Raw genomic sequence first — 54,794 nt, forward strand, 5'->3', positions numbered from 1 at the left:
AGCGTCAAAGATTAGGTAAGGTAACGAAGTACTTGCCGAACCGCGCCGACGGAGGAACGATCCGCCCCGGCGCTTGGAGGAAAGGGCCGCCCGCTGACTGTCCACACGCTCAATGAGCTCATGCTGGTCTGCTCGCTCGTGCTGCTCGTCGCGGTAGCGGCGGTACGCGTCTCCTCGCGCAGCGGTCTTCCCAGCCTGCTCATCTACCTCGGCATAGGCATCGCGATAGGCCAGGACGGCATCGGCAACGTCGTGTTCGACAACGCCGAGCTGACCCAGGTGATCGGCTATGCCGCACTCGTCGTGATCCTCGCCGAGGGTGGTCTGGGCACCAAGTGGAAAGAGATCAGACCCGCACTGCCGGCCGCGGTCATGCTGTCGCTGGTGGGCGTCGCGATCAGCGTGGGCGTGACGGCGGCGGGCGCGCACTACCTGGTCGGCCTCGAATGGCGCCAGGCCCTGCTGATCGGCGCGGTCGTCTCCTCGACCGACGCGGCGGCCGTCTTCTCCGTCCTGCGCAAGGTGCCGCTGCCCTCCCGGATCACCGGCGTGCTGGAGGCCGAGTCCGGCTTCAACGACGCCCCCGTCGTGATCCTCGTCGTGGCCTTCGCCACCGTCGGCCCGGTGGACGACTGGTACGTCCTGCTCGGCAAGATCGCGCTGGAGCTGGCGATCGGCGCCGCCATCGGCCTGACCGTGGGCTTCCTGGGTGCGTACGGTCTGCGGCACGTGGCCCTGCCCGCGTCGGGCCTCTATCCCATCGCCGTGATGGCGATCGCGATCACGGCGTACGCGGCCGGCGCCATGGCGCACGGCTCCGGCTTCCTCGCGGTGTACCTGGCGGCCATGGTGCTCGGGAACGCGAAGCTCCCGCACTGGCCGGCCACCCGCGGTTTCGCGGACGGGCTCGGCTGGATCGCCCAGATCGGCATGTTCGTCCTGCTCGGCCTGCTGGTCACCCCGCACGAGCTGGTCCACGACTTCTGGCCCGCGGTGGTCATCGGGCTGGTGCTCACGATGGTGGCGCGGCCGCTGGAGGTCTTCGTCAGCCTGCTGCCCTTCCGGGTCCCCTGGCGGGAGCAGGCCCTGATGTCATGGGCCGGCCTGCGCGGCGCGGTGCCCATCATCCTGGCGACCATCCCGATGGTGTCCGGGATCGAGGGCAGCGACCGCGTCTTCAACATCGTCTTCGTGCTGGTCGTCGTCTACACCCTGGTGCAGGGGCCGACCCTGCCCTGGCTGGCGCGCAAGCTGCAGCTCGGGGACTCCCAGGAGGGCGCCTCCGACCTCGGCATCGAGTCGGCTCCGCTGGAGAAGCTCCGCGGCCACCTGCTGTCCTTCGCCATCCCGCCGGCCTCGCGGATGCACGGCGTCGAGGTCAGCGAGCTGCGGCTGCCGTCCGGGGCCTCGGTCACGCTGGTCGTCCGGGACGGGAAGAGCTTCGTACCCCTGCCCTCGACCGTACTGCGGCGCGGCGACGAGCTGCTGGTGGTGGCCACGGACCCGGTACGGGACGCTGCGGAGGCGCGGCTGCGGGCGGTGGCCCGGGGCGGCAAGCTGGCGGGCTGGCTCGGCACGGGGAACGGCTCCGCACGGTAGGCGCGGGCGGGTTCCGAGGGGCGCACCCGCATTAGAGCGGCGTTCTAATTCGGCCATTTTCGGTGGATTTTGACCCGATATAGCCCGATTTTGCAGGCCCTGTCAGGCGAAGCTCCCGTTAATCGCAGGTGCAGACATGACTTGTCGGCGCAATCACAGGGCGTGCTAGCGGCTTCCCCTGTATGATTAAGGCACAAACAGATCGAACCAACTCTGCCTGACGCAGAGCTGGCGCGACCGCAAAGCGGCCGTGGCACCACCCCGCAGTGGGCGCCCAGGTATCACTCGGTTCTGCGCAAGAGGACAGCTCTCGGGGCTCCCATGTACGGGTGCGGCCGCTCACAAGGCGGCGCACCGCCCGCAGACGGGGAAGCTCTACCAGGCAGCGGAAAGGCCAGGCCGTGACATCCGCGGTCACGACCGACAACTCCGCCCGCCCCGGCTACGGCCAGCTCCTGCGCACGCCCGGTGCCCTCGGCTTCGTACTCCCCGGCTTCGCCGCCCGGCTCCCCTTCGGCATGCTGACCATCAGCATCCTGCTCCTGGTCCAGCACACCACCGGCTCCTACGGCAGCGCCGGCATCGTCGCCGCCGTCACCGGCATCTCCATGGCGCTGTCCGCGCCCCTGATGGGCATCTTCACCGACCGGCTCGGCCAGAGCGCCGTCCTGCTGCCCGTCGTCCTCACGCACGCCGCCGCCGTCAGCGGCCTGGCCGCGCTCGCCCTGCTGGGCGCGCCGGTCTGGGCGCTGGCACTGGCCGCCGTACCCGCCGGCGCCTCGGTGCCGCAGGTCGGACCGATGGTCCGGGCGCGCTGGGCCGCCAAGCTGGAGGGCTCGCCGCTGCTGTCCACCGCCGCGGCCTTCGAGTCCGTCACCGACGAGTTCACCTTCGTCGTCGGCCCCGTCCTGGCGACCGCCCTGTGCACCGGCGTCCACCCGGCGGCCGGCCTGGTCACCGAGGCCACGCTGACGCTGCTCGGCGGACTGCTCTTCGCGGCCCGGCGGGCCACCCAGCCCAAGACGCACGCCCCGTCGGCCACCGGTGAGAAGCGCGCGTTCGCGCTGTCCTTCCCGGGCCTGCGCGTCCTGGTCTTCGCCTTCCTCGGGATCGGCGCCGTCTTCGGCGGCATGCAGGTCTCGCTCGCCGCCTTCTCCGACGAGATCGGCAACCCCGGGGCCAACGGCCTGCTCTACGGCGTCTTCGCCGCGGGCAACATGATCGCCGGCATCGCCATGGGCGCCGTCGCCTGGAAGATCGGCCCGCGCCGCCGGCTGATCCTGGGCTACATCGGCCTCACCGCCGCCGCGTCCGTCCTGTGGGCCGCCCACTCGGTGATCCTGCTGGGCGCCGTCGGCCTGGTCGTCGGCCTGTGCATCGCCCCGGCGCTGATCACCGGCTACACGATGGTCGAGCAGCTGGTGCCCGCCGCCGCCCGGACCGAGGCCTTCACCTGGCTGACCGGTTCGATCGCCTTCGGGCAGGCCGTCGCCGTCATCCTGGCCGGCCGCCTGACGGACGCGCACGGGTCCTCGTACGGCTTCCTGGTGCCCATGGCGGCCACCGCGCTCGCGCTGGCCACCCTGCTGGCGCTGCGGTCGAAGCTGGCACCGAGGAGCCCGAGCCGGATCGTCGGTGCGTCGGGACAGGACCGTACGGACACCTCGCAGACCGCCCCGGGGAACGCTCCTCGGACCGCCCCGCAGACGTCCCCGAACCGGGTGAACGAGCGTGGTCTGGGTCACCGCGTGCCGGTGACGGTGGACTGATCGGCCGGAATACGTCACCATGGAACGTCGTTAGCACTCATTGAGTCAGAGTGCCAGGAGGAAATTCGTGCCGACCTACCAGTACCAGTGCACCGAGTGCGGTGAGGGCCTTGAGGCCGTGCAGAAGTTCACCGATGACGCACTGACCGTGTGTCCGAACTGCGAAGGACGCCTGAAGAAGGTGTTCTCCGCCGTGGGCATCGTCTTCAAGGGTTCCGGTTTCTACCGGAACGACAGCCGCGGTGCTTCGTCGAGCAGCGCGCCTGCCTCGAAGCCGTCGTCCTCGACGACCTCGACCGCTGCCGCCGCGCCCGCCGCGTCGTCCTCGGCGTCCTCGTCCTCCTCCACCGCGTCGAGCACGAGCAGCAGCTCCACCTCGGCGGCCTGACCGCTCCACCGGCTTCACGTTCCACGGTTCTTCCGCGCGGCCCCGCCCGCCCCTCCCGGGCAGCGGGGCCTTCCGCATGCCCGGTTAGGGTGGCGGAATGGCGAACGCAGAGATCGGTGTCATCGGCGGCTCGGGCTTCTACTCCTTCCTGGAGGACGTCTCCGAGATCCGGGTCGAGACGCCGTACGGACCCCCGAGCGACTCCCTGTACCTGGGCGAGCTGGCCGGCCGCCAGGTGGCCTTCCTGCCCCGGCACGGGCGCGGCCACACCGTCCCGCCGCACAAGATCAATTACCGGGCCAACCTGTGGGCCCTGCGCTCGGTCGGCGTCCGCCAGGTGCTCGGCCCCTGCGCGGTCGGCGGCCTGCGGGCCGAGTACGGCCCGGGCACGCTCCTCGTCCCCGACCAGCTGGTCGACCGTACGAAGACCCGGGCGCAGACCTATTTCGACGGGGAGCCGCTGCCCGACGGGAGCGTCCCGAACGTCGTGCACACCACCTTCGCCGACCCGTACTGCCCGGTGGGGCGCTCGGTCGCCCTGGCGGCGGCCCGGGGGCGGCAGTGGGAGCCGGTCGACGGCGGGACCATGGTCGTCGTCGAGGGGCCGCGCTTCTCGACGCGCGCCGAGTCGCGGTGGCATGCCGCAGCGGGGTGGTCGGTGGTCGGCATGACGGGCCACCCGGAGGCGGCCCTCGCCCGTGAGCTGGGGCTCTGCTACACCTCGATGGCGCTGGTGACGGACCTGGACGCCGGGGCGGAGACCGGCGAGGGCGTGTCCCACACGGAGGTCCTGAAGGTGTTCGGCGAGAACGTCGGCCGCCTGCGCGAGGTGCTCTTCGACGCCGTGGCGGCGCTGCCGCCGACGGAGTCCCGCGCCTGCCTGTGCACCCATGCGCACGACGGGTGGGACCTGGGGATCGAGCTGCCGTAGCGGCTCTCCCCCACCCCGTGCGGGTGACGGGGTTTTCCCCAGGCGGGGAACCGTCCACAGGCTCGGGCGGGGGCGGGCGGGAGGGCGGATCGTGAGGGGTGTCCGGGCGCTGGGTCCGGGCACGGCACTCATCCGGTTCGGCGGTGTTCCTCATGTCCCGTACCCCTGCCCCCTGTTCCGCGTCCCCGGCCCCTGGCCGGGCTTCCTCCCCGGCTTCCTTCCCGGCTCCGGGCCGGGCTTCCTCCTGGGCTCCTTCCCAGGCTGTTCCCGGGGTTGCCTCCCGGGCCCCTGCCCCCGGCCGTCCCGTGACGCCGGCGGATCCGGCGGGCCGGCCCGCGTTCCCCGCGGCCCCGGCCTGTTCCCCGTGCGCGCCCGCCCGGCCCGTCCCGCCGTTCCCGCCGCTGCGCGTGGGGCGGGGCGCGGGGCGGCTGCGCCGGGCCGTGCGGCGCCGCCGGCGGGCGGTCTCGGCCGGGCTGGCCGTCGCGGCGGCGGCGCTCGCGGTGGGCGGGACGCAGGCGCAGGCCTCGCGGGGCGCCGCGCCGCCCGCGGTGGCCCCGCCCCCCGCGGCGGTCCGGACGGTGTCCGCGCCGGTGCGCATCGCGGACGCGGGGACGGTGCGGCTGCTGCGGCCCGGTGACCGGGTGGACGTGGTCGCGGCGGAGCGCGCCGGGCCGCCCCGGCTGGTCGCCTCGCGGGCCGAGGTCACCTCGATCCCCGCGGCGGAGCAGGGGGTCGGGGACGGCGGGGCGCTGGTGGTGCTGTCCGTGGACCGGGACACCGCCCGGGATCTCGTCGGGGCGGGCGCCGTGACGCGGCTGGCGGTGACGTTGTGCTGATTCGTACGGACGACCGGTCACGTCGCCTTCGGGTGGGCTCCGATTGGACACGCCGCGCCCGGACTGCCGTAACTTTCGGAACCGTTGGCTCCGTGTTCGGCACATACGAAGAAAGGCTCAGTGGTGAGCGAGAAGAAGAAGGAGAGCGTCCTGGCGGGCTTCAAGGCCTTCCTGATGCGCGGCAACGTGGTCGACCTTGCGGTCGCCGTCGTCATCGGCGCGGCGTTCACGAACATCGTGAACTCCATCGTCAAGGGGATCATCGGACCGCTGGTGGGCGCCATCGGGACGAAGAACCTCGACGTCTACAAGTCGTGCATCAAGAACCCGTGCGGCATCGACGCGACCGGGCAGCCGACGGGTGTGGAGATCCTCTGGGGCTCGGTGCTGAACGCGGCCCTCACCTTCGTGATCACCGCGGCGGTCGTGTACTTCCTGATGGTGCTGCCGATGGCGAAGTACCTCGCCAAGGTGGAGGCCCGCCGCAAGGCCAGGGAAGGCGTCCAGGAGACCATGGAGATCACCGAGCTGGAGGTCCTCAAGGAGATCCGGGACACCCTGGTGGCCCAGCGGGGCGCCCAGGGCGTCGGCGCCGGTCCGGCGGGGCCCCGCGACGGGTTCTAGGGGCGGTCCGGGCCGTGCCGGGCGTCGCCCCGGACGGTCAGATGTGGTGCGGAGGCTTCTCGTCGAGGAAGCGGGCCAGGTCGGCCGCGCTACCGCCGGCGGGCGGCCGCTCGCCCCAGCCCCGGTCGGTGTCGTCCGAGGACTGCTGGTCCAGCGGGTCGTCGAAGACCAGCCGGGGCCTGGGCCGGGACTGCCCGGTCCCGTGCGCGGGGCGGTCGCCGCTCGGCGCGGGCTGCGGGTCGGAGGCGGGGGCGGTGCTCATGCCTCCAGGGTACGGCCGCCCCCGCCCGGGGCCCGGCTCAGCTGGGGGCTTCGGCGCCCTTGCGGGCGTAGAACCACCAGCACACCACCAGGCAGGTGGCGTAGAAGCCGATGAACATCCACAGGGCATGGGTGACCGCGATGGCGGCGAACATCGCCGGGATGAAGAAGAAGCCGTAGGCGGCGATGGCCGAGGAGAAGCCGGTGACGGCGCCCGCCTCCATCTCCGACTGCTTCAGGGCCGCGGTCTGTGCCTCGGGGCCCTGCCCCTCGGCGGCCCGCATGTGCTGGTCGCGGAAGATCACCGGGATCTGCCGGAAGGTCGAGCCGTTGCCGAGGCCGGAGAAGGCGAAGGCCACCAGGAAACCGAGGAAGAAGGCCCAGAAGTTGCCCTGGTCGCCGGAGTGCGGCAGCGCGAAGATCACCACCACCAGGGAGGCCGCCATGCCGACGAAGGACAGCATGGTGACCCTGGCTCCGCCCATCTTGTCCGAGAGCCAGCCGCCGGCCCAGCGCATGAGCGCACCGACGAACGGCCCGAGCCAGGCATAGGTGGTGGCCTGGTAGCCCTGCACCTCGAAGTTGTTCTTGATCAGCAGGGGCAGGCCCGCGGCGAAGCCGATGAAGGAGCCGAAGGTGCCGACGTAGAGCCAGGTCATCAGCCAGTTGTGCTTGCGCTTGAAGGTGATCTTCTGCTGGCTGAAGGGGGCCGCGGCCACCTTCAGGTCGTTCATCAGGAACCAGGCCAGCAGCGCCATGACGGCCAGCAGGGGCACCCACAGGAAGGCGCCGTTCTGCAGCCAGATGTCGGTGTTCTCCTTGGCGTCGTGCTGCGGACCGCCCGCCGGGGCTCCCAGCACGGCGGCGGTGACCACCAGCGGGGCGACCAGCTGGACCACGCTCACACCGAGGTTGCCGAGGCCGCCGTTGAGCCCGTTGGCACTGCCCTTCTCCCGTTTGGGGAAGAAGCCGATGTTGGCCATCGAGGAGGCGAAGTTGGCGCCGCCGATGCCGCAGACGGCCGCGATCAGAACCAGCTCCCAGTACGGGGAGCCCGTGTCCTGGAGCGCGAAGCCGAGCCACAGCATGGGCACGATCAGGATGAGCGTGCTGAAGGCGGTGAACTTCCGCTCGCCGAAGATGGGTCCGATGAAGGTGTAGAGGATCCGGAAGGTGCCGCCGGTGATACCGGGGATGGCCGTCAGCCAGAACAGCTGCGACTTGGAGAAGGCGAAACCGACGTCGTTCAGCTTCACCACGGTGACCGACCAGACCTGCCAGACCACGAAGCCGAGCATCAGCGCGGGGATCGAGACCCAGAGGTTGCGCTGGGCGACCCGGCGGCCCGTGGACTGCCAGAAGTCGTCGTCCTCTGGCCGCCATTCGCCGATGGTGGTGCCCGGCTTGTACGTCTCGGCTCGGTGCGAGGGCACCCTGCGCGTGGGTATCGACATGGTCACCGGTCCTTGGGGTCGAGCAGCCATAGCGCGATCACGACGAGGAAGGACAGGATCAGGAATCCCGCCCCCCACCAGGCCGTGCCGGTGTTGCCCTTCATCCACTCGTTGACGGTGACTGTCAGCGCCCAGAGCTGTCCGACGACGACCGTGAGGGCAAGGGCCAGACGTGCGTTGAGTTTCGAGGCCCGCTCCGGTTCCTGCTCGGTGCCGGCGCCCGGGCCGGGGCCCGTGTGCCGGATCCGCGGGTCCCCGTAGCCGCTGGTGGAGCGGATCTGCGGATAGCGCTCCCGCACCGGCCTGTTCAGCCGGGGGTCGGCGCTGCCGGGGCGGTAGTCGGGGCGAGGAGGCAGCTGCGCGTCGCTCATGTCCGCCTGCTCTCGTCGGCGCGGTCCGCTCCCGGGCAGCCGAGCTGCTGCGCCATCTCGGGCCGGGAGTCGAGGAACTGCCGGCACAGGGCCTCCCCGGCCGGTTCTCCCGACCGGGCGGTGGCGACGGCCCAGACACTGCCGTCGGGCTGTTCCGTCAGGAAGATCCTGGGCAGCGGCCGTGGCGGCGGGCCCGCGGTCACCTCGCCGGTGCGGGCGTCGAAGACACCCTCGTGGCAGGGGCAGTACAGCTCCCCGTCGTTGCCCCGGTCCTCGCGCCACAGCACCGCGCAGGCGAGGTGGGTGCAGACGGCGGAGTAGCCCACGAGGGTGCCGTCGGCCAGCCGTACCGCGAGGGCGCGGTCCTCGTCACCGGGGAAGCGGAAGGCCACGGACCGGCCCGGGGGCAGGACGTCGGCGACCTTCTTGGTCTCGGGGAGCTTCTCGCTGTCGCCGTGCCGGTGCAGGATGCCGGCGGCCACGCCGACCCCGCCGGCGGCCAGGCCGCCGGAGACGGTGGCGACGATCCGCAGGTAGTCGCGGCGGGTGGTGAGGGAGTCGGCGCTGATCCGGTCGCGGAGCCGGGCCGCGGCGGCGTCTTCGCCGGCGGGATCCGGCCCGGAGGCGGGAGCGGGCTGTTCGGTGACGCTCATCGCACATCCACTCCGTTGATCTCGACGACCGGGAGGCCGCCCGGGACGGGCCACTGGACCTTGTCGGCGGGGACGACAGGGAGGCACCGCGGTCGCGGGCGCCCCACAGGTACTGGGTCATGACCGGGAAGCACTCCCCCACGTTCGACCCGGCGATGAGCAGGCAGTCGGTGAGGAGGATGTCGGAGAAGGGGTTGGCGGCCCGGTCGATGCCGAAGGCCAGTTTGTTGGCGCCGGCGGCGCTGACCATGCAGAGCCGGCCGTTGTAGTCCACGTGCCGGGTCTTCAGCGCGACCCGGCCGAACTTGCCGACCAGGTAGGTCTTCTCGGAGTACAGGCTGGCGCCGCCGAGCAGTCCGAAGGCGTCGTTGCCGTGGGCGCCCTGGATGCGGCGGATCTCGGCGACGGTGAAGTCGAGGGCCTCGTCCCAGGAGGTCTCGCGGAACTCCTCGTCCCGGGAGCGGCGCATCAGCGGGGCCGTCAGCCGGTCGGGGTGGTTGACCTGCTGGTAGGCGTTGATGCCCTTGGGGCATAGCCGCATCCGGTTGATCTCGTGGTTGCGGGGCTCGACGCCGAAGACCTTGCCGGCCCTGTCCACGCGCAGGTACATCCCGCACTGCACCCCGCAGAAGCAGCAGTGGGTGGGCACAAGGCAGGACCAGGTCCACGTCGCGCAGCAGGGCGTCGGTGGCCCGTACGCCGAGGAAGCCGGAGGTGTCCAGCGCCGTGTGCAGGCCCAGCTCGTGCTTCATCCGGTGCAGCAGCTCACCCGCGAAGACGGCCTGGAGCAGCGGCTCGCCGCCGGAGACGGTGGCGCCGCCACCGGAGGCGGAGATGAACGTGCGGTACTTGGCGGCTTCGGTGATCACGTCGTCGGCCGAGGTCCGCTTGCCGTTGCGCATCTTCCAGGTGTCGGGATTGTGGCAGTAGAGACAGGTCAGCGGGCAGCCGGAGAGGAAGGTGACGAACCGGGTCCCCAATTCACAAGAATCCGGGCCCCGTGGCCGCCCGATCGCGCACCCCGGCCGCCCCTCCCTTACGGGTCCGCTTCGGTGTCAGTCCAGGGTGAGGGGCGTCGCGGCGGCGACGTGGGCGAGCTTGTCGGGGTTGCGGACGAAGTAGATGCCGGTGACGAGGCCGCCGTCGAGCCGGATCGCCATGACGCTGTCGATCTCGCCGTCGACCCGCAGGAGGAGCGCCGGATCGCCGTTGACGGTGGTGGGCTCGCCGGTGAGCGCGCCTTCCTTGTCGCCGAGGCCGGCGAGGAGGAGGCGGACCACCTTCGGGAGGCCCTCGACGGGCCGCAGCGCCGCGCTCCGGACGCCGCCGCCGTCGCTGATCAGGACGACCTCGGGGGCGAGCACGTCGAGCACGCCCTGCAGGTCGCCGGTCTCCACGGCGTGCTGGAACGACGCGAGGGCGGCGCGGGCCTGGCCCGGGGAGACCACCTCGCGAGGGCGTCGGGCGTCGACGTGCTTGCGGGAGCGGTGGGCGATCTGGCGGACCGCGGCGGGGGTCTTGCCGACCGCCTCCGCGATCTCCTCGTAGCCGACGTCGAAGACCTCGCGCAGGACGAACACCGCCCGCTCGGTGGGCGAGAGGGTCTCCAGGACGAGCATCACGGCCATGGACAGGCTCTCGGCGAGCTCGACGTCCTCGGCGACGTCCGGCGAGGTGAGCAGCGGCTCGGGCAGCCAGGGGCCGACGTAGGTCTCCTTGCGGCGCTGCAGGACCCGCAGCCGGTCGAGCGCCCGCCGGGTCGTGACCCGGACGAGGTACGCACGCCGGTCGCGGACCTGTGCCAGATCGACCTCGGCCCAGCGCAGCCAGGTCTCCTGCACGACGTCCTCGGCGTCGGCCACCGAGCCGAGGATCTCGTAGGCCACGGTGAAGAGCAGCTTGCGGTGGGCCACGAAGGCGTCGGTCGCCGGGTCCACGGTGCGGTCTCGCATCCTCGAATCCTTCCATTCCCTGCATGGCGGCCCCCCCCCTCGGGGGCTACGGGGGCGGGCGGCGCCCGGGCCGCCCGCGCCCGGCGCTACGACACCCGCGCGGGCGTGGCCCGGACGCGCTGCTCCCGGGCGTCGTCCCTGGCCTTCAGGACGCGTGCGCCGGGCTTGCGCGCCTCGCCGGAAAGGCTCTTGACGGTGTGGGAGACGACGAGTTCCTTCAGGCGCGTGCCCGGACGGCCGCCGATGTGGAACCGGACGGCGGTGTCGTCCTTGCGTGCGAACTGGAAGATGCCGGCGCCGCGGCCGAGGCTGATGCACAGCCCGGCGAAGGCGATGCTGACGGCTTCGGGCCGCCCGCCCCCGATCCGGCGGAGTACGGCGTCGGCGGCGTGCAGCCCCAGCTGGACGGCGGACTGGCATCCCATCCGGTAGGCGAGGCCCGAGGGCGCGGCCGCGTCCCCGGCCGCGACGATGCGGTCGTCGTCGATGCTGGTCAGGGTCTCGTCGGTGAGGAGGCGGCCCGCCCCGTCGGTGCTGAGGCCGCTGCGGACGGCCAGGTCGGGGACGCCGAACCCGGCGGCCCAGACGGTCAGCCCGCCGCGCACCTCGCGGCCGTCGGCGAGGCGCACGGCGCCCGCCGTCACGGACACCGCCCTGCTGCCGGGGCCTTCGAGGACGGTCACGCCGAGGGCCGCGAGCCGCCTGGCCACGGAGCGCCGGCCGTTCGGGTGGAGGTAGGGGACGAGCGGGCCTCCGCAGACGAGGGTGACCGTACGGCCCGCCTCGGCGAGCTCGGCCGCGGTCTCGACGCCGGTGGCACCGCCGCCGACGACCGTCAGCGCCGCGGTGGCGGGCGCGGCGGCCAGGGCCTCGCGCAGCCGCTCCGCCTCCTCCAGGGTCGCGATCGGGTAGGCGAACCTGTCCGCACCGGGTACCTGCGGCGCGCCGCTGCGGCTGCCCACCGCGTAGATCAGGTGGTCGTACCCGAGGGTGCCGCCGTCGGCCAGCGAGACGGTGCGCGCCTGCCGGTCGATCCCGGTCGCGGTGCCGACCACCAGCTCGACCCGTTCGCTCAGGACGTCCCCGTAGGCGACGACCGCGTCGTCGGACCCCGCCACCAGCTGGTGCAGGCGCAGGCGCTCGACGAAGGTCGAGCGCGGGTTGACGAGGGTCACCGCCACGTCGTCGCGGCTGGTGAGGCGGTTGGCCGCGAGGACTCCGGCGTACCCGCCGCCGATCACGATGACTTCGGTCCGGCTGCCGTTGTGCTGCGTCATGGTCGTTGTTCCGTTCGCTCGGGGATTCGCCCACAAGGCGTCGGCCGGAACCCGTTTGTGACACCACGTGACTCAGATCACACCCGACGGTAAGTCAGGATGCCCCCTCGGGCGGAGGCGGCCGGGAACGACGGAGCCCCGGCGCCCGCCGGAACGGCCTCGCCGGGGCGTGGCCGCGGCCCGCCGTCACCGAGGCGCCCGCCCCGCTCCCGGACCGGCCGGTGCCGGACCCGCACGAGTCCGCCCGGGGCACGCGGGCGGCGCGGGCCGCGCGTCTGGCCTGCTGAAGGGCGCCCCTCTGGTCTGCTGGCCGTTATGGCCTACACCCCCATGACCGCGCGCAGCCCCGACGAGGGCCACCGCGCGGCCACTCCGCTGGAGCTGTTCTTCGACCTCTGCTTCGTCGTCGCGATCGCCCAGGCCGGTGCCCGGCTGGTGCACGCGCTGGCGGAGGGGCATCCCGGTACCGGGGTGATCGGGTACTTCTTCGTCTTCTTCGGCGTGTGGTGGGCGTGGATGAACTTCACGTGGTTCGCCTCCGCCTACGACTGCGACGACGTGCCGTACCGGATCGCGACGCTCGTGCAGATCGCCGGCGTGCTCGTCTACGCCGCCGGTGTGAGCCGGGCCTTCGACGACAACGACTGGGCGGTGGCCGTCATCGGCTACCTCATCATGCGCGTGGCGCTCACCGCCCAGTGGCTGCGCGCCGCGGCGGGTGAGAGCGGCCCGGCCCGGAAGGCCGCCTTCACCTATGCGGTCGGCCTGCTGGTCTGCCAGGCTGGCTGGGTCGGCCTGCTCTTCGCCCCGGACGACTCCAGGCGCCGGCTGTTCGTGGTGCTGCTGGTGGCCGAGCTGCTCGTGCCGGTGCTGGCCGAACGCGGACACCAGACGCCCTGGCACGCCCACCACATCGTGGAGCGCTACGGCCTGTTCACCATCATCGTGCTCGGCGAGACGATCGCGGCGAGCACGGTGGCGGTGAAATCGGCGCTCGACGAGCACGAGGCGCTGGACCAGCTGCTGCCCATCGCCGCCGGGGGACTGCTGATCGTCTTCGCCGCGTGGTGGATCTACTTCGCGGTGCCGATGCACGAGCACCTGAACTCCAACCGCGAGGCGATCCCCTGGGGTTACGGTCACCTGCTGGTCTTCGGGGCGGGGGCGGCCATCGGGGCGGGCATCGAGGTGGCCGTGGAGCACGCCGTGGGCAAGGCGCACATCTCCCAGGTGGCCGCGAACGCCTCGGTGACCGTCCCGTCGGCCCTGTTCCTGCTCATGGTGTGGCTGCTGCACTCGCGCCACTTCAAGCGCGGTCCCGCCCAGCAGCTGACCCTGCCGCTGTCCGCCCTGGCGGTCCTCGCCTGCACCTGGACGGGCACGTACGCGGTCCTGTGGGCCGGCCTGGTCGCGACGGCCACGGTGGCGGTGGGCGTGACCCTGGCGGGACGCTCCGCCCGCTCCGGCCCCACCGCCCCCTTCAGCACCGCAGGGGTCTGAGGGACGGGGGCGCCGGGGCAGCCCGCGCCGCGCTGCTGCGGCGCCACCGCCGGCGGACGGGCGGGGCCCCCGGCGCGGCGCCGCAGCAACGGCGCCGCGCCAAAACCGTCACCCCCGCGCCCCCGCCACCGTTTCCAGGCCATGACGCTTCCCGCACGACATCCCGGCGAAGACCCCGGCAGGGAACTGGCCGAGCCCGGCTTCTGGCAGCGGCCCCCCGCCCACCGGCTGGCCGCCTTCGCCCGCCTCCGGGCCCTCGGCGCACCCGTGTTCGTCCCCGAGGGCGCCAAGGGGGCCGGTCACTGGGCCCTCGTACGGCACGGGCAGGTGCAGGAGGCCAGCCGACTGCCCAAGGTGTTCGCGAGCGCCCCCGGAGTGACCACGCCCGAGCCGGCCCGGTGGGTGCGGGCGCTGTTCGGGGACTCGATGGTCAATCTCGACGGCCCCGACCACGCCCAGCTCCGCAAGATCGTGCAACGGGCCTTCACTCCGCGGCTGCTGGCGGCGGCGGAGGAGGACATCCACGCGGTCGCCGCCCGGATCGTGGACGACGTACTCGACCGGCGGCCCGGCGAGTTCGTCTCGGCGGTGGCCTCGCGACTGCCGCTGGAGGTCATCTGCAACATGATGGGCATCCCGGAGCACTACCGGGCGGAGATCGCCGACCGGGTGAACCACGCCTCCGAGAACATCGGCGTCGAGCGCGGCCTGGCCGCCCGGCTGCGGATGCCCGGCCGCGGACTGCGGGCCCTGGCCCGGATGCAGCGCATGGTGGCGGGCATCGGACGGGAGCGGCGCCGCAACCCCACCGACGACCTGATCTCGGCGCTGGTGTGCGCGAACGTCGACGGCCAGGCCCTGGGGGCCCGCCAGCTCGGCGCCTTCTTCTCGCTCCTGATGGTCGCCGGGGTGGAGACCACCCGCAACGCGATCACGCACGGCCTGACCCTGCTGACCGACCACCCGGACCAACGGGACCTGCTGCTCTCGGACTTCGAGACGTACGCGGACGGTGCGGTGGACGAGATGATCCGCCACTCGACGCCGATCATCCAGTTCCGCCGCACGGTGGTCGCCGAACACACCCTGGACGGGCACCTGTTCCGCCCCGGCGACAAGGTGGTCCTCTACTACGCATCCGCCAACCGCGACGAGGCGGTCTTCCCGGACCCCGACGCCTTCGACATCACCCGCTCGCCCAATCCGCACCTGGGGTTCGGCGGCGGCGGCCCGCACTTCTGCCTCGGCGCCCACCTGGCCCGGGTGGAGATGCGGGCCCTCTTCCGCGAGCTGCTGACCCGGCCGGTCGGGCTGCGCGCGGTGGGCCTGCCGGACCTCGCGGGGTCGAACTTCGACAACCGCGTCCGGTCGCTGCGCTTCCATTTCGAACACCCCTGACGGCGGGGGCCGGTGCCCCCGCATGCGGAACCGGCCACCGGGCAGGCTGGGAGCCCGGCGGCCGGAGCAGGGGGGCGGCGGCCCGCTCGGCGGCGGCTACTTCTGGAGCCGGCGCACGGACAGCACGCAGTGCGCGCTGCCGGTGAGGACCGCCTCGTCGCCCGCGAACGCCTGCAGGGTCTCCGCGCTGACGGGCTCGCCCGGGACGGCCTCGGGCCAGGCGCGGGTGGCGAACAGGAAGTAGGCCTGCCCGCTCTCGTCCGCAGCGGCGACCCACTCGTCGGGGGCGGTGCACTGCGCGTTCATCCCGGGCAGGGTGAGGGCGATCTGGTTGCCCTCCAGCAGGATCTGCACCGGGAAGTTCGCCGGATTGCGGGTGCCGTCCATGACGACGTCGCCGATCGGCAGGCCGATCTCCTCCAGCAGCCCGCGGGCAGCCGCCTCACCGGCTTCGCGTCCGCCCGGGCCGTCACCGAGGGTGTAGGCGAGGAGGTACGGGATGTCGTGGGCTTCGGAGGGGTCGCCGATCCACGCGAGCACCGAAAGGGTGCCGAGCTGGGACCGGTCGATTTCGGCTTGAGTAGAAGTCATGCGCCGCACCCTAGCCGCCTCCTACCCGGCTCTTTCACGGCCTTTCACCCGGGCGGGCTAGACGCCCCAGAATCCCTCTCCGGAATTCGCCTGGATGTTCGCGTCCTGGTACTGGATCCGCACCACGCGGGCGTTTTCCGGGATTTCGAACACCACCCATCCCTCGGCCCGCTCACCGACCTCCAGGGAATCGAAGACCAGCGTTTTGCCGGTCGTCAGTTCACCGGTGGACACGACCGGATGGCGCTGCCCCGCGCTGTCGTGCGCCCACATGCGCCCGAGCGCCCCGTACGAGGCCCCGCCCACGTTGACGAACGACATCGAGGCAGCCACCCAGCGCTTGCCTGCGGGCGGGGCGTAGTTCTCGTCCACGCTGACCGCGGGGTCCACGTAGGCGTTCAGCACCGCCTGGAGGTGCCGGCCGACCTGCGCGCCCCGCACCCGCAGGGCTTCGCCCACGTGCCTCTCCCTCACCGCGTCCTGCCCCGCCACGGCCGCCGCCGGGGCCCCGCCCGCACCCGGAACCCCGTCGTCCACCGGGACGGCGGGGGCCTCGGCGGGGACGGGCGCGGCACCCTCCGGGGCGTTCTGGCAGGCCGTGGCACCGAACAGGAGGAGGGGGACGAGGGCGGCGGCGAGGACGGGCCCGAGGGCGGGGACGGCGGACTGACGCATGCAGATTCCTCCGGGGATGTATTCCGGTCAGTCTCACGCGCCCGAGCGGGCAATTGCACACACCGACACGAGCCTGCGGACCGAGTTGGCGCCCCACTGCCAGCACAATGCGTTCCGGCGGAATCCCGTCACCGCATCGACCCGGAGGAACCATGGTCATTCAAGGAACCCGCATGGCGCTGGCAGCGCTCTCGGCCCTGGCCGCCACTGCGGTATTCACCGTCCCCGCCGAGGCCACCGTCTACAACCAGGGAATTTCCGTACAGCCGTACGGTCACATTTCCGAGGACGGTACGGTCACCCTTTCCGGCACCTACCACTGCACCGCCCCGTCACCCATGGGGGCGAAGCTCCAGATCGCGGCCTCCCTCACCCAGGAGCACACCCGGCTCGCGTTCAGCGGCGGCGAGGCGGACTGCGACGGGGAGGAGCACGCATGGGAGGCCACCGGCTCGCTCAGGTACACGCCGGGCATCCACGCGGGCGCGGCGCTGGCCGAGGCCCAGCTCAACGAGATCCACTTCTCGGGCCTGATGCCGCGCTCCGTCGACACGGTCGCCCAGGACCGCCAGCAGATCCGGCTGATCGTCCTGGGCTGACGCCACGGCCGGGCCGCGCCGGGCCGGTAGCCGCCGCTACCGGCACCCGGGCGCCGCTACCGGCAGTCGGGCGCCTCGCCCGTCATCGACATGAAGGCCACGGCCTGGCAGCCGGGGTCCGCGTGCGGGCGGCCCGTCGTCCAGTCCACGACCGTCGGCACCCCCGCCGCCAGCAGCAGGAGGGCCAGGATGCCCGTCACGGCTCCTCTGCTCAGCCGGCTCACAGCACGATCCGTCTCATAGCCCGCATCATCACCCCGGCCCCGGCACCCCACAACTCGGGGTGACCTTCCGGTCACCCCGCGCTCCTGGGTCTTCCGCCGGCGTCGAACTCGCACCACACCGCCTTGCCGTCGCCCCGGGATTCCACGCCCCAGTGCGTGGCCAGCGCGTCCACCAGCAGCAGCCCGCGCCCCGTGGTGGCCGCCTCGCCCGGGGTGCGCCGGCGCGGCCACACGCTGGAGCGGTCCTTGACCCACAGCCGGATCCGCCGGACCGGCTCCGGCAGCACCTCCATGGTCAGCACGGCCCCGCCGTCGGTGTGCAGCAGGGCGTTGACCAGCAGTTCCCCGGCCGCCACCTCCACGTCGTCGGCGAGCTCGGGCATGCCCCAGTCGCGCAGCGCCTGCCGCAGGGCGTAGCGGGCGTCGGACAGCCCTTCGGGGTCGGCCTGGTGGATGTACTGGTGGATGCGCGGGGCGCGGTGGGTGCCCGGGTCGGGTGCGCGCCGCAGCACCAGCAGGGCCACGTCGTCACCGGAGCCCCAGCGTTCCCAGAGCCGGTCGGAGAGGTGGTCGGCGAGCGCCCCGGCCTCCTGCGGGCCGCTGCGGACGGCGTGGGCGAGGGCGTCCATGCCCTGGGTGATGGTGGTGCCGGGCTCCTCCACCAGGCCGTCCGTGCACAGGACGAGGGTCTCCCCGGGAACCAGGTCGAGCCGGGTCTCGGGGAACTCCTCGTGCTCGAAGACCGAGGCCAGGCCCAGCGGGAGGCCACCGCGTACGTTGGGCCAGCCCGTACGCCCGTCCGTGTGCCGGATCAGCGGCCCGATGTGGCCCGCGCGGACCGCCCGCACGCCACCGGTCTCCAGGTCGACCTGCGCGTACATGCAGGTGGCGAAGCGCTCGGTGTCCAGTTCGGCGAGGAAGCGCGAGGCCCGGGCCAGCACCGTGGACGGCGGATGCCCCTCCCCCGCGTACGCCCGCAGGGCGATCCGCAGCTGCCCCATGATCGCCGCCGCGTGCGTGTCGTGGCCCTGCACGTCACCCACCACGATGCCGACGCGGTCGCGGGGCAGCGCGATCACGTCGTACCAGTCCCCGCCGACCTCCCGCCCGCTCCAGGCCGAGTGGTAGCGGACCGCGATCTCCCCGCCGGTGATCTCCGGGATCCGGCGCGGCAGCATGGCGGCCTGCAGACCGGTCGCGAACTCCCGCTCCTGGTCGAAGAGGAGCGCCCGCTGGAGGGACTGGGCCACGATCCCCGCGAGGCCCAGGCAGAGGTTCCTCTCCTCGGGGCTGAACTCGCTGCGCCGCCGGTAGAAGAGCACGAGCCCGCCGATGGCCTTGGCCTGCGCGATCAGCGGCAGGTAGGCCGCCGCGTCGTACTGGATGCGGCCCAGGTACGCCCTGAGCAGCGGGAACTCCTCACCCAGCGCGGCGAGCGAGGTGACGAAACGTGCCTTCCTGGTGAGCACCGCCTGGGACAGCGGCAGCGAACCGTCGAGCCGGGTGAAGTTGCGCTCGCTGAGGATCTCCAGCGTCTCCCCGCTCAGCGCGATCATCTTGATCGTGCCGCCCTCGACCAGCCCGAGGGCCAGCCCGTCGGCGCCGATCCGCTCCAGTGCGCCCGCCCCGGTCAGTGCGGCCGTGACGTCGTCGACCGTGACCGCCCGGGAGAGGGCCTCCGTGGTCCGCTGCACGATCGTCGTCTGCTGGATCCGCGCCGACTCCAGCTTCCGCAGCGCCGTGGCGTGGGCCAGCTCCGCGGTCGCGTCGCGGACGATCCCGACGATCCGGTACGCCCGCCCGTCCTCGTCCCGCAGCACCCGGCCCTGGGTGTGCGTCCACTGGTCGCGCCCGTCGCGCCGCTGCACCGTGAAGTACGAGCCGTACGTCTGCCCGCCGCCGTCGACGACCGTGGCCACGGTCTCCGAGAGCCGGGCCCCGTCCTCGGCCGGGATCCGCAGCCCCAGGCTCTCCGGGGTGCCGTCGAACTCCTCCGGCTCCAGGTCGAAGACGGCCATCCCGGCCTCGTCCAGCGCCAGCGACCCGGTGCCGAGGTCCCATTCGAAGCTGCCCATGCCGTTCAGCGCGAGCCGCTCCCCGGCCCCGGTCACCGGCGCCGTCCTGCCCTTCCCGGGCCTGTCGTGCTCCGCCGCTGCCACGAGTCACACCACCTAACGGCCGGGCCAGCACGGCTGGGAGATCAGCCGCTCCCACTCCTCGTCAGGATGCCCCGGAAGGGTGCGCCCGGCCTCCCGCCAGCGCTTGACGAGGGACAGGTAGATCGGGGCGTGGTCGGTGGCCTGGCCCGTCGCCCGGGGCCCCCCGTACGGGCCCGGTGCGTACGGGCCCGGTGCGTACGGGGAGGCGGGCGGGGCGGCCCCGTACGGCGTGGCGTGCTGGCCCGGTGCGTACCCCCCGGTCCTGGCCGCGGGGGGCTGTTCGGCACGGCTGGCCGGAATGCGTACCCAGCCCCGGCCCTGTGCTCGCTCCGCGCTCATCGAGGACCCCTCTCACCGCAGATCTCATCGCAGATACGTCTCCGCCCGGTCGGGGGCGGTCCGTTTCTCGGCCGGCAGCGGGCCCCGGGTGCCGAGGTGCCGCAGGACTCCTCTCACCAGTCTCCCCGCCGTGAAGCCCGCGCCGTGCACGAATCGCATGGAAGGGCCGAATGAGGGAGCCGTCAGCAGCCCGGCGAAGAACAGTCCCGGCCACGAGGACTCGAAACCGCGGCTCAGCTCCGGCGTCCGGCTGCCGCCGACGGTCGCCAGAGCCGCCCGCAGCCCCGCGTCGAGCAGCTCCAGCCGGGCCAGGTCGGGGGTGAACCCGGTGGCGGCGACGACGTGCCCCGTGTCCAGGACGACGGACTCCCCCGCCGCGGTCGTCAGCCCCAGCCGGGTCCGGTCGCCCACCGCCACCGCCCGGTGCAGCCGGTGGCCGAGCAGTACGGGGACGCGCCGCTCGAACCGGTCCCGCAGCCACCAGGCACCCGCGGGCCCCAGTGCCGTCGCCGCGATCCGCTCCCGGGTCGCGGCGGGCAGCCGGCGCACCGCCCAGGGCAGTTCCGACCACATCCAGCTGCGCCATCCGGTGCCCAGCCCGCTGTGCGGATCCCGCAGGGCGCGCAGCGCGGGCCGGTCCAGGGGCTGCGGCTCGGCGTTCCAGTTCAGCCGGGAACTCCGGGCCACCAGGCAGGGCCGGGCGCCCTGCTCAGCCAGCAGGGCGGCGGTCTCCAGCGCCGCCTGCCCGGCTCCGAGCACGGCGACCTCCAGCCCGGCGAACCGGGACAGGTCCCGGTGGCCGCTGCTGTGCGAGTAGTGGGCGGGCGGCAGGTCCCGCAGGGCCCGGGGGTGGTGGACGAAGGGCATCACCCCGACGGCGAGGGCCACCGTACGGGCGAGCAGCGGAGGGCCTTCGGCGGTGCGGATCCGGAAGACCCCGCCGTGCGGGGTCACCTCCGTGACGGTCACCTCCTCCACCTCCGGCGCAGCATGCCGGGCGAACCACATCCCGTACGAGCTGAACGTCCCGATCGGCAGCGGAGTGCCGTGTTCCGCGGTCACGCCGCGGCGCGCGCAGTACTCGGCCAGGGTGTGCCGCCCGTCCGGCGCCGACAGGCTGGACGACCAGGGCTCCGACTTGAGGTACATGCCCTCGGGCATGTGGTCGCGCCACGAGGCCATCGGCCGCCCCAGCACCCGCACGTCGAGCCCCGCGCCCGCGGCGTGCGCGGCGACCGACAGGCCGTAGGGGCCCGCGCCGACCACCACGAGATCGTCCGTCCTCGTCACGGCCGTCCTTCCAGTCGTGTCCTCAACGGGTCACCAGCTCGTCCGGCTCCGCCGATGCCCCGGGCGGCGCGGGGCGGGAACCGGCGCCGGCCGGGGCGGCGGGAGGCTGCTCCCGGCGCCGCTGGCGCGGAGCCCGGACCACCGCGCGGGCCGTGCGCCGCCCCTGCACGGGAACCCCGCGCAGGACCCGGGCGCCCTTGCCGAGCCCGCGCCCGAGGAAGGCGCGGAGCATCGCCAGGAAGGGCCCCATGTCGTCGGCGGCGAACCAGGCCGCCTCGACGCGCCCCCGCTCCCCGACCGGCCCGCGCGGACCGGAACCCGCCGCCGGCCCCGGCCGGGCCGCCGCCGCAGCGCCCGTCCCGGGGGCGGGCTGCGCGGGTCCCGCACCGGAGCGCCGCGGGAGGGAGCGCCCGCTGACCGCCGCCAGCAGCGCGTAGTTCTCGGCGACGAACACCCGGCCCGGGCCGCCCGAGGGCTGCGGCACCCGCTGGCCCGTCAGGTCCAGGTACATCGCCTGGACGACGTCCAGCCCGGCCGCGTCCGTGAACAGCCGGAACTGCGCCCCCGGGCGGGGGTTGAAGTCCACCAGCCGGAAGGTGCCGCGCTCGTCCCGGCGGAAGTCCAGGTCCAGGATCCCCTGGTAGCCCAGGCGTTCGGCGAGCCGCAGGCCCGCCTCCTCCACCGCCGGGTCCGGCAGCCATCGCCCCACCGCCGTCAGCCCCGTCCGCACCGGCCAGGACAGTTCCTTGCGGCCGGAGCCCGCGATCAGCGGGTGCCCGCCCCGGCCGAAGGCCCCGTGGAAGAACCAGTCGGTGTCCGGGCCGGCGGGCAGGAACCGCTGGAGCAGCAGCCTGCTCCCGGCCTCCTCGGAGCGTTCGTACAGCCGCCGCACCTCGGCGGCGGTGTGCACGAGGGTCGTGCTCCGCAGCCCGTCTCCTCCCGGCGGCAGCAGCCAGGGCCTGCTCCACTTGGCGACCACCGGCAGGCCCAGGCGCCAGGCGGCGTCCGCCGCCTCCGAACCGCTCGCCGGGACCACCGTCTCCGGGTGCGCGACGTCCCACAGCGCGCAGAGCCGCGACAGCTCCGCCTTGTCGGCGACCCGGGCGGGCAGGTTGTCGGGCTGATGGGGGATCCGGAAACGGTCCGTCAGCACCGGGGCGAGCCGGGAGACGGCGATGGCGCTCAGATCGTCCATGGCGACGAGCACGGCCGGGCGGCCGATCCGCTCCGACACCCCGGTCAGGCACTCCACCAGCGCCTCGGGCGCCTCGGGGTCCATACCGCCGGCCGGCCCCGGGTGCACGGCGCGCAGATACCGCGAACGCCCCACGGGACCTCCCCCGGCCTCGACGACGGCATGGACCTCCACGCCCTTGCGGCCAAGGGATCTGACGGCGCCGAGGGTTCCGTGGTGGAACGGATTCCGGTCGAGTCTGAGCAGGACGGCGGGCACATGGGAGGCGAACGCGTGCATGGAGGTGGTGTCTTTCACCTAGTCGGACCAAGCGGGGGTCGTGCGCACCTGCGAATGGCCTACCCGGCAGTCATCGAACAGGCCATTCGTCAGATCGGATGCCTAACGTCTTTGGTAAGCACACCGATTCAGGAAAGCTCGGGAGACGCCATGCCCAGACCACGCCGCAGACTGGCGAGCACCTGCATCGGTACGGTCACGGCCGGACTGCTCGCCACCGGCGCCGCGCTCGCGGCGCCCGAGGGGGACAAGGCCGGGAGCTCCGGCACCGCCCTGGGCGCCTACCTCGACTTCGGGCCGTCCGGCGTGGCACGGATCCCGCAGCTGTCGCGCTGGCTGGGCGGGCGGGAGATCCGGGTGGGGCACACCTACCTCCCTGGTGACGTGTGGCCGGGCATCGAGGGGAACGTCTCCTTCCTCTCCTCCTGGGCCGCGTGGCGGCTGGCCCAGGAGGACCGCATGTTCGTCCTCAATGTGCCCATGCAGGCACGCAACGAAGCCCGTGTCCCCGACCACCAGGTGGCGCAGCTGATCCGGGCGGGCGCGCAGGGGCAGTTCGACCACCACTTCAGGAAGCTCGCCGAGCGCCTGGTCGATCTGAACGTCCCGGACACGGTGATCGTGCTCGGCTGGGAGATGAACGGCACCAGCTACACCCACCGCTGCGGGCCGGACCCGGAGAACTGGAAGGTGTACTGGAAGCGCATCGTCACCACGATGCGTTCCGTGCCCGGGCAGAAGTTCAAGTTCGACTTCGCCCCGAACCGGGGTACGGACGCCATCGGCTGGACCCGGTGCTACCCCGGCGACGACGTGGTCGACATCATCGGCATGGACTCGTACGACCAGGCTCCGGGCCGCACCTTCGACGACCAGATCACCCAGCCTTACGGGCTCCAGGCACAGGTCGACTTCGCGAAGGCACACGGCAAGGAGATCTCGTACCCGGAGTGGGGGCTCTTCCGGCGCGGGGACAATCCGGAGTACGTGCGGCGCATGCTGAAGTGGATCGAGCAGCACAAGCCGCTGTACCACACCATCACCGACTACTGCCCGCACGGTGTGTGGCAGTGCAAGCAGAACCCGGACTCCTCCAAGGTCTTCCGCGAGGCGCTGACACCCGAGAAGCCCGGCCCGGTGATCCCGACGCCGGTGATCCCGACGCCGGTCGTCCCCACGCCGGTCGTCCCCACGCCCGAGGTGCCGACCCCGCAGGTCCCCACGCCCGTGGTGCCGACCCCGCAGGTGCCCACACCCCAGATCCCGACTCCGACCCCGACCCCCGCCCCGCAGGTCCCGACGCCTACGCCCGAGGTCCCCGCCACCACGCCGACGCCGGTCCCGGCCCCGGTCACCCCGAGCCCGCTGGTGCCGACCCCCACGCCCGACGTGTCCGTGCCCACCCCCGAGGTCCCGCTGCCGGTGACCCCGAGCCCGCTCGACCCGGTGCCCACGCCCGAGGTCCCGGTCGTCCCGACCCCGACCCCGGCCCCGGTCACCCCGAGCCCGCTCGTACCGACCCCCCAGGTCCCGGTCCCCACGCCCGACGCATCCGTGCCCGCACCCGGGACCCCGACCCCGGTGCCGGCTCCCGTGACGCCGAGCCCGGCCGTGCCCGTGCCCGATCCCCAGCCGCCCCGGCCGCCCCGGCCGCCCGCCGTCAACACGCTGTGGTGCATGCCGCTCAACTTCGGCGAGTGGCTGTCCAAGCTGGTCGGCAAGCAGTCGGTCTGCGTCCAGCTCGACTGGCGCAAGGACTCCGGCTTCTGGCCGTTCTAGGACGTGGCCCCGCGGGCGCGCGGGCACGGTCACCGGACCCGCAGTTCGTTGAGCCGCGCCCGCCAGTCCCGGGCGGCCGGCAGGGTCTCCCGCAGTGCGTCCACCGCCCGCTCGCGCCCCGTGAGCTGCGACTCGTGCAGCCGCAGCAGGGGCGCGAGCGCACTCGTGGCCAGCAGGAACCGCTGGTTGACGACCGTGTCGGGCCGCCAGTGGTTCTTGTACGGTTCGCTGCCGCGCAGGAAGCTCACCACCGGGCGGCCGTCGGCGAGCGCCCGCCCCACGTCGTACCGCAGCAGCAGCGTCGCCACGTCCACCTTGCGCGTCCGCAGGTCCGGGTCGGCCCCGTAGAGGTAGCCGCCGCTCATCCCGGCCGACAGCAGCGAGACGTTGGCCGCCACCGCCTCGCCGTCCAGCCGGAACTCGGTCAGCCGGGCCTCCCCGGCCCGCACCATCCGCCGCGTGGCCCGGGTCAGGTGCTCGGCGAAGCGGGGCCGCAGGTGCTCGGGGGTCACCCCGCGGCCGCGCCACTGCTTCTCGTGCAGCCGCAGCAGCGTCCGTACCGCATCCGGCACTTCGGCCGCGGTGACCTCGTGCTCCACGATGCCGGCCGCGTCGTTCTTGCGCGCCTTGGCCCGGACCCGCTGGCCCCCCGAGGCCGGCATCCGCTTGACCAGCTCGTCGAAGGGCAGCGCGGGCAGCTCCATGCAGGTGGAGTCGGTGAGCCTGGCACGCGCGCCGGGCCACTGCCGGTACAGCGCCTCGGCTGCCGCCCCGGGCCGTACCTCCCGCAGGTCCACGACCGCGCCGCGGGCGGCCCGGTGCAGCCCGCGGGCCAGCGCCGGCACGACCTGGCCGGCACGGTCCGCGGCGACGAGCACGTCGAAGTGGTCGGTGATGGAGCCGCCGAGCGGCACGAGCAGCGGCAGCGGCCGGTGGACGAGCATCAGTGCGGCCGCTCCGACCAGCTCCTCGCCGCGCCGCACCAGGACGAGCCGCAGGCGGCCCTCCTTGCCGTAGGACAGCCACCAGGAGTGCAGCCAGGCGTGGCTCTGGAACGGGGTGGCGGTGGGGCAGCCGCGGACGAGCCGGTTCCACGGCTCCTCCAGCGCGGCGAACTGCCGGGGGTCGCGGCACAGCGTCACCGACAGGGCCCCGGCGGAGCCCGAGGTCATCGCACGGACTCCTTCTCCTTGGTCTCGGAGTGCTCACCCTGCGCCGGGAGCGAGGGGTACTCCTCGACGGCCTGCGCCACGGGTCCGGCCGGCTGTTCCTGCCGCCGCCCCCGGGTCGGCCGCGCCAGCAGCCAGAGCCCGCCCAGCAGTCCGCCGGAGCACAGGCCGACGGCGGCGCTGACGGACGCGGACGGGGAGGCCGGGTCCGCGGGGGCGACGGCCTGGTTGAACAGCAGCAGCTGGACGCCGGTGTTCTTCGCGGCCTGATTGCTGCTCAGCGACAGGGCGTCGGCCACCGCGTTGGCGATGTCGGCGGCCTCGGCGGGGCTCTTCGAGGTGCCGGTGATGGCGATCATCGGGGACTCGGGGGAGGTCTCGGCCCGTACCTGGGTCCGCAGCCGCCGGGCGTCGAGGCCCGCCCTCGGCTGCGCGTAGGCGAGGGTGGAGCTGCTGGTGGCGATGCGGGCGTAGGCCTGCGCGAAGCCGAGGGCGGTGGCCGGTTCGGTGGTGTCGTCGGGCACGGCGACGACGTAGCTGGTGGCGGCGTACTCGGGGGCCTTGAGCACCCCGTACGCCGCGCCCGCGGCGAGCCCGAGCACGGCGCACGCGGGGAGCGGCCACCACGCGGGTGGCTTCGGCAGCCGTCGCCGGGTCCTCCTCTCGGAGCGGTGGTCGGGCTTCTTCTGGCCGGGCTTCTGCTGGTCGGGCTTCTGCTGGTCGGCGCTGTCGGCCATGAACGTGCTCGCTTCCTGGGTGGAGGGGGGTTCCATCGGGTCCCGGCCCCGGACCGGGTCCGGGGGTGGGAACGGATCAGCCGGTGCCGGGACCGGTTCCGGAGCGGGCCGTCCCGCTCGGCGCCCCGGCCGCGGGGACCCGCGGCTCCGCCGGCGGCCGGGCCGCGGAGCCCGGGGCGGCCGCCAGCGCGAGGGCGTAGACCTCCAGGAGCCGGCGGGCGCTGACGGCGATGTCGTAGCGGCGCACCACCGGGGGCGGCGGGAGCCGCCGGGCCCCGGCCTCCATGTGGCCGCGCAGGGCGGCGACCAGCTCCTCCGTGCCCGGGCCGATCCGGCGGGCGCCGGGGGCCTGGTCGGCGGGCAGGTCGTCGATCGCCGGACAGGTGACGTGCAAGACGGGCAGTCCGGCGGCCAGCGCCTCGACCACCGCGAGCCCGAAGGCCTCCTCGCGCGACGGGGAGACGAAGACGTCCATCGCGGCCAGCAGCGCCGGGATGCCGGGGGTGCGGCCGTCCGCGCTGTCGCCCAGCGGGTCCCGCTCGCCCAGCAGGTGGATGCGGTGCTGCGCGCCGAGCTCCCCCGCCAGCCGGCGCAGCTCCGCGCGCTCCGGCCCGTCCCCCGCCAGCAGCAGGTGCGCCCCCGGCAGTGCGGCGACGGCCCGCACCAGGACGTCGAACCGCTTGCCCGGCACCAGCCGGCCGACCCCACCGACCACGAAGGCCCGTTCCGGCAGCCCGGTCCGGGCCCGGGTGGCCCGCCGCACCCCCTCGTCGAAGCGGAAGCGGACGGCCTCGATCCCGTTGGGTACGACGTGTACCCGCGCGGCCGGCACCCCCCAGCCTTCCAGCCGGGCGGCCACGGTGTCCGACACGGCCACGGTCGCGGCTCCCAGGCGCTCACTGGCCAGGTACAGCGCCCGGACCCCGCCCGACAGCGGCCGGCCCTCGATCTCGCCCTCGCCGAGGGAGTGTTCGGTGGCCACGGTCGCCCCGACCCCCGCGAGCCGGGCGGCGAGGCGCCCGTACACACAGGCCCGGTACAGGTGGGTGTGGACGAGGTCGTACTCGCCGCGCCGGATGAACTTCACCATCCGCGGCAGTGCCCCCAGGTCCCGGTTGCCCCGCATGCCCAGGTGCACGACCCGGACCCCGTCGGCCCGCAGCCCCTCGGCCACCGGTCCGGGATTGGTCAGGGTGAGCACCTCGCTGCGCATGGGCAGGTGCCGCAGCAGCAGCCTCAGTTGCTGCTCGGCCCCGCCGACCCCGAGGCCGGTGATGATGTGGAGCGCCTTGACCTCCTTCACCGGAGCACCGCCCCCCGCAGCTCGCGCGTGCGGTGGCGCAGCTGCTTGATCCGCAGCCGGGCCCCGCCGTCCGCCTGGCTGACGTGCGTACGCGGCAGGGCGTGCGGGCCCGCGAGCGGTCCGGGATCGATGGCGCAGGCGTACCCGTACCCGGCGGCCCGGGTGGCGGCGACGACGCGGGCGTCGAGGTGCCCGTACGGGTAGCAGAACCCCTCGGGCAGGCTCCCGGTCAGCTCGCGCAGCAGGTCCCGGCTGCCCCGCAGCTCCTGCAGGAGCACGTCGTCGGCGGCCGCGGTGAGGTCCTGGTGGAGCAGCCCGTGGGAGCCGATCTCCTGTCCCGCCTCGGCGACCTCGCGGATGCCCTCGGCGGTGAGCAGGGACTTGCGCGGTCCGAGCGGGTCCCAGACGTTGTCCACGCCGAGCCGCCCGGGCAGGACGAACAGGGTGGCGGTGCAGTCGTAGCGGCGCAGCAGGGGCAGCGCCCGGGTCAGGAAGTCGGTGTAGCCGTCGTCGAAGGTCAGTCCGACCAGCCCGGCGCCCCGTCCGGCCGCGCGGGCCCGGAGCAGTTCGCCGACGGACACCCCGCGCAGGCCCCGGGAGCGCAGCCACAGCAGCTGCGCCTCCAGGGCGCGGGGGGTGACGGTGATCCCGTACGGGTCTTCGGCGGGGTCGGTGAAATCGGCGACCGAGTGGTACATCAGGACCCACGGCGAAGCGGTGCGGCGGGCGGGGCCCACCACGGCGGCGGGCGCCGTTTCGGTGTCAGCGGACATTGCGGAACCTCTGGGTGAGCTGGGAGATCTGGGCGGGCAGAGCGGTGACTTCGAGGGCCCGTATGGCCATGCCGGTGGCCCCGAACATGGCCGGGACGAGGAGGCAGCCGAGGGCGGCGCTGAGCCGGGGGTCGGGGATCATCGGCCCCGCGATCCAGCCGGTGGCGCAGGCGGCCGCGGCGGAGACGGCGAGCCGGCCGATGCTGACGGCGACCCGGCGGACCTGGATGGCGATGATCCGCGACCCGAGCCCGGTGAGCAGCAGGACGGCGGTGGTGGTGATGCCGGCCGCGTTGGCGGCGGCGATGCCGCAGGTGCCCCACCAGCCGGCTGCGAGGGCTCCGGCCGCGATGTTGACGAGCAGGCCGGCGCCCATCGCGAACGCCGGGAACCAGATGGGCCGGGCGGTCGAGAAGAAGGGCCGGGACAGGGCGCCGACGAGGCAGTGGCCGAGGAGTCCGAGTCCGTAGACCCGCATGACGGAGGCGGTGGCGAGGGTGTCCTCGTGGGTGAAGGCGCCGCGTTCGAAGAGGACCTCGATGATCTGCGGCGCGTACCCGATGACCAGTGCCGTGCCCATGAGGACGGCGAGGCAGGCGAGGGCGAGGTCCTGTTCGACGCGGCGGCGGGCCTTCTCCGGCTCGCCTCCGGCCATGGCCTGGGCGACCACGGGGAAGGTGACGGTACAGATCATCAGGGAGAGCACCATCGGCATCTGCGCGACCTTCTGCGCGTAGTTGAGGTGCGAGATCGCTCCGGACGGCAGGGACGCGGCGAGGAAGCGCTCGACCAGCACCTGCGACTGCCGGAAGACGGCGAAGAAGATGACGGGGGCGATGACCCCGAAGGCGATCAGCGTGGGCCGGTCGCGGTCGCGCCGGCTGCGCGGGGCGCCCTTGGGGCGGCTCGGGCCGAAGCCCACGTGCCGGATGAAGGCGGGGAGCTGGACGAGGACCATCAGCAGCCCGCCGGCGGCCACCCCGGCGGCGGCGGCCCGGACCCCCCAGAGGGTGTGCAGGGCCACCATCGTGCCGATGATCCCGACGTTGTACGAGACGTAGATCGCGGCGGGCGGCAGGAAGGACCGGTGGGCCCTGAGGGCCGCGCTGAAGTATCCGGCGATGCCGAAGGAGACCACGGTCAGGGCGGTCAGCCGGGTGCACTGGACGGCCAGTTCGGGGTCGGGCAGGCCCGGTGCGAGGACGGCGACGACCAGCGGCGCGGCGAGGACCAGTACGGAGGCCACCGCGGCCAGCAGCACGGCGAGCCGGGGCAGGGTCGCCCCGACGAGCAGCCGTACGGGGTCCTGTGCCCGGGCCTCCTGGCGGGTGAGCCCGGACCGGACGGCCGCCCGGCGGGCCAGGGCGTGGCTGAAGGCGGGCACCATCAGCAGCGCCATGGCGTCCTCGATCAGCAGCGTCGAGGCCATCTCGGGCACGGTCCAGGCGATCAGGAAGGCGTCGCTGTCGTGCCCGGCTCCGAAGAGGTGCGCGATGGTCTGGTCCCGCACCAGCCCGAACACCGCTCCGGCGGCGGTCAGTCCGGCGGTGACGGCGGCGGCCTTCGCCAGGAACCGCCCGAGCGGGGCGGGTCCGTTCCCGCCCGGCGCGGCCGGCGGGCCGGACGGGGAGGGCGGCGGTTCGCCCGCGCGGTGCGGCGCCGTACGGCCGCCCGGCCGCGGGCCGTCCGCGGCCTGCGCGGCCACCCGCAGGCCGCCCCGCCCCGGCCGCCCGCCCGGGTGCGCCGCCGTGCCCGGCAGGACGGGGGCCCGGCCGGGCTCCGGGGTGGCCGGGGCCGGCTCGGGCGGGTGCGGCGGACGGCCCGTAGCCGCGGCGACCTCGGTCGCCGCGGCTACGGGCCGCCGCCAGGGCGTCGCATCCGTCACCGGGCCGCCGGCCCGTCGTGGGCCGGCCGGGCTGGTGAGGGGAGGGCCCACCAGGCGGCCAGACCGATGATCACCCCGGTGAGGACGGTGGACGGGCCGCCGATGTCCGCGTACAGGAAGTCGGTCAGCTGCCACACCAGGAGTCCGGTCGCGATCAGACCGCAGTCCCGGATCCCGGTCCCGGCGCCGGTGACGGCCCGGCGGATGCCCGCGACCAGCAGCACCGCCCAGCCCCCGGCCAGTGCGGTCAGCCCGATCAGCCCCTGCTCGCTGAGGATCAGCAGGTACATGTTGTGCGGGGAGAGCAGCGGCTGGCGGATGTACGCCTGTCCCGCGCCGGCGGTGTCGCTGCCGGAGGACAGGCCGAGGGAGGAGTGCCCGTCCCGGTGCGCCGGGAAGCCCTTGAGGCCCACTCCGGCCGCGGGCCGCTCGCGCCACATCGACTCGGCGGCGGCCCACATCGTGTAGCGGTCGGTCACCGACTGGTCGGGGGCGCTGGAGACCTGGGTGATGGAGGTCAGCCGCTCGGCGACCGTCTCGGAGCCGACCCCGAGCCCGCCCACCAGGACGACCCCGGCCGCCGCCAGCGCGAGCAGCACCTTCAGGGCGCGCCGGATCCCCGCCAGGCCCATCACCAGCACCGCCGCGGCGAGGGTGGCGATCCAGGCGCCCCGGCTGAAGGACAGCACCAGGGGCAGGACCAGTACGAGGGCCGCGGCCCCGGCGGCCTGCCGGACCCGCCGGGGCAGTCCCGGAGCGAGCGCGGCGGCGGTCGCCACGACCAGCCCGTAGGACACCACCGTCGCCATGCCCATGACGTCACCGGGGCCGAAGGTACCCACGGCCCGGATGTCCTCGCCTTGGTAGGAGGCGCCGGTGTGGGTGGCGTACTGGACGACGCCCACCGCCCCCTGCACCAGCGCCAGCACCACGAAGCAGCCGCCCGCCAGCCGGAACTCCCCGGCGTCGCGCACCAGCAGCACCACGGCGGCCGGGACGAGCACGAAGACCTGGAGGTAGCGCACGAAGCCCGGCAGGGCCGCGTAGGGGTCCCCGGCGGTCACGGTCGCGACGGCCAGGCCCACGGCGGGCATCCCCAGCACGAGCACGCCCAGCGGGGTCAGCGCCCGCACCCGGCCGCGCAGCGCCTGCACCGCGCAGACGAGCACGAGCAGCAGCGAGGCGGCGTCGGCCGGGCCGACCTTGCCGGAGGCGGTCGCGTCGCCCGCCGGGAGCGGGGCCAGCAGGAACAGCACCGTCGCGGCGAGCGGCAGCAGCGGCCAGTGCCGGCGCAGCAGGTCCGGCAGGCCGGGCCGGACGCCGTGCAGGGATACGGCGAGGCTCATCAGCTGCCCCCCAGCCGGAAGCGGAAGAAGGAGGCCGCGGTGCGGGCGAGGATCCACAGGTCCTGCCAGAGCGACCAGGTGTCGATGTAGTGGTTGTCGAAGCGGGCCCGGTCCTCGATGGAGGTGTCCCCGCGCAGACCGTTGATCTGGGCCAGACCGGTGATGCCGACGGGCATCCGGTGACGGGCCTCGTAGCCGGGGTGCAGGCTGCTGAACTTGGCGACGAAGAAGGGCCGTTCGGGACGCGGACCGACCAGGCTCATGTCACCCCGTACGACGTTCCACAGCTGGGGCAGCTCGTCCAGCGAGGACTTGCGCAGGAAGGAGCCCACCGGGCTCATCCTGCGGTCGCCCGCCACCGTCCAGCGGGTGGCGGCCTCGTGCTCGTCGGCGCGCAGGGTGCGGAACTTCAGCAGGGTGAAGGGGCGCCCGTACAGGCCGACCCGTTCCTGCCGGAAGATCACCCCAGGTCCGTCCCCGAGCCGTACGGCCAGAGCGCAGGCGCCCATCACGGGGGCGGCGACGACCAGCGCGAGCGCGGCGAGGACGGTGTCGATGCCCCGCTTGGCCCAGCGCTCCACGGGCCGCGCCGGGCGCGGCAGCAGCGGCTGTACGGCGTACCCCCACAGCTGGTCGGCCGGGTGCGCCACGCGCATGCCGGTCACCTTGGCGGTACCGGCCGGGTCGGCGAGCCAGAGCCGGCAGCCGTGGTCGTGGAAGAGCCGGACCAGGGAGGCGGTGCGCTCGTCGGCTTCGGCCGGGCGGGTGAACACGGCGTGGCGGACGGAGTTCTGGATGACCGCGCGGCGCACGTCCTCGTGGGTGGCGAGCACGGGCAGGCCGCCGGTGCGGCCCGGCTGCGCCTCCGCCTCGCCGGTGGGGGTGTCGGCGAGGCCCACGGGGCGCAGCCCGTACTCGGGGCGGCCGTGCAGGGCGGCGGCCACCGCGACGGCTCCCGCTCCGGGCCCGACCACCAGGGCGGAGGCGGGCCTGCGCACGGCGGCGCGGCGGCGGAGCTGGTTCACGAGGCCGCGGCCCGCGCACGCGAGGACGACCTGCACGCAGACGGCGGTGAGCAGCACGCTCCAGCCCAGGGCCCGGCCCGGGTCGAGGGCGCCGAGCACGGCCGCGGCCCCGCACCACAGGCCGGCGGACCGGCCGGCCAGCGCGGGCAGTTCGAGCAGCGCGGAGGGTGCCAGCCGCGGCCGGTACAGCCCGGCCTGCGCGTTCAGCGCGGCGAACAGCACGGCGGCCGGGGCGACGGCGGCGGCCGGCAGCGCGGTCGCCGGCAGGGCCGCCGCGGTGAGCGCGACGGCCAGGGCGTCGGCGGTCAGCAGCGGGATCACCCCGTCGCTGCGGCGGACCCGCCGCGGCCGTACGGCGGCCCGGGTCTGGCCGGTCCGGGGGCCGCGCGGGGGGTGGATGGCGGCCGCGGACCGGCGGGCCGCCGGGTGGGGCGCGGGCGCGAAAGCGCTGCCGCCGGCGGGCCCCGTACCGCCCTGCCCGGTGTGCCGGGCGGGTGCGCTGTCCATCGTCATCGGCTGATGCGCTCCTGGTTCAAGGGCCGGGGCCTGCCCAGCAGTTCGTGGTACAGGCCGGTGACCGCGTCCGTGGTCCGCCGCACGTCGAAATCCGTCCGGGCGTGCTGCCGGGCCTGCTCCCCGAGTTCGGCGAGCAGCCGCGGTTCGGCCAGCAGCCGTCCCAGGGCCTTGGCCAGCGCCGTCGGGTCCTCCGGCGGCACCAGGCACAGCCGTCCCTGGCCGGGCGGCAGGCTCTCCCGGGCACCACTGACGTCGGAGACCAGGACCGGTCGGCCGCAGGCCATGGCTTCGAGCGGGGCGAGGGCCATGCCTTCCCACCGCGACGGCAGTACAACGAGATCGGCGGCCCGAAGCCACGGTCGGATGTCGGAAGCGGCTCCGGCGAAGAGCACTCCGGGCGGGGCCGTGCGGCGCAGCCGTTCGCTGTCGGGGCCGTCACCGACGAGGGCGAGGCGCGCTCGGGGGACCGTCCCGACCGCCTCCGGCCAGGCACGCAGCAGGATGTCCTGCCCCTTCTGCTGGCACAGGCGGCCCACGCAGACGACGAGCGGCCCGTCCCCCCCGAAGCCGGCCGGCAGGGGGAGTCCGGCCCGCGCGTCGGCCTTGTCCTGGTGGGGGTCCGGGGATCCGGGGCGGAAGTGGTCCAGGTCGACGCCGTTGCGGATCACCGTCCAGGGGGCGGTGATCCCTTCGGTCTCGCCCGCGCGGCGTTCGGCCTCGCTGACGCAGAGCACCCGGTCGGCCCAGCGGGCCCCGTACCGCTCCCAGCGCAGGGCGAGCGCGGCGGTGGCCCCTCCGACCGCGTCGAAGGACCAGGCGTGGGGCTGGAAGACGGTGGGCAGGGAGCCGCGCACGGCGAGCCGCCCGGCCAGTCCCGCCTTGGCGCTGTGGGCGTGCAGCAGGTCGGGCCGGACCCGGCGGACCAGCCGCCGGGCGGCGAACACCTCGGCGGGCAGGGCGGGCCCGGGGGCGCGGCCCGCCCGCCAGGTGAGCACCGCGGCCCCGGCGTCCCGGGCGGCGTCGGCGAGGACGCCGCCGCGCGGGCATCCGACGACCGCGCGCAGGCCTGCGGCGGTCTGGGCGCGGACGAGGTCGACGACGACCCGGGCGACGCCGCCGTCCACGGGCTGGACGAGGTGCAGGACGGTCGTGGGCTGTGCGGTCGAAGGCTGTGTCGGCACGCGGAGCGGTCTCCTACGTTCAGCGGCGCGCGTCTGTCTGAACGAAGAGCACGCCGAGGAAATGACCCTGACTTTCGCCCGTGAACCTGAAACTCAGGCTCCGGGCGCCACCGGACAGAGCGGGACTCAGGTCGAACACGTCCGCGTCATATCCGAGACTATTCATATGTTCGGGCTGTCGCACGAACGAGTGGTTTCCGGATTCCGTGATGGTGGAATTCATGACATCATTAAAAGGATTTTCTTCATTTCCGAGGCTCACGTGGCGTCCACGGTCCGCCGTCACGGTGAGTGAGTCGCCGAGGCTCCCCCGGTCCCCGTCGTACGCGACCACCCCGGCCCGCCCCGCGGACCCGGCGGGCGCGTCCAGACCGTCGATCCCGACCGTCTCCCCGCCACCGGCGGCCAGGTCCTTGAATCCGTCCCACAGCGAGATCCTGCGCACCGGCTCCTGCGGGTGCTCGTAGGCGGCGACCAGTGTCCAGCCGCCCCAGGCGCCCACCTCGGAGTGCCCCATGGCGATGTTGAGCTGGGCGACCGTCCACATGCCGGCGCCGCTCCTGCGGACCAGCGGGGTCACGTCGGCGGAGGCCTGGTAGGCGTCGCTGCCCCCACCGGTGCGGTGGCCGATGACCGTGTCGGCCAGCACCTCCTTGTAGGCGCCGCCCGGTTCGGCGACCAGCACCCGCCCGCTGTCCTCCGGCGGCTTCTGCTCCCCCACCCTCAGGTTCCCGCCCCAGTAGAGCCGGGCGTACGAGACCTTCGCGCCCTTGGGGACCTTCAGCTCGGCCCGGGTCGAGTTGTAGGTGTCCGGGTCCTTGTCGACCTCGCTGTAGAACATCTCGAAGTCACTGTTGACCCCGGCCGCGCCCCGCTTGACCTCGGCACACAACTCGGCCTTCGGCGACTGCTCCTTGCGGCAGCTGATGCCCGAGTTGGAGGCCCGGACCAGCCCGCCGTGCTGGACCGCCTGATAACGCTGGGTGAACGGAACCCGCGGCAATTCCCTGGGCGTGGGAGCCGCAGCCGCCGTCGGGACGCTCACGGAAAGCGTGAGGCAGGACAGCAGACCGAGCGTGCCGAGGATTATGCGGGAGGAACCCATGACCCGGTCTCCGTATTCGATCAAGGGGACAAAACAGGAGTGCACTTTGTCAGAAATCGAGCTGGAAATCACGTCGGACTCGCTCGTACGGCCTTTTGGGCGACCGCACGCACCCTTGCCTCGGTCGGGTCGTTATGGCTTGCACCGTTCGAACGGAAAGGAAAAAGCGGAGATGAAGAAGCAACTGATGCGCGGCGCCACCCTGGCCGTGGCGACCGCCGCCGCCCTGACGGGCGCCGCGGACCTCGCCTCCGCGCACGGCGGCGACGGCGCCTCGCCCAGGGCGTCGCGGCCGGGTCCCCCGGCATGCTGAGCGGCAACCTGCTCCAGCTCCCGCCGCACGTCCCGGTGAACGCCTGCGGCAACACCGTCAACGTGATCGCCCTGCTGAACCCCGCGCTCGGCACCACCTGCGTGAACGCCTGAGCGTCAACCTCGCCGTCCGAAACGGCGGCATCCGGGTGAAGCCACGCAACCGGAACCGGGGCCGGGCCGTTGATCCGGATGCTCCACCACCGGGCAATCCTGCAAAAAAGGGACGATAATGATCAAGAAGATGATGGCTACGGCAGCGGTTGCGGCCTCGGTCGTGGGCATGGGTGCCGCCATGGCGCCGCAGGCGATGGCCATCGGGAACGACAACGGCGTCAACAGCGTGAACGGCAACGGCGCTGCGCAGATCTACGGCAACCAGTCCACGTACGGCAACATGAGCCCGCAGATGGCTCTGATCCAGGGCTCCTTCAACAAGCCCTGCATCGCCCTGCCGGCGAAGGCCAACGTCCAGTCGGTCCTCGCGCTCGTCAACGTCGGCGTCCAGGACATCCCGGTCCTGTCCAGCCCGCAGAACCAGCAGTGCACCGAGAACTCCACCCAGGCCAAGGGCGACGAGGCCCTCTCGCACATCCTCAGCAACATCCCGATCCTCTCCGGCAACGCCTCCGCCGGCAGCTGATCGCCCCCGCCTCCGAGGCCGCCGCACCTTCGGGTCGCGGCGGCCTCGCCGCGTACGGGCCCCCGCGGTGAACGGATCAGGCTGTGCACCCCGCACCGAGTGAATAGCGCGAAATCCGCCGTAGCCATGAATTCAGGCCGGACATCGGGGTTAATTTCCGACCGGCCGCCCACATCATGCGGTTTCTTTTTCCGCAACCGCTCGTTGTTATTTCTGCAGCGGATACGCCTCTGCGGGAAGGATCGAAATCAAATGAAGTACGAGAAGGCAGTGGTGCTGGCCGCCGGCGCTCTCATGGCCGCCGGTGCCGCCTCCCCCGCCATGGCCGACGCCGACGCCGCGGGCAAGACCGCCGGCTCCCCCGGTGTCCTCTCCGGCAACCTGCTCCAGGTTCCGGTGCACGTCCCGGTCAACGTCTGCGGCAACACCGTCAACGTGATCGCGCTGCTGAACCCCGCGTTCGGCAACACCTGCGTCAACGCCTGACGAAGCGCTTGTGCCCGCGAGGGCGAGCCTCCTCGGGGTGGCCTCGGAGTGCACGGCGGTGCACTCCGGGGCCACCTCCGATTCAGCACCGGCGTCCGCCGGTAGACAGGGAAGGACCCATGCGACAGGTACTGAGCCGACAAGTACTGGGCAAGGGGATGCTCACGGCGGCGGCCGCGTCGAGCCTGCTGTCCATCGCCACCGGCGCGGCCTACGCCCACGCCGGAGCGAGCGCCGAGGCCGCGCACTCACCGGGCGTGCTGTCCGGCAACAGCGTCTCGGTACCGATCACCTTCGCACCCAACGTGTGCGGCAACAGCGTGGACGGCGGTGCGGCGCTGAACCCCTCGATGGGGAACACCTGCGCCACCACGACCGGTTCCGACGCCGGCCCCACCTCCCAGCACGCGTACGAGCGCTACCTCAGCCCCGAGCACGCCGCGGCACTGGAGCGCCACCTCGACGAGCGGAACGCACGGCACGCCCTGCCGCAGCAGCGCCACGAGGAGCCGCGGTACGAGGCGCCGCGGTCCGGTCCGCGCCATGCGGCCCCGCGGCACGCCGCCCCGCGGCACGAGGAGCCGCGCCACGAGGAAGGCCGCGGCGGCTACGGTAGCTCCGGCGAGGAGGAGTGCGACGACCACCCCGGGTCCGTCCCGCCCCCGGCGCACCACGCGCCGCCGGCGCCGCCCCGCCCCCTGCCGGAGCCCGCCCCGGAGCCCGCGCCGGAGCCCGCGCCGGAGCCGCTCCCGGCACCCGCCCCGGCCCCGGAACCGGAGGCCCCGGCCCCGCTGCCCGCCCCGGTCGAGGAGGCCCCGGTCCCGCTCCCGGCGCCGGCACCGGTCGAGGAGGCTCCCGCCCCGGGGCCCCCGCGCGGCAGCCAGCCGGTGGAGAGGCCGGCCCCGGCCCCCCTCCCCGCGCCGGAAGCCGTCCCCCCGGCGGACCAGCCGCCGGCTGCACCCGCCGGTGACGCCCCCGTACACCTGCCGCCGGCACCCGAGTCCGCCCCGGCGCCCGCCCCCACCCCCGCGGAGGCTCCCGCCCCGGCCCCGGCGCACGTGAGCGCCCCGGTGCTCGCCGAGACCGGCGCGGGCGGGCCCGCGGCCGCGGCGGCCCTCGCCTCGGCGCTGATCCTGGGCGGCGCCATTCTGTACCGGCGCTCCCGGATCGCCTGACCCGCAATACGTCTCATCGGAAGAAATATCGGCCGGAGAATCCCTTGTCGGATTCTCCGGCCGCTGTCATGTACCCGTGCGATCGCGTTTCCGCAGGGGCCGCTGATCGTTACCCAAGGCGATAGCGGCGCGACCATCGCCGCTGACGCCTCTGCCCACGAAAAGAATGAGGATTTCGACAATGAAGCTCTCGAAGGTCGCCGCTGTCCTGGCCGGCTCCGTCGCCGCCCTCGGCGCCTCCGCCCCCGCCTTCGCCGCCGACGCACCGGCCGCCGTGCCGATGAGCCTGACCAGCGGGGTGACGGCGGTGACGGACGCGGTGAACCCCGTCTCCGAAGGATCCCCTCAGATCATCGGGGCCGCGCTGGCCGAGCAGGGCGAGGGCATCGACAAGGTCCTGGGTACCGTCCAGAAGGTCAACCAGGTCCGCAACAACGTGCCGGGCGAGGTGCTCGGCCTCGCGAACGGAGCCACCCAGGCGTCCCCCGAGCTCCTCGGCGGGGTGAAGCTCAACGGCGGCGCGCACTGAGCGGTCCGGACACGACTGCGGGCGCCACCGGCGAGGCCGGGGCGCCCACAGTCACGCGTGCACTGACGTCAGTCGTTGACGCAGATGTTGCCGAACGCGGGGTTCAGCGCACCGATGACGCTGACGGAGTTGCCGCAGATGTTCACCGGGATGTGGACCGGAACCTGGAGCAGGTTGCCGGAGAGGACACCGGGGGAACCCACGGCCGCGCCCTCGGCCGACGAGTCGGCGACGGCGGAGCCGGCGGCACCGGCCGCAGCGAGACCGGCGGTGGCCAGGACCAGGGCGGCCTTCTTGGCAGAGTTCATGGGAAGTGCACCTTCTGTTCGATGTTCTGCCCCGATTCGGGGCGCACACCGAGCGAAACGGTCCAGCTTCCCAGACGACACGGTTCCGCACACGATCAGACCTGTTCAGCTCAATAGTCGTAACCCCTGTGCGGCTCCCGATCGTTAGGGGAGGCTGCCCAGCCCGGCCCGCAGGGCCGGGAGGTCGGGGATGTCGGGGATCTCCGGCACCAGCTCCACCGGCGCGGCCGGGTCCGGCAGCGCCGGCGGGGTCAGCGGCGGCAGCGTGGGGAGCTCGATGCCCGGGATCTGCGGGAGGTCCAGGCCGGGGATCTCCGGCAGCTGGATCTCGGGGAGGTTGATCTCCGGGATGTTGAGGTCCGGCAGGGTGACGCCCGGCGGCAGCAGGCCCTTGATGGCGTCGAGGATGCCGTTCACGAGGTCGTCGACGGGTCCGGCGGCAGCGGCACGGGGGGCGGCGGTGCGCTCCGAGTCGCCGAGGGCGCTCGCCGGGGCGGCCGCGCCGAAAAGTATGGCCGCGGCGAGGGCCGACGGGACGAGGATGCGGGCGCGGGACGGCTTCGTGCGGTGCATGGGTGTTTCCTTCTCGGGTGCACGGAAGCGGACCTGAACGATCCGCTTTCTCACCCACCGTGCGAACACCTTTGACGGAGTGCAACCGGAGGGTTCGCGGCCCCGGCTCCGTACTCGCTCGTCATGCACGTCGCACGCGCTTCGGTCCGTGCTGCGTGCGGGCTTCGCGCAGGCGTCCGGAGGCTTCTCACCCGCGCCGGGGAAAACCGCGCCCCCCACAGACCGTTTGAGTGAAGCAGCGGAACCAAACCCCTGGCAGGGCAGTTGACCAGGGCGCTCCATCAGCGGGCACTCGTGCGACAGAAGGATCAAGATGTTCAAGAAGTTCATGACCGCCGCCGCGGTCTCCGCCGTTGCCATCGGCGCGGGCGCTGCGGCCGCGGCCCCGGCCATGGCCATCGGCAACGACAACGGGATCAACACCGTCAACGGCAACGGTGCCCAGCAGATCTACGGCAACCAGAAGACCCACGGCGACCTGAGCCCGCAGCTCGGCCTGGTCCAGGGCACGCTGAACAAGCCCTGCATCGGCCTGCCGGCCAAGGTCAACGCTCAGTCGATCCTCGCGCTCGTCAACGTCGGCGTCCAGGACATCAACGTCCTGTCGAACCCGCAGAACCAGCAGTGCACCGAGAACTCCACCCAGGCCAAGGGTGACGAGCCGCTCTCGCACATCCTCAGCAACATCCCGATCCTGTCGGGCAACGCCTCGGTCGGCAGCTGACCGCCTCACCCCGCGTCCTGGCGGACGACTCGAGCCCCTGAGGCCCGTGGAGCGGTGTGACGAGGGCCCCGGCAGCCTCCAGCTGCCGGGGCCCTCGCGTGCGCCGGTACGCCCGCGGGTCTTCAGGAGGTCCAGAACTCCCACCACCGGGTGAGGACCAGCATCCCGATCACCCCGGTGTGCAGCACGGGCGGCACCCAGGCGAACTCGGCGAAGAGGCCCCGCAGCGGGCCGGGCAGGGGGAGCAGGCCGGTGCGGACGGTGTGCGCGGTGACCGCCCAGAACATCACCAGGGTCGCCACCCAGGCGAGGCAGCACCACAGGCAGAGCGCGTTGATCTCGTAGAGCGACTGGGCCATCAGCCAGGAGCAGAAGCCGACGCCGAAGAACGTGCCCGCGTGCAGGCCCAGCCAGAACCAGCCACGGTAGGCGGCGCCCGCGAGGAGACCCGCGCCCACGCAGACCACGACGGCGTACGCGACCAGGCCCAGCATGGGGTTGGGGAAGCCGAAGGCCGCCGCCTGCTCGCTCTGCATCACGCTGCCGCAGGAGACGACGGGGTTGAGGCTGCAGGCGGGCTTGAAGTCCGGGTCCTCCAGCAGGAGGAACTTGTCGAGGGTGATCACCCAGGAGGCGAGCACACCGGCGGCTCCGGTGAGGACCAGCAGCCAGGCCAACCCCCTCGGGGCGGAGCCCCGTTCACCCTCGTGTCGTGTGCCGGGCCGCCCCTGCTGGCGGGGTACGCCCACTGTGTTCGTTGCCATGCCGCCCATAGTCCCGCGCTCCACCACAGAGCGGGCCGAACCGTGCTGATCCCTATGCAAGTTGACCTGAAGGGGTGGCGGGAACCCCCGTTGCTTCCCGGACGTTTTACCGAACCCCGGACGTGATGTCAGAGCCAGGGGCTACGTTGAGCTTCCGCGAAGTAACAAGCTGCGACGGCCTGGAGACCCACCTTGAGCGATCCGTACGAGACAACCGAGGCCCACCTCGATCGACTCCTGGGCCGCGCCCTCAACTCCTTCGACCTTCCGGACCGGCTGGTCGAGCGCCTCGCGACGGCGCTCGCCCACAGCTCTTCGCTCCATACCACCCACCACAGCCCGGCGACGGGCCTCTGGCGGGAGACCCGCCAGCACACCTATCTCCTGGCCGACGGCGGTTCGGTTTCGCTGTGGGAGCTGGCGTACCGGAAGGAGGGGACCCGGACCGTGCGCTTCGAGCTCTTCGCGAGCAAGGCGGAGACCTGCCTGGCCGTGACCCGGCTCTTCGGCGAGACCCCGGCCGAGGCGGCCCTGGACCCGGCGCTGCTCCCCTGCGACGAGCAAGCGGCCGACGACGCGGCGGTGCTGAGCGCGCTGCTGTCGGCCCCGGCGCCCGCGCACCGCCACCGGGAGTACACGGTCGAGCAGTCCGCCGATCACGCCCGGCGGGTGCTGCGGCGCGCGGAGAACGCGGACCGGCCCGGCGAGCCGACGGCGGAACGGCTGCGCTCGGCGTACGCGCATCACATCACCCAGGCGTTCGGCGCCCGCCACTGCACCACGGACGGGCGGGACGCCGGCTTCAGCCTGTACGAGCACGCCTTCGTCCTGCTGGACGGGGCGGAGGTCAGCCTGTGGGAGGTCGAGCACACCGCGACGCCGGACGGGCGGCACATGTGTGAGGTGTACGAGAGCGAGGCGGCCGCGCGCGAAGCCATGGAGCTGCGCGCGCGGGTGCGCTGAATCACCGCGTGGAACACCGCCGTGGAGCACCGCCGGGAACACCCCACAGAACATCGCGGGAAGCACCGCCCGTTCCCCGACGAGCGGGCGGCGCACCGGATCTCCCGGTGCGCCCTCGCGGAAACGGTGAGCCGCCGTCACCACCCGGCCCAGGTCATGGCCGTCACCGCGTGGAGGAGCCGGACAGCGGGAGGTCCAGGGGGAGTTCGCGGGTGACGTGCACCGCGGCGGGGCGCAGGTCCGAGGGGGACGGCATGGCGCTGCCGGGCAGCTGGACCGCGGCCGCCCCGTGGGCGAGGGCCGAGGCCAGGGCCGGAGCGCCGGTGCCTCCCGCGATCAGGAAGCCGGCCAGGGAGGCATCGCCCGCGCCGACGTCGCTGCGGACCGGGTCCACCGGCGCGGTGCCGTAGAAGGTGCCCTCGGCGGAGACCAGCAGCTGGCCGTCCGCGCCGAGGGAGGCCAGTACGGCGCCCGCGCCCAGCGAGCGGAGTTCCTCCGCGGCCTTGACCGCGTCGGCCAGGGTGGCCAGGGGACGGCCGACGGCTTCCGCCAGCTCCGCCGCGTTCGGCTTGACCAGGTCCGGCCGGGCCGAGAGGGCCGCGGTCAGGGCCGGGCCGGAGGTGTCCACGGCGACGCGGGCGCCCGCCTCGCGGGCCCGGGCGACCACGTCGGCGTACCACCGGGGCGCGAGGCCGGGGGGAAGGGTGCCGCAGCAGGCGATCCAGGCGGGGTGGCCGTCGCAGGTGCGGACGGTGTCCAGCAGCAGCGCGGACTCGGCCGCGGAGAGCGTCGGGCCGGCCGAGTTGACCTTGGTGAGGGTGCCGTCCGCCTCGACGAGGGTGACGTTGGAACGGGTCCGGCCGCCGATCGAGACCGCCGTGACGTCCACGCCCTGCGCGCCCAGGAGTTCGGCGAGCAGCGTGCCCGGTGCGCCGCCCAGGGGGAGCACCGCCGTCGTGCGGAACCCGGCGGCCGCCACCGCGCGGGAGACGTTGACGCCCTTGCCGCCGGGGTCGACCCGGTCGGCGGTGGCGCGCAGCACCTCTCCGCGGTCCAGCGAGGGGACCTCGTAGGTCCGGTCGAGGGAGGGGTTGGGGGTGACGGTGAGGATCATACGAGCACGACTTCCGTACCGGCGGCGACGATCGCCGCCTCGTCAGCGGGGGCGAGCCCCGTGTCCGTGATGAGCAGGTCCACCTCCGCGAAGGAGGCGAAGCACGCGAAGTGCTCCTGTCCGGCCTTCGCGGAGTCGGCGAGGAGGACGACCCGGCGGGCCGCGGCGATCGCGGCCCGTTTGACGGCGGCCTCCGCGAGGTCGGGGGTGGTGAGGCCGCGCCCGGCCGTGAAGCCGTTGGTCGCGAGGAAGAGGACGTCGGCCCGGATCTCGGCGTAGGCGCGCAGGGCCCAGGCGTCCACGGCGGCGCGGGTGCGGTGCCGGACGCGGCCGCCGACGAGGTGGAGGTCGATGCCGGTGTGGCCGGCGAGGCGGGCGGCGACGGGCAGCGCGTGGGTGACCACGGTGAGCGCGGCCTCCAGCGGGATCCCGGCCGCGAGGCGGCCCACGGTGCTGCCGGCGTCGAGGACCACGCTGCCGCCGTCGGGGAGTTCGGTCAGGGCCGCGGCCGCGATGCGGTCCTTCTCGTCGGCGGCGGTGGCCTCGCGCTCGCCGAGGTCCGGCTCGAAGTCGAGACGGCCGGCCGGTATGGCCCCACCGTGCACCCGGCGGACCAGGCCCGCCCGGTCGAGGGCGGTGAGGTCGCGGCGTACGGTCTCGGCGGTGACCTGGAACCGGTCGGCCAGGGAGAGCACCTCGACCCGGCCCGCCTCGCGGGCGAGGCGGAGGATCTCCTGCTGACGCTCCGGTGCGTACATGGGGGGTCGGGTCCGTCCGTGAGGGGGCTCGGCATGCCCGGTTCTGTGGCTTGCTCTCCACCGTACGGCGTCATGGCCCTAAAACAAAACAAACGGGCATGTCCGCCAACAAAAGCGGACATGCCCGGTGCAAGGGTCACACGGCGGGGCTATCCGGCGGGGACCTTCTCGGGGGCGAGGCCGGCCGCCTCGGGGCCGCCCTCCCGCTGAGCGGGCGGGAGCTGCCGGCGCGGCAGCATGAACATCACCGCGAAGATCACGACCAGGACCGCCACCACCCACCACAGCGCACCGCGGAAGGCCTCCACGTAGTGGGCGCCGGGGACGCTCTCGTTGTCGATCAGGCCGAAGAAGACCACGGAGGTGAGGCCGAGGCCCAGGGCGTTGCCCATCTGGCCGGTGGTGTTGATCAGGCCGGAGGCGGAACCGGCGTGCTCGCGCGGCACCTCGGAGAGGACGGTGTCGGTGAGCGGGGCCACGATCAGGCCCATGCCGACGCCCATGACCACCAGCGGGAGCGCCATCTGCCAGGAGGTGATGCCCATGCCGTAGTGCTCCGACTCCCAGATGTAGAGGAGCAGGCCCGCGGCCATGGTCAGGGCCCCCGCCTGCAGCACCTTGCGCCCGAAGCGCGGGACGAGCTTCTGTACGGAGATGCCCGCGGCGGCCGAGACGGCGATGGAGAACGGGATGCCGGTGGTGCCGGCGCGCAGCGCGCTCCAGCCGAGGCCCATCTGCATGTACAGCGTCCAGACCAGGAAGAAGATGCCGGTCGCGATGCCGAAGGTCAGCTGGACGGCGATGCCGCCCGCGAAGCTCTTGACCTTGAAGAGGGAGAGCTCCACGAGCGGGGAGCCATCCTTCTTGATCTTGTACTTCTCGTACGCGATGAAGCCGGCGAAGACGAACGGCGCACCGGCCATGCAGAGGAAGCCCCACAGCGGCCAGCCGTGCTCGCGGCCCTGGGTGAGCGGGAAGATCAGCATGACCAGGGCCAGAGTGGCGAGGACCACGCCGACCAGGTCGAGGCGCAGGGCCTGCGGGGCCTTGGACTCGGTGATGAACTTGCGGCCCAGGATCACTCCGGCGATGCCGACCGGCAGGTTGATCAGGAAGATCGGGCGCCATTCGAGGCCGAAGAGGTTCCACTGGGTGAGCAGCGCGCCGAGCATGGGGCCGGAGACCGCGCCGAGGCCGACGATCGCGCCGAACATGCCGAAGACCTTGCCCCGCTCGTGCGGCGGGAAGGTGACGTGGATGATCGCCAGGACCTGCGGGACCATCATGGCCGCCATGGCGCCCTGGAGGAGGCGGGAGGCGACGAGCATGCCCGGGTCGGCGGCGATGCCGCAGAGCAGCGAGGCGACGGTGAAGCCGGCGATGCCGACGAGGAAGAGGCGCTTGCGGCCGTAGATGTCACCGAGACGGCCGCCGGTGATCAGGCCGGCGGCGAACGCGAGGGCATAGCCGGCGGTGATCCACTGGATCGCACTCGTGGAGGCGCCGAAGCCGCCGCGCATGCTGGGTATCGCGATGTTGACGATCGTGACGTCGACCAGGTCCATGAAGGCCGCGGTCATCACGATGGCGAGCGCCAGCCAGCGGCGGCGGTCGGCGGGCGATCCGCTGCCCTGCCCGGCCGGGTCCTCGGGGGCGGCGCCGGGTATGTGGCCCGGGTCCGGTGCTGCGGCCGCGGCCTTGTCCCGCTCTTCTCGTACGGGCCCGTTCTCTCTTTCGGGCGATGTCCTGGACGTCTCGGTGCTCATGGAGAGAAACCTAGACGGCATGTAGGTCCGTCCGTGTCCTATTTCGCTGGCAACCTGGATTCATGACCGACACCCCGGCACGGCTGCTGTCCCTGCTGTCCCTCCTCCAGACCCCCCGCGAATGGCCCGGGAGCGAGCTGGCGGACCGGTTGGGGGTGAGCGCCCGCACGATCCGGCGGGACATCGAGCGGCTCCGGGACTACGGGTACCCGGTGGAGGCCACGCTCGGCGCGGAGGGAGGCTACCGGCTGGTGGCGGGGGCCGCGATGCCGCCGCTGCTCCTCGACGACGAGGAGGCGGTGGCGATCGCGGTGGGATTGCGGGCCGGGGCCGGGCATGCGATCGAGGGGGTCGAGGAGGCCTCCGTACGGGCGCTGGCGAAGCTGGAGCAGGTCCTGCCCTCGCGGCTGCGGCGGCGGGTGAGCGCGCTCCAGTCGGCCACGGTCGCGCTGACGCGCGGGGACGGGGCGAGCGTGGACCCCCGGACGCTGACGACGATGGCCTCGGCGGTGGCCGGCCCGGAGCGGCTGAGGTTCGCGTACCGGGCGCGGGACGGGGCGGACTCCAAGCGACTGGTGGAGCCTTACCGGCTGGTCAGCACGGGCAGCCGGTGGTACCTGATGGCCTACGACCTGGAGCGGGAGGACTGGCGGACCTTCCGGGTGGACCGGGTGAGCGAGCCGTTCGCGACCGGGGCGCGGTTCGCGCCGCGGGTTCTGCCGATGGATGCGGAGGCGTTCGTGCGCAAGGGGCTGCGGGGCGGCGAGACGTACCCGGTGGACGTCACCCTGGGGGCCGGTGCGGCGGAGCTGCCGCAGTGGCTGCGGGACCGGGAGCACGACCTCGTGGAGACGGCGGACGGGATGCGGGTCCGCTTCGAGACGGGCGAGCCGCCGGAGTGGCTGGCGGCCCGGCTGGCCCTGACCGGCCTGACCTTCACCGTGCACTCCCCGCCGGCCCTGTCGTCGGCGGCCGCCGACCTCGGCGCCCGCCTCTCGGCCGCGCCCGGCACCCGGTAGGAGGGAGCCCCGGCGCCTGGGGGGGATAGGCGCCGGGGCTCGTACAGGGGGGGGGTGGGACTCGTACCGCGGGAGCGGCTCGTGCCGGGGGCCGCGTACCGGAGGGGCCCCGGGGGCCCGTCAGGCCACGGCGTCGAAGCCGGTGTCGCGGGCCATGCGCTTCAGCTCCAGCAGGGCGTGCTTCTCGATCTGGCGGATCCGCTCGCGGGTCAGTCCGTGCTGCTTGCCGACCTCGGTGAGGGTCCGCTCGCGGCCGTCCTCGATGCCGTACCGCATCTTGATGATCGAGGCGGTGCGCTGGTCGAGCTTGCCCAGCAGGTCCTCCAGCTCCTCGCTGCGGAGCAGCGACAGGACGGACTGCTCGGGGGAGATCGCGGAGGTGTCCTCCAGGAGGTCCCCGAACTGGGTGTCGCCGTCGTCGTCCACCGACATGTTGAGGCTGACCGGGTCGCGGGCCCAGTCCAGTACGTCGCCGACGCGCTTCTCCGTCGAGTCGAGCGCGGCGGCGATCTCCGCGTGCTCCGGGTCCCGGCCGTTCTCGCGGTTGAACTCGCGCTGGATCCGGCGGATCCGGCCGAGCTCCTCGACGAGGTGGACGGGGAGGCGGATGGTGCGGGACTGGTCGGCGATGGAGCGGGTGATGGCCTGGCGGATCCACCACGTCGCGTACGTGGAGAACTTGAAGCCCTTCGCGTAGTCGAACTTCTCGACGGCGCGGACCAGGCCGGCATTGCCCTCCTGGATGAGGTCGAGGAGCGGCAGGCCGCTGCGCGGGTAGCGGCGGGCGACGGCCACGACGAGGCGGAGGTTGGAGCGGATGAAGACTTCCTTGGCGCGCTCGCCCTCCGCTGCCAGCGCCTCCAGCTCTTCGCGCGCGGGGCCCGGCGCGCCGTCCTCGCGGACCTCGGGCTCCAGGGCGCCGTCGAGGAGCTGCTGGGCGTACACGCCCGCCTCGATGATCTGGGAGAGCTCCACTTCCTTGGCGGCGTCGAGCAGCGGGGTACGCGCGATCTCGTCCAGGTACATGCCGACCAGGTCGCGGTCTGCGATCTCCCCGCCCACAGCGCGGGCGCTGCTCGTGGACTGACGACGGGCGACGGCGCGGGTTGCCATGCGTGCTCCCTAGCGATGAGTTCGGTCGCGGTGCGGCTGCCGGACGGCCGCCAGTGGTGCGGCGGTACGTCCCTGGACACTCTCCCGAGTGCCCGCTTCCGAAGGAAACAACGACTGGAATCGGGACAGAATTCCCACGTTGCCCCCTCTTTGTCGAGATCTTGCAGTATCCTGCCCCGCCGCGAGACGGGGCCGGATCCTGCGTGAATCCGCAGAGGTGCAGGTCAGGCCCGGGTGGGAGGCGGTCGGCCATCCTCACAGGGATGCGGAACCACCGCGTCCATGAGACAGCCGTCACACGTGACACAACAGTCCCTGCCCGGGAACGGCGCCGGTACCGGCGTCTGCGGGTGCGCTCCCACCCTGAAGACGGCCCGGGGCCGGTTCCGGTTGCCTGGACTGACGATCGAATGACCGGATATGCGGCAAGTATCCTTGCTGTCCGGAACGACTCCCCCATCGGCCGCGCCCCCGGCCGGTGGCCGCCCGGGCCCGCTACCCGAACTGCACGGAGCGCTTCGACAGGCCCATCCAGAAGCCGTCCACCGCGTCGCGGCGGGCACCGAGGTCCCCGGAGGCCTCGGCCGCGCCGAGGGTGACGAAGAGCGGGGCGAAGTGTTCCGTACGGGGGTGGGCCAGGCGGCCCGAGGGCGACCTGGCCTGGAAGTCGATCAGGGCGTCCAGGTCCCCGGCCACCAGCGCCTCGTGCCCCCACGCGTCGAACTCCGCCGACCAGGCGGGCACGCCCGCATGCCGCAGCGCCGCCAGGTTGTGGGTGAAGAAGCCGCTGCCGACGATCAGCACCCCCTCGTCGCGCAGGGGCGCCAGCTTGCGCCCCAGGTCCATCAGGCGGCGGGGGTCCAGGGTCGGCAGGGAGATCTGGAGGACCGGTATGTCCGCCTCGGGGAACATCTCGACCAGCGGCACGTACGCGCCGTGGTCGAGCCCGCGCCCGGGCAGGTCCTGCACCGGGGTGCCGGGGGCCCGTAGCAGCGCCCGCACCGAGGCGGCGAGCCCCGGGGCGCCCGGGGCCCCGTAGCGCACCTCGTAGTAGTGCTCGGGGAAGCCCCAGAAGTCGTGGACCAGCGGGACGGGTTCGGTGGCGCCGAGGGCGAGCGGGGCCTCCTCCCAGTGGGCGGAGACCATCAGGATCGCGGCGGGTCGGGGCAGGGACGCCGACCAGGCGGCCAGCTCGCCCGGCCAGAGCGGGTCGTCGGCGAGCGGCGGGGCACCGTGGCTGAGGTAGAGCGCCGGCATGCGGGCGGGGACGGGGATCATGGGGCGCTCCTCGGTCGTCGGTACGGGGAGGCCTCACACGACCGACCCCGCCTCGTTCAAATTTGAACAAGGCGGGGTCGTCAGTCATTCCCGGGAGCCGGAGCCGCCCGTCAGTGGGCGATCACCGGGACCTTGAGTTCGGCCTCCGCGGAGCCCTGGGCGACCGGCCCGCCACCGCCCGGGCGGCCGGTGTTGATCAGGGTCAGGGCGATGGCCGAGCTGGCGACCAGGATGCCGACCGCCCACCAGATCGCGGAGGCGTAGCCCTCGACCATGGCCTGGGCCTGGATCAGCTGCGCGGCCGCACCGCCCCCGGCGCTCTCCGCCGCGTGGTCCGCCAGGTACGCGGTGGTCGCCGAGGCGGCGATGGTGTTCAGCAGCGCGGTGCCGATGGCTCCGCCGACCTGCTGCGAGGTGTTGACCATGGCGGAGGCCACTCCGGCGTCGGCCGGGTCCACCCCGTGCGTGGCCAGGGACATGGCCGGCATGAACGCCGTGCCCATGCCGAGACCCAGGAGCAGCTGCGCCGGCAGGATCAGCGCCGGGTACGAGGAACCGACCTCCAGCTGGGTCAGCATCAGCATGCCGAGGGCTGCGACCAGGAAGCCGGGGCCCATCAGCAGGCGCGGCGCGACCCGGGTCATCAGGCGGGCGCCGATCTGGGTGGAGCCCGCGATCATGCCCACGATCATCGGCAGGAAGGCGAAGCCGGTCTTGACGGGCGAGAAGCCCTTCACGATCTGGAGGTAGTAGGTGAGGAAGAGGAACAGGCCGAACATCGAGATGACGGCCAGGCCGAGCGAGAGGTAGACGCCGCCGCGGTTGCGCTCCAGCAGGACGCGGAGCGGCAGCAGCGGGGACTTCACCCGGGCCTCGACGAAGACGAAGGCCGCCAGCAGCGCCGCCGAGGCGAGGAACATGCCCACGGTCACGCCGTCCGACCAGCCCGCGGACTCGGCGCGGGTGAAGCCGTACACCAGGGCGACGAGACCCAGCGTGGACAGGAGCACCCCGGGGATGTCGAGCGGCGCACGGTTGCGGCCGCCGGAGGGCTCGCGGATGACCAGCCAGGCACCCACGGCCGCGACGATCGCGAACGGGATGTTGACGAAGAAGGTCCAGCGCCAGTTGAGGTACTCGGTGAGGAAGCCGCCGAGGATCAGGCCGACGGCGCCGCCGCCGCCCGCGATCGCACCGTAGATTCCGAAGGCCTTGGCGCGCTCCTTGGCGTCGGTGAACATGACCGCCAGCAGCGACAGGGCCGCCGGTGCGAGCAGCGCGCCGAAGGCACCCTGGAGGGCGCGGGCGCCCAGCATCATGGCCTCGCCGTTCGCGGCGCCGCCGAGCGCGGAGGCCAGGGCGAAGCCGACGAGGCCGACGACGAAGGCGTTCTTGCGGCCCCACTTGTCGGCGATGCGGCCGCCGAAGAGGAGCAGTCCGCCGAAGGCCAGCGCGTACGCGGTGATGACCCACTGGCGGTTGCCGTCCGAGATGCCCAGGTCGGTCTGGGCGGAGGGCAGGGCGATGTTCACGATGGTGGCGTCGAGGACGACCATCAGCTGGGCCAGGGCTATGAAGACGAGCGCCTTCCAGCGGCTGGGGTCCGCAGCCGGCGGCGAGGTCGCGGCTGTTTTTGGCATGAGGGTACCCACTTCACTGTGCGGAATGACTGAAATAACCGAAAAAAGATACGTAAGACGCCTGGCTGGGTCATGTGGTTTTCCGTCTCAGCCCGTCGAAGGTGGCGGGCGAGCCGGGCAGTACGGAAGGGGCCGGGGCCCGCAACCCGTCCAGGAACAGCTGGAGGTGACGGTGGGCGAAGCGGTCCGCTTCGGGGCAGCCGGTGCCCGGCAGGGGGCGGCTGAGCTGGGACAGGGCGACCATCAGATCGCCGACGCCGATGTCCGTGCGGATCAGCCCGGCCTCCTGGCCGGCGGCCAGCATGGTCCCGACGGACTCCTCCAGGACCTCGCGCGCGTCGTGGAGTTCGGGATGGTCCCGGTCGAAGCCGTCGCCGAGCATCGGGCACAGCGCGCCGATGCGCTCGTCCGCGGCGGCGTGCGTGAACCGGCACAGCGCGGCGAAGGCGTCGGCCTCCTCCGCGAGGGCCGCCCGGGCCGTGGCCGTGACCCGGCCCATGACGAACAGCACGACGTGGTGGACGAGGGTGCACCGGTCGGGGAAATGGCGGTACAGCGTGGCGTTGCCGACCCCGGCCCGGCGGGCGACCTCGTCGAAGGGGGCGTTCGGGCCGAACTCGACGAACAGCTCACGGGCCGCCACCAGGATGCGCTCGCGGTTGCGCAGGGCGTCGGCCCGCGGCCGCGGCACGCGCCCGGGGGCGCCCGCGTCCACGGGGTGCGCCAGGGCGCACGCGGCGGCCGGCGCGCCCGCTGCGGTGTCGCTCGAGCTCTTCATTCCCGGGGCCTCCCTGGCGGCACGTACGGCCCGCCCAAACGGGGAGCCGGTCCCCACTTCGCGGGACTCACGTACAAACGGGGAACCTCTCCCCGGTTATTTCACCCCTCCGTGTGACCTGGGTCATAACGGTGTTCACGTTCGGCCTCTCCCGGCGCGCGGGCGCGTCGCAGCCGTCGGAGGGTGGGCGGACAGAGCGCAGACCGGGACCGGCCGGCTGCCGCGGACTCGAGGGCGATCTCCATGCCGCAGACCCGCCACCGGATACGCACACCCCGCCGCACCAGCGCGTACATCGGCCTGACCGCGCTGGCGCTCGGCGTCACGGCGACCGCGAGCACGGGGATATCCAGCCGCGGGCACTCGGCCGCCGGACCGGGGGCCACCACCGCCGAATCGGCGCTCGCGCCCTGCCGGATCGCCGGCACGATGGGCGTACAGATGTCCGAGGGTCTGCCGACACCGCCCGGATACTCCCGCTCCACCGGCGAGGTCCGCGCACTGAACCTGATGATCGACTTCCCCGACGCCAAGGGCGAGGGCACGGCCCTGGACCGGATGGCGGAGTTCTTCCCCCAGACCGCCGACTGGTTCCGGACCAGCTCCTACGGCCGGCTCACCTACCGGGCCGAGGCCCCGATAAAGACCTGGCTGCGCATGCCCATGCCGTTCGCGGCGTACGGCATCGAGCGCGGGTCCCCGTACGAGCCCGGCTACCGGCAGCTCGTCGAGCACATCGCGAAGGCCGCCGACTCCGAGGTGGACTTCAGCCGGTACGACCTGGTCAACGTCCTGGTCACGCCGAACGCCGGGCCGTCCGCCCTGGACACCGTCCTGTCGGTGACCTTCTCCGGGAACAGCGAGGCGCCCGTCGCCGACGGCGTGCCCCTCGCCAACACCTCCTTCGTCTACAGCCGCCAGGACGACGGCTCCGGCACCTACCGGGAGACCGGCTTCCGGGTGCTCCCGCACGAGAACGGGCACGTCTTCGGGCTGCCCGACCTGTACACCTCCGAAGGCGGGGGCGCCGTCGGGCACTGGGACATCATGAGCGAGGACTGGGGCGCCAACAACGACCTGCTGGGCTGGCACAAATGGAAGCTGGGGTGGCTGGACGGTACGCAGATCAGCTGCGCCTCGAAGTCCGGCCCCAGTGACCACGTCCTGTCCCCGCTCGCCGTCGGCGGCGGCACGAAGCTGGCCTTCGTCCCCCTGTCGGAGAGCGCCGGCTACGCGGTGGAGGTGCGCACCCAGGCCGGGAACGACGAATCCGTCTGCAAACCCGGCGTCCTCATCTACAAGGTGGACTCCGACGTGGACACCGGGCAGGGTCCGGTGACCGTCTCGGACAGCACGGGCGCGAGCGGCGGCTGCACCCGGCGGCCCAACGTCCACGCGGAGCTGTCGGACGCCCCGTTCCGGCCGGGCGAAACCTTCACCGACGAGAAGGCGGGCATCAGCGTCTCGGTGGTGGGCGAGCTGCGCAACGGCAGCTTCCAGGTCCGGATCATCCGCCCCTGACGGCGGCCGCGCCAGGGGCGCGGACCAGCCGCGGCCGGCCCGGAACGGGGCGCCCGTACCGGGCAGTCGGCGTTCCCCCGGACCCCGGAGGCGGATGAAATAGCATGCGGCGCATGATTCCTTCAGAGAACACCGATCCGTTCAGGATCAGTATTCCGCAATCCGATCTGGACGATCTCCACGAACGCCTGGACCGGACCCGGTGGCCCGAGGAAATTCCCGGAGCGGGATGGACGTACGGGATACCGGGGGATCACCTGAGGGAATTGGTGCACTATTGGCGGCACACGTACGACTGGCGGGCCGCCGAAGCGAAACTGAACGAATGGCCTCAATTCACGACGGTGATCGACGGGGCCCACCTCCACTTCGCGCACATCCGATCCCCGGAGCCGGACGCGACGCCGCTGCTCATGACGCACGGATGGCCCGGCTCGATCGTCGAGTTCACCGACGTCGCCGGCCCGCTCACGGACCCCGCCGCCCACGGCGGCGACCCCGCGGACGCCTTCCACCTGGTCCTGCCGAGCATTCCCGGCTTCGGGTTCTCCGGGCCGACCCGCGAGCCCGGCTGGGAGTTCCGCCGCGTCGCGGCCGCATTCGCCGAGTTGATGGACCGGCTGGGATACGCACGGTACGGGGTCCAGGGAGGCGACTGGGGCGCGGCCGTTTCGCGCGAGATCGGCCGCACCCGGCCCGAGGTCATCGGCGTGCACCTGAACCTGATCCCGAATTCCTGCATGACGGAGGAACCGGGCGACCTCTCGGACCTGTCCCCGGAACAGGCGGACCGCACCCGGGAATCCTGGGAACGCTTCAAGGAATGGACGCGGGACAAGCAGGGGTACGCGGACATCCAGTCCACCCGCCCCCAGACCCTCGCCTACGGGCTGACGGACTCCCCCGTCGCCCAACTCGCCTGGATAGCCGAGAAGTTCCACGAGTGGACGGACGGCCCCGTCGACCGCGACCTCCTGCTCACGAACGTGATGCTGTACTGGCTCACCGGCACCGCCGGCTCCTCGGCCCGCCTCTACTACGAGCGGGCGCACGCCGCTTACCGGGGCCTGCCGCCCGAGCCGTCGAAGGCACCGACCGCCCTGGCCCACTTCCCCAAGGAGAACTTCGTCCTCCTGCGACACATCGCCGAGCGGACGGACAACATCGTCCGGTGGACCGAACACGACCGGGGCGGCCACTTCGCGGCCATGGAGCAACCCCAGTTCCTGGTCGGTGACATCCGCGCCTTCTTCCGCTCCCTCTGACCCGCCTCCCGGCCCGCCGGGGCGGGGGCCGTGGATCACAGATGCGGATCAAGCACCACCCGCTACACTGTCCGCGGTGGCTCGGCCTCTTCCGCCGCGCCGCCGCAGCACTGCCTTCGTAGCTCAGGGGATAGAGCACGGCTCTCCTAAAGCCGGTGTCGCAGGTTCGAATCCTGCCGAGGGCACGTTCCGAGGGTCCTCGGCCGCATGCGGCCGGGGGCCCTCTTCGCGTGGCGGGGCCGGCGCCCGCCCGGGCCGTCACGGGAGCCGGGGCTGCCGGGGCTGCGAACCCGGGCCCGGCTGCGTCCACGCCGGCCGCGGAGCCGGCTGGGCGGGGAGCGTGACGCGGGCCTCGGCGCCGCCCGACGGCGGGTTGCGGAAGGTGAGGGTCGCGCCGAGCGCCCGGGCCTGGCCGTGGGCGATCGTCAGACCCAGGCCGTGGCCCTTGTTCATGCCCTCCGTACGGAACCGCTGCGGGCCGGTGCTCAGCAGGTACTCGGGATAGCCCGGTCCCGCGTCGGCCACGGTCACCACGGCCCCGTCCACCGTGACCGTCACGGGGGCCGCACCGTGCCGGTGGGCGTTGACGATCAGGTTGCCCAGGATCCGCTCCAGCCGGCGCCGGTCCGTCTCTGCCCTGAGCCGGAAGAGCACCACCAGCTCGGTCGCGGTGCCGGAGCCGCGGATCGCGCGCGCCGCCAGCTCCGCCACGTCGTACGAGTCCAGCTCCACCCGCTCGCTGCCCGTGTCCAGCCGCGATATCTCCAGCAGGTCCTCGGTCAGCGAGCGCATCGCCTGCACCCGGTCCCGTACCAGCTCGGCCGGACGGCCCGGCGGCAGGAGTTCCGCGGCCGCGTTCAGGCCGGTCAGCGGAGTGCGGAG

Annotated in this window: 52 protein-coding genes, 1 tRNA gene and 3 pseudogenes (1 of these 56 running past the window's edge); 21 read left to right on the forward strand and 35 right to left on the reverse strand. The window is 73.1% G+C overall.

Annotated features, from left to right (window positions below):
* Nucleotides 1-120 precede the first annotated feature (120 nt).
* From ACFWUZ_RS05825 to ACFWUZ_RS05850, 6 genes are all read left to right on the forward strand, one after another.
* The gene (locus tag ACFWUZ_RS05825) at nt 121-1,599 is read left to right on the forward strand and encodes a potassium/proton antiporter (protein ID WP_384367651.1); all 1,479 of its coding nucleotides are present in this window, start codon (nt 121-123) and stop codon (nt 1,597-1,599) included.
* A gap of 401 nt (nt 1,600-2,000) precedes the next feature.
* Complete coding sequence (locus ACFWUZ_RS05830) at nt 2,001-3,368, forward strand: MFS transporter (RefSeq protein WP_384367654.1); 1,368 nt, start codon at nt 2,001-2,003, stop codon at nt 3,366-3,368.
* Nucleotides 3,369-3,435: 67 nt separating this feature from the next.
* Nucleotides 3,436-3,756 (forward strand): FmdB family zinc ribbon protein, encoded by a 321-nt coding sequence (locus ACFWUZ_RS05835; RefSeq protein ID WP_384367657.1) that lies wholly within the window; start codon nt 3,436-3,438, stop codon nt 3,754-3,756.
* A 97-nt stretch (nt 3,757-3,853) separates the two neighbouring features.
* The gene (locus ACFWUZ_RS05840; RefSeq protein ID WP_384367660.1) at nt 3,854-4,687 is read left to right on the forward strand and encodes an S-methyl-5'-thioadenosine phosphorylase; all 834 of its coding nucleotides are present in this window, start codon (nt 3,854-3,856) and stop codon (nt 4,685-4,687) included.
* 305 nt (nt 4,688-4,992) lie between these two features.
* Nucleotides 4,993-5,523, forward strand: a complete 531-nt coding sequence (locus tag ACFWUZ_RS05845; RefSeq protein ID WP_384367663.1) for a hypothetical protein — start codon at nt 4,993-4,995, stop codon at nt 5,521-5,523.
* Between the two features lie 174 nt (nt 5,524-5,697).
* Entirely contained in the window at nt 5,698-6,147 is a 450-nt protein-coding gene (locus ACFWUZ_RS05850) for an MscL family protein (protein WP_384368076.1), read from the forward strand.
* A 37-nt stretch (nt 6,148-6,184) separates the two neighbouring features.
* On the opposite strand, the gene ACFWUZ_RS05855 is transcribed toward ACFWUZ_RS05850, so the two are convergent.
* The 8 genes and pseudogenes from ACFWUZ_RS05855 to ACFWUZ_RS05890 form a co-directional block, all read right to left on the reverse strand.
* Entirely contained in the window at nt 6,185-6,409 is a 225-nt protein-coding gene (locus tag ACFWUZ_RS05855) for a hypothetical protein (RefSeq protein ID WP_384367666.1), read from the reverse strand.
* 37 nt (nt 6,410-6,446) lie between these two features.
* Complete coding sequence (locus tag ACFWUZ_RS05860) at nt 6,447-7,862, reverse strand: NarK family nitrate/nitrite MFS transporter (RefSeq protein WP_384367669.1); 1,416 nt, start codon at nt 7,860-7,862, stop codon at nt 6,447-6,449.
* A gap of 2 nt (nt 7,863-7,864) precedes the next feature.
* Complete coding sequence (locus tag ACFWUZ_RS05865; RefSeq protein WP_384367672.1) at nt 7,865-8,233, reverse strand: hypothetical protein; 369 nt, start codon at nt 8,231-8,233, stop codon at nt 7,865-7,867.
* Nucleotides 8,230-8,886, reverse strand: a complete 657-nt coding sequence (locus tag ACFWUZ_RS05870) for a ubiquinol-cytochrome c reductase iron-sulfur subunit (protein ID WP_384367675.1) — start codon at nt 8,884-8,886, stop codon at nt 8,230-8,232. Before ACFWUZ_RS05870 ends, ACFWUZ_RS05865 begins: the two co-directional genes overlap by 4 nt.
* Before the next feature lie 34 nt (nt 8,887-8,920).
* Nucleotides 8,921-9,538: pseudogene (locus ACFWUZ_RS05875) on the reverse strand (molybdopterin oxidoreductase family protein); the annotation flags it as partial.
* A gap of 1 nt (nt 9,539) precedes the next feature.
* Nucleotides 9,540-9,899 (reverse strand): annotated as a pseudogene (locus ACFWUZ_RS05880) (4Fe-4S cluster-binding domain-containing protein); the annotation flags it as partial.
* A 42-nt stretch (nt 9,900-9,941) separates the two neighbouring features.
* Nucleotides 9,942-10,838 carry an RNA polymerase sigma-70 factor gene (locus ACFWUZ_RS05885; protein WP_384367677.1) on the reverse strand — a complete coding sequence of 299 codons (897 nt, stop codon included), beginning with the start codon at nt 10,836-10,838 and terminating at the stop codon, nt 9,942-9,944.
* An 86-nt stretch (nt 10,839-10,924) separates the two neighbouring features.
* A complete protein-coding gene (locus ACFWUZ_RS05890; protein WP_384367680.1) occupies nt 10,925-12,115 on the reverse strand; it encodes an NAD(P)/FAD-dependent oxidoreductase in 1,191 nt (396 codons plus the stop codon).
* A gap of 315 nt (nt 12,116-12,430) precedes the next feature.
* Here ACFWUZ_RS05890 and ACFWUZ_RS05895 point away from each other — a divergent pair, with 315 nt between their 5' ends.
* Together ACFWUZ_RS05895 and ACFWUZ_RS05900 are read left to right on the forward strand one after the other, a co-directional pair.
* Nucleotides 12,431-13,615: a low temperature requirement protein A gene (locus tag ACFWUZ_RS05895; RefSeq protein WP_384367683.1), complete on the forward strand. Its 1,185-nt coding sequence runs from the start codon at nt 12,431-12,433 to the stop codon at nt 13,613-13,615.
* A gap of 141 nt (nt 13,616-13,756) precedes the next feature.
* Complete coding sequence (locus ACFWUZ_RS05900; protein ID WP_384367686.1) at nt 13,757-15,013, forward strand: cytochrome P450; 1,257 nt, start codon at nt 13,757-13,759, stop codon at nt 15,011-15,013.
* Nucleotides 15,014-15,109: 96 nt separating this feature from the next.
* Here ACFWUZ_RS05900 and ACFWUZ_RS05905 read toward each other — a convergent pair whose 3' ends face one another.
* Together ACFWUZ_RS05905 and ACFWUZ_RS05910 are read right to left on the reverse strand one after the other, a co-directional pair.
* The gene (locus ACFWUZ_RS05905) at nt 15,110-15,604 is read right to left on the reverse strand and encodes a DUF5949 family protein (protein WP_384367688.1); all 495 of its coding nucleotides are present in this window, start codon (nt 15,602-15,604) and stop codon (nt 15,110-15,112) included.
* A gap of 57 nt (nt 15,605-15,661) precedes the next feature.
* Nucleotides 15,662-16,279, reverse strand: a complete 618-nt coding sequence (locus ACFWUZ_RS05910) for a hypothetical protein (RefSeq protein ID WP_384367691.1) — start codon at nt 16,277-16,279, stop codon at nt 15,662-15,664.
* Nucleotides 16,280-16,452: 173 nt separating this feature from the next.
* On the opposite strand from ACFWUZ_RS05910, the gene ACFWUZ_RS05915 reads away from it, so the two are divergent.
* Entirely contained in the window at nt 16,453-16,878 is a 426-nt protein-coding gene (locus ACFWUZ_RS05915) for a DUF6299 family protein (protein ID WP_384367694.1), read from the forward strand.
* Between the two features lie 56 nt (nt 16,879-16,934).
* Here the strand turns inward: ACFWUZ_RS05915 and ACFWUZ_RS05920 are convergent, their stop codons facing one another.
* The 5 genes from ACFWUZ_RS05920 to ACFWUZ_RS05940 all read right to left on the reverse strand — a co-directional run bounded on the left by ACFWUZ_RS05920 (nt 16,935) and on the right by ACFWUZ_RS05940 (nt 22,364).
* Entirely contained in the window at nt 16,935-17,078 is a 144-nt protein-coding gene (locus ACFWUZ_RS05920; protein ID WP_384367697.1) for a hypothetical protein, read from the reverse strand.
* Between the two features lie 95 nt (nt 17,079-17,173).
* Nucleotides 17,174-19,261, reverse strand: coding sequence for a SpoIIE family protein phosphatase (locus tag ACFWUZ_RS05925; protein ID WP_384367700.1), 2,088 nt, complete (start codon nt 19,259-19,261; stop codon nt 17,174-17,176).
* A 12-nt stretch (nt 19,262-19,273) separates the two neighbouring features.
* The gene (locus ACFWUZ_RS05930; protein ID WP_384367703.1) at nt 19,274-19,600 is read right to left on the reverse strand and encodes a hypothetical protein; all 327 of its coding nucleotides are present in this window, start codon (nt 19,598-19,600) and stop codon (nt 19,274-19,276) included.
* Between the two features lie 24 nt (nt 19,601-19,624).
* A complete protein-coding gene (locus ACFWUZ_RS05935) occupies nt 19,625-20,890 on the reverse strand; it encodes an NAD(P)-binding domain-containing protein (RefSeq protein ID WP_384367706.1) in 1,266 nt (421 codons plus the stop codon).
* A gap of 22 nt (nt 20,891-20,912) precedes the next feature.
* Nucleotides 20,913-22,364 carry an ATP-grasp domain-containing protein gene (locus ACFWUZ_RS05940; RefSeq protein WP_384368079.1) on the reverse strand — a complete coding sequence of 484 codons (1,452 nt, stop codon included), beginning with the start codon at nt 22,362-22,364 and terminating at the stop codon, nt 20,913-20,915.
* A gap of 150 nt (nt 22,365-22,514) precedes the next feature.
* Here ACFWUZ_RS05940 and ACFWUZ_RS05945 point away from each other — a divergent pair, with 150 nt between their 5' ends.
* Nucleotides 22,515-24,143, forward strand: a complete 1,629-nt coding sequence (locus ACFWUZ_RS05945) for a glycoside hydrolase family 26 protein (protein ID WP_384367709.1) — start codon at nt 22,515-22,517, stop codon at nt 24,141-24,143.
* A 29-nt stretch (nt 24,144-24,172) separates the two neighbouring features.
* Here the strand turns inward: ACFWUZ_RS05945 and ACFWUZ_RS05950 are convergent, their stop codons facing one another.
* The 9 genes from ACFWUZ_RS05950 to ACFWUZ_RS05990 form a co-directional block, all read right to left on the reverse strand.
* Nucleotides 24,173-25,315 (reverse strand): GNAT family N-acetyltransferase, encoded by a 1,143-nt coding sequence (locus tag ACFWUZ_RS05950; RefSeq protein ID WP_384367712.1) that lies wholly within the window; start codon nt 25,313-25,315, stop codon nt 24,173-24,175.
* Complete coding sequence (locus ACFWUZ_RS05955; protein WP_384367715.1) at nt 25,312-26,049, reverse strand: lipopolysaccharide biosynthesis protein; 738 nt, start codon at nt 26,047-26,049, stop codon at nt 25,312-25,314. Before ACFWUZ_RS05955 ends, ACFWUZ_RS05950 begins: the two co-directional genes overlap by 4 nt.
* 76 nt (nt 26,050-26,125) lie before the next feature.
* The gene (locus ACFWUZ_RS05960) at nt 26,126-27,352 is read right to left on the reverse strand and encodes a glycosyltransferase (RefSeq protein ID WP_384367718.1); all 1,227 of its coding nucleotides are present in this window, start codon (nt 27,350-27,352) and stop codon (nt 26,126-26,128) included.
* Nucleotides 27,349-28,125: a polysaccharide deacetylase family protein gene (locus ACFWUZ_RS05965; RefSeq protein WP_384367721.1), complete on the reverse strand. Its 777-nt coding sequence runs from the start codon at nt 28,123-28,125 to the stop codon at nt 27,349-27,351. Before ACFWUZ_RS05965 ends, ACFWUZ_RS05960 begins: the two co-directional genes overlap by 4 nt.
* Nucleotides 28,115-29,884 carry a murein biosynthesis integral membrane protein MurJ gene (gene murJ / locus ACFWUZ_RS05970; RefSeq protein WP_384368082.1) on the reverse strand — a complete coding sequence of 590 codons (1,770 nt, stop codon included), beginning with the start codon at nt 29,882-29,884 and terminating at the stop codon, nt 28,115-28,117. The genes ACFWUZ_RS05965 and murJ overlap by 11 nt, the downstream gene beginning before the upstream one ends.
* A gap of 122 nt (nt 29,885-30,006) precedes the next feature.
* Nucleotides 30,007-31,356: an O-antigen ligase family protein gene (locus tag ACFWUZ_RS05975; RefSeq protein ID WP_384367724.1), complete on the reverse strand. Its 1,350-nt coding sequence runs from the start codon at nt 31,354-31,356 to the stop codon at nt 30,007-30,009.
* Complete coding sequence (locus ACFWUZ_RS05980) at nt 31,356-32,894, reverse strand: exopolysaccharide biosynthesis polyprenyl glycosylphosphotransferase (protein WP_384367727.1); 1,539 nt, start codon at nt 32,892-32,894, stop codon at nt 31,356-31,358. Before ACFWUZ_RS05980 ends, ACFWUZ_RS05975 begins: the two co-directional genes overlap by 1 nt.
* Nucleotides 32,891-34,078 (reverse strand): glycosyltransferase family 4 protein, encoded by a 1,188-nt coding sequence (locus tag ACFWUZ_RS05985; protein ID WP_384367730.1) that lies wholly within the window; start codon nt 34,076-34,078, stop codon nt 32,891-32,893. The genes ACFWUZ_RS05980 and ACFWUZ_RS05985 overlap by 4 nt, the downstream gene beginning before the upstream one ends.
* 19 nt (nt 34,079-34,097) lie before the next feature.
* Entirely contained in the window at nt 34,098-35,183 is a 1,086-nt protein-coding gene (locus tag ACFWUZ_RS05990; protein WP_384367733.1) for a DUF3344 domain-containing protein, read from the reverse strand.
* A gap of 187 nt (nt 35,184-35,370) precedes the next feature.
* Between ACFWUZ_RS05990 and ACFWUZ_RS05995 the strand changes: the two are divergent.
* The 5 genes and pseudogenes from ACFWUZ_RS05995 (at nt 35,371) to ACFWUZ_RS06015 (ending at nt 38,328) form a co-directional block, all read left to right on the forward strand.
* Nucleotides 35,371-35,609, forward strand: a pseudogene (locus ACFWUZ_RS05995) (chaplin).
* A gap of 118 nt (nt 35,610-35,727) precedes the next feature.
* Nucleotides 35,728-36,138 carry a rodlin gene (locus ACFWUZ_RS06000; protein ID WP_384367736.1) on the forward strand — a complete coding sequence of 137 codons (411 nt, stop codon included), beginning with the start codon at nt 35,728-35,730 and terminating at the stop codon, nt 36,136-36,138.
* A 252-nt stretch (nt 36,139-36,390) separates the two neighbouring features.
* Nucleotides 36,391-36,624 (forward strand): chaplin, encoded by a 234-nt coding sequence (locus ACFWUZ_RS06005; RefSeq protein WP_384367739.1) that lies wholly within the window; start codon nt 36,391-36,393, stop codon nt 36,622-36,624.
* Between the two features lie 119 nt (nt 36,625-36,743).
* A complete protein-coding gene (locus tag ACFWUZ_RS06010) occupies nt 36,744-37,799 on the forward strand; it encodes a chaplin (protein WP_384367742.1) in 1,056 nt (351 codons plus the stop codon).
* A gap of 181 nt (nt 37,800-37,980) precedes the next feature.
* Nucleotides 37,981-38,328: a hypothetical protein gene (locus tag ACFWUZ_RS06015; protein WP_384367745.1), complete on the forward strand. Its 348-nt coding sequence runs from the start codon at nt 37,981-37,983 to the stop codon at nt 38,326-38,328.
* Nucleotides 38,329-38,396: 68 nt separating this feature from the next.
* Here ACFWUZ_RS06015 and ACFWUZ_RS06020 read toward each other — a convergent pair whose 3' ends face one another.
* Both ACFWUZ_RS06020 and ACFWUZ_RS06025 read right to left on the reverse strand, forming a co-directional pair.
* A complete protein-coding gene (locus ACFWUZ_RS06020; RefSeq protein ID WP_384367748.1) occupies nt 38,397-38,636 on the reverse strand; it encodes a chaplin in 240 nt (79 codons plus the stop codon).
* A gap of 144 nt (nt 38,637-38,780) precedes the next feature.
* Nucleotides 38,781-39,209: a hypothetical protein gene (locus ACFWUZ_RS06025; protein WP_384367751.1), complete on the reverse strand. Its 429-nt coding sequence runs from the start codon at nt 39,207-39,209 to the stop codon at nt 38,781-38,783.
* A gap of 313 nt (nt 39,210-39,522) precedes the next feature.
* Between ACFWUZ_RS06025 and ACFWUZ_RS06030 the strand changes: the two genes are divergently transcribed.
* Nucleotides 39,523-39,933: a rodlin gene (locus tag ACFWUZ_RS06030; protein ID WP_384367754.1), complete on the forward strand. Its 411-nt coding sequence runs from the start codon at nt 39,523-39,525 to the stop codon at nt 39,931-39,933.
* A 122-nt stretch (nt 39,934-40,055) separates the two neighbouring features.
* On the opposite strand, the gene ACFWUZ_RS06035 is transcribed toward ACFWUZ_RS06030, so the two are convergent.
* A complete protein-coding gene (locus ACFWUZ_RS06035) occupies nt 40,056-40,697 on the reverse strand; it encodes a vitamin K epoxide reductase family protein (protein ID WP_384367757.1) in 642 nt (213 codons plus the stop codon).
* 192 nt (nt 40,698-40,889) lie between these two features.
* On the opposite strand from ACFWUZ_RS06035, the gene ACFWUZ_RS06040 reads away from it, so the two are divergent.
* Nucleotides 40,890-41,660, forward strand: coding sequence for a DUF6227 family protein (locus ACFWUZ_RS06040; RefSeq protein WP_384367760.1), 771 nt, complete (start codon nt 40,890-40,892; stop codon nt 41,658-41,660).
* A 163-nt stretch (nt 41,661-41,823) separates the two neighbouring features.
* Here ACFWUZ_RS06040 and pfkB read toward each other — a convergent pair whose 3' ends face one another.
* The 3 genes from pfkB to ACFWUZ_RS06055 all read right to left on the reverse strand — a co-directional run bounded on the left by pfkB (nt 41,824) and on the right by ACFWUZ_RS06055 (nt 45,298).
* Nucleotides 41,824-42,774: a 1-phosphofructokinase gene (pfkB, locus tag ACFWUZ_RS06045; RefSeq protein WP_384367763.1), complete on the reverse strand. Its 951-nt coding sequence runs from the start codon at nt 42,772-42,774 to the stop codon at nt 41,824-41,826.
* Entirely contained in the window at nt 42,771-43,532 is a 762-nt protein-coding gene (locus ACFWUZ_RS06050) for a DeoR/GlpR family DNA-binding transcription regulator (protein WP_384367766.1), read from the reverse strand. The genes pfkB and ACFWUZ_RS06050 overlap by 4 nt, the downstream gene beginning before the upstream one ends.
* A 149-nt stretch (nt 43,533-43,681) precedes the next feature.
* On the reverse strand, nt 43,682-45,298 hold the full coding sequence (locus ACFWUZ_RS06055) for an MFS transporter (protein WP_384367769.1): 1,617 nt from the start codon (nt 45,296-45,298) through the stop codon (nt 43,682-43,684).
* A gap of 62 nt (nt 45,299-45,360) precedes the next feature.
* Between ACFWUZ_RS06055 and ACFWUZ_RS06060 the strand changes: the two genes are divergently transcribed.
* A complete protein-coding gene (locus tag ACFWUZ_RS06060) occupies nt 45,361-46,317 on the forward strand; it encodes a helix-turn-helix transcriptional regulator (protein ID WP_384367772.1) in 957 nt (318 codons plus the stop codon).
* Between the two features lie 120 nt (nt 46,318-46,437).
* Here ACFWUZ_RS06060 and ACFWUZ_RS06065 read toward each other — a convergent pair whose 3' ends face one another.
* From ACFWUZ_RS06065 to ACFWUZ_RS06080, 4 genes are all read right to left on the reverse strand, one after another.
* Nucleotides 46,438-47,430, reverse strand: coding sequence for an RNA polymerase sigma factor RpoD/SigA (locus tag ACFWUZ_RS06065; protein ID WP_384367775.1), 993 nt, complete (start codon nt 47,428-47,430; stop codon nt 46,438-46,440).
* Between the two features lie 495 nt (nt 47,431-47,925).
* Nucleotides 47,926-48,708, reverse strand: coding sequence for a dioxygenase (locus ACFWUZ_RS06070; RefSeq protein WP_384367778.1), 783 nt, complete (start codon nt 48,706-48,708; stop codon nt 47,926-47,928).
* Between the two features lie 110 nt (nt 48,709-48,818).
* Nucleotides 48,819-50,348 (reverse strand): MFS transporter, encoded by a 1,530-nt coding sequence (locus tag ACFWUZ_RS06075; protein WP_384367781.1) that lies wholly within the window; start codon nt 50,346-50,348, stop codon nt 48,819-48,821.
* Between the two features lie 70 nt (nt 50,349-50,418).
* Nucleotides 50,419-51,126: a TetR/AcrR family transcriptional regulator gene (locus ACFWUZ_RS06080; protein WP_384367784.1), complete on the reverse strand. Its 708-nt coding sequence runs from the start codon at nt 51,124-51,126 to the stop codon at nt 50,419-50,421.
* Between the two features lie 243 nt (nt 51,127-51,369).
* Here ACFWUZ_RS06080 and ACFWUZ_RS06085 point away from each other — a divergent pair, with 243 nt between their 5' ends.
* The 3 genes from ACFWUZ_RS06085 to ACFWUZ_RS06095 all read left to right on the forward strand — a co-directional run bounded on the left by ACFWUZ_RS06085 (nt 51,370) and on the right by ACFWUZ_RS06095 (nt 54,097).
* Nucleotides 51,370-52,647 (forward strand): M6 family metalloprotease domain-containing protein, encoded by a 1,278-nt coding sequence (locus ACFWUZ_RS06085; RefSeq protein WP_384367787.1) that lies wholly within the window; start codon nt 51,370-51,372, stop codon nt 52,645-52,647.
* Between the two features lie 113 nt (nt 52,648-52,760).
* Nucleotides 52,761-53,912 (forward strand): epoxide hydrolase family protein, encoded by a 1,152-nt coding sequence (locus ACFWUZ_RS06090; RefSeq protein ID WP_384367790.1) that lies wholly within the window; start codon nt 52,761-52,763, stop codon nt 53,910-53,912.
* A 112-nt stretch (nt 53,913-54,024) separates the two neighbouring features.
* Nucleotides 54,025-54,097, forward strand: a tRNA-Arg gene (locus ACFWUZ_RS06095).
* 73 nt (nt 54,098-54,170) lie between these two features.
* On the opposite strand, the gene ACFWUZ_RS06100 is transcribed toward ACFWUZ_RS06095, so the two are convergent.
* Nucleotides 54,171-54,794: the final stretch of an ATP-binding protein gene (locus ACFWUZ_RS06100; protein ID WP_384367793.1), read on the reverse strand. It continues 663 nt past the right edge of the window; only the last 624 of its 1,287 coding nucleotides appear in the window; the start codon falls outside the window, past its right edge; the stop codon is at nt 54,171-54,173.

Origin of the sequence: Streptomyces sp. NPDC058646 (assembly GCF_042716875.1) — a bacterium.
Taxonomy (GTDB): Bacteria; Actinomycetota; Actinomycetes; order Streptomycetales; family Streptomycetaceae; genus Streptomyces.

Excerpts from the sequence above, each read along its gene's own strand:
- ACFWUZ_RS06060 (WP_384367772.1), top strand. The coding sequence starts at position 45,361 with ATGACCGACACCCCGGCACGGCTGCTGTCCCTGCTGTCCCTCCTCCAG.
- ACFWUZ_RS05870 (WP_384367675.1), bottom strand. The coding sequence starts at position 8,886 with ATGAGCGTCACCGAACAGCCCGCTCCCGCCTCCGGGCCGGATCCCGCC.
- ACFWUZ_RS05980 (WP_384367727.1), bottom strand. The coding sequence starts at position 32,894 with ATGACGATGGACAGCGCACCCGCCCGGCACACCGGGCAGGGCGGTACG.
- ACFWUZ_RS05940 (WP_384368079.1), bottom strand. The coding sequence starts at position 22,364 with ATGCACGCGTTCGCCTCCCATGTGCCCGCCGTCCTGCTCAGACTCGAC.
- ACFWUZ_RS05860 (WP_384367669.1), bottom strand. The coding sequence starts at position 7,862 with ATGTCGATACCCACGCGCAGGGTGCCCTCGCACCGAGCCGAGACGTAC.
- ACFWUZ_RS05910 (WP_384367691.1), bottom strand. The coding sequence starts at position 16,279 with ATGCGTCAGTCCGCCGTCCCCGCCCTCGGGCCCGTCCTCGCCGCCGCC.
- ACFWUZ_RS05895 (WP_384367683.1), top strand. The coding sequence starts at position 12,431 with ATGGCCTACACCCCCATGACCGCGCGCAGCCCCGACGAGGGCCACCGC.
- pfkB (WP_384367763.1), bottom strand. The coding sequence starts at position 42,774 with ATGATCCTCACCGTCACCCCCAACCCCTCCCTCGACCGGACCTACGAG.
- ACFWUZ_RS05975 (WP_384367724.1), bottom strand. The coding sequence starts at position 31,356 with ATGAGCCTCGCCGTATCCCTGCACGGCGTCCGGCCCGGCCTGCCGGAC.
- ACFWUZ_RS06030 (WP_384367754.1), top strand. The coding sequence starts at position 39,523 with ATGTTCAAGAAGTTCATGACCGCCGCCGCGGTCTCCGCCGTTGCCATC.
- ACFWUZ_RS05965 (WP_384367721.1), bottom strand. The coding sequence starts at position 28,125 with ATGTCCGCTGACACCGAAACGGCGCCCGCCGCCGTGGTGGGCCCCGCC.
- ACFWUZ_RS05840 (WP_384367660.1), top strand. The coding sequence starts at position 3,854 with ATGGCGAACGCAGAGATCGGTGTCATCGGCGGCTCGGGCTTCTACTCC.
- ACFWUZ_RS05945 (WP_384367709.1), top strand. The coding sequence starts at position 22,515 with ATGCCCAGACCACGCCGCAGACTGGCGAGCACCTGCATCGGTACGGTC.
- ACFWUZ_RS05905 (WP_384367688.1), bottom strand. The coding sequence starts at position 15,604 with ATGACTTCTACTCAAGCCGAAATCGACCGGTCCCAGCTCGGCACCCTT.
- ACFWUZ_RS05850 (WP_384368076.1), top strand. The coding sequence starts at position 5,698 with ATGCGCGGCAACGTGGTCGACCTTGCGGTCGCCGTCGTCATCGGCGCG.
- ACFWUZ_RS05990 (WP_384367733.1), bottom strand. The coding sequence starts at position 35,183 with ATGGGTTCCTCCCGCATAATCCTCGGCACGCTCGGTCTGCTGTCCTGC.
- ACFWUZ_RS05930 (WP_384367703.1), bottom strand. The coding sequence starts at position 19,600 with ATGAGCGCGGAGCGAGCACAGGGCCGGGGCTGGGTACGCATTCCGGCC.
- ACFWUZ_RS05885 (WP_384367677.1), bottom strand. The coding sequence starts at position 10,838 with ATGCGAGACCGCACCGTGGACCCGGCGACCGACGCCTTCGTGGCCCAC.
- ACFWUZ_RS06035 (WP_384367757.1), bottom strand. The coding sequence starts at position 40,697 with ATGGCAACGAACACAGTGGGCGTACCCCGCCAGCAGGGGCGGCCCGGC.
- ACFWUZ_RS05900 (WP_384367686.1), top strand. The coding sequence starts at position 13,757 with ATGACGCTTCCCGCACGACATCCCGGCGAAGACCCCGGCAGGGAACTG.
- ACFWUZ_RS06055 (WP_384367769.1), bottom strand. The coding sequence starts at position 45,298 with ATGAGCACCGAGACGTCCAGGACATCGCCCGAAAGAGAGAACGGGCCC.
- ACFWUZ_RS06075 (WP_384367781.1), bottom strand. The coding sequence starts at position 50,348 with ATGCCAAAAACAGCCGCGACCTCGCCGCCGGCTGCGGACCCCAGCCGC.
- ACFWUZ_RS06000 (WP_384367736.1), top strand. The coding sequence starts at position 35,728 with ATGATCAAGAAGATGATGGCTACGGCAGCGGTTGCGGCCTCGGTCGTG.
- ACFWUZ_RS06085 (WP_384367787.1), top strand. The coding sequence starts at position 51,370 with ATGCCGCAGACCCGCCACCGGATACGCACACCCCGCCGCACCAGCGCG.
- ACFWUZ_RS06005 (WP_384367739.1), top strand. The coding sequence starts at position 36,391 with ATGAAGTACGAGAAGGCAGTGGTGCTGGCCGCCGGCGCTCTCATGGCC.
- ACFWUZ_RS06065 (WP_384367775.1), bottom strand. The coding sequence starts at position 47,430 with ATGGCAACCCGCGCCGTCGCCCGTCGTCAGTCCACGAGCAGCGCCCGC.
- ACFWUZ_RS06080 (WP_384367784.1), bottom strand. The coding sequence starts at position 51,126 with ATGAAGAGCTCGAGCGACACCGCAGCGGGCGCGCCGGCCGCCGCGTGC.
- ACFWUZ_RS06090 (WP_384367790.1), top strand. The coding sequence starts at position 52,761 with ATGATTCCTTCAGAGAACACCGATCCGTTCAGGATCAGTATTCCGCAA.
- ACFWUZ_RS05950 (WP_384367712.1), bottom strand. The coding sequence starts at position 25,315 with ATGACCTCGGGCTCCGCCGGGGCCCTGTCGGTGACGCTGTGCCGCGAC.
- ACFWUZ_RS06070 (WP_384367778.1), bottom strand. The coding sequence starts at position 48,708 with ATGATCCCCGTCCCCGCCCGCATGCCGGCGCTCTACCTCAGCCACGGT.
- ACFWUZ_RS05825 (WP_384367651.1), top strand. The coding sequence starts at position 121 with ATGCTGGTCTGCTCGCTCGTGCTGCTCGTCGCGGTAGCGGCGGTACGC.
- ACFWUZ_RS05865 (WP_384367672.1), bottom strand. The coding sequence starts at position 8,233 with ATGAGCGACGCGCAGCTGCCTCCTCGCCCCGACTACCGCCCCGGCAGC.
- ACFWUZ_RS06050 (WP_384367766.1), bottom strand. The coding sequence starts at position 43,532 with ATGTACGCACCGGAGCGTCAGCAGGAGATCCTCCGCCTCGCCCGCGAG.
- ACFWUZ_RS06020 (WP_384367748.1), bottom strand. The coding sequence starts at position 38,636 with ATGAACTCTGCCAAGAAGGCCGCCCTGGTCCTGGCCACCGCCGGTCTC.
- ACFWUZ_RS05855 (WP_384367666.1), bottom strand. The coding sequence starts at position 6,409 with ATGAGCACCGCCCCCGCCTCCGACCCGCAGCCCGCGCCGAGCGGCGAC.
- ACFWUZ_RS05915 (WP_384367694.1), top strand. The coding sequence starts at position 16,453 with ATGGCGCTGGCAGCGCTCTCGGCCCTGGCCGCCACTGCGGTATTCACC.
- ACFWUZ_RS06025 (WP_384367751.1), bottom strand. The coding sequence starts at position 39,209 with ATGCACCGCACGAAGCCGTCCCGCGCCCGCATCCTCGTCCCGTCGGCC.
- ACFWUZ_RS05955 (WP_384367715.1), bottom strand. The coding sequence starts at position 26,049 with ATGGCCGACAGCGCCGACCAGCAGAAGCCCGACCAGCAGAAGCCCGGC.
- ACFWUZ_RS05890 (WP_384367680.1), bottom strand. The coding sequence starts at position 12,115 with ATGACGCAGCACAACGGCAGCCGGACCGAAGTCATCGTGATCGGCGGC.
- ACFWUZ_RS06015 (WP_384367745.1), top strand. The coding sequence starts at position 37,981 with ATGAAGCTCTCGAAGGTCGCCGCTGTCCTGGCCGGCTCCGTCGCCGCC.
- ACFWUZ_RS06010 (WP_384367742.1), top strand. The coding sequence starts at position 36,744 with ATGCGACAGGTACTGAGCCGACAAGTACTGGGCAAGGGGATGCTCACG.